The sequence below is a fragment of the Streptomyces sp. NPDC097981 genome (assembly GCF_040302565.1).
Taxonomy (GTDB): domain Bacteria; phylum Actinomycetota; class Actinomycetes; order Streptomycetales; family Streptomycetaceae; genus Streptomyces.
Map to the genome: position 1 here is coordinate 55,143 of NZ_JBEORW010000029.1, position 57,671 is coordinate 112,813.

Sequence of the window (57,671 nt, forward strand, 5' to 3'; positions counted from 1 at the left end):
CGGCCCCGCCATCCAGCACGCGGGCGACCTCGCCGCGATCCTGTCCTCTCTCCAGGAAGGCGAGGTCCTCTTCCTCGACGAGATCCACCGCATGTCCCGGCCCGCCGAGGAAATGCTGTACATGGCCATGGAGGACTTCCGGGTCGACGTGATCGTCGGCAAGGGGCCCGGGGCCACCGCCATCCCCCTGGAGCTGCCGCCGTTCACCCTCGTCGGGGCGACGACCCGCGCGGGCCTGCTGCCGCCGCCGCTGCGCGACCGCTTCGGCTTCACCGGGCACATGGAGTTCTACGCCCCCGAGGAGCTGGAACGCGTCATCCACCGCTCCGCCCGGCTCCTCGACGTGGAGATCGACACGGCCGGTGCCGCCGAGATCGCCGGCCGTTCCCGCGGCACCCCGCGCATCGCCAACCGCCTGCTGCGCCGCGTCCGCGACTACGCCCAGGTCAGGGCCGATGGGGTGATCACCCGCGAGGTGGCCGGCACCGCCCTCCAGGTGTACGAGGTGGACGCGCGCGGGCTCGACCGGCTGGACCGGGCCGTCCTCGAAGCCCTGCTCAAGCTGTTCGGCGGCGGTCCCGTCGGGCTGTCCACCCTCGCCGTCGCGGTCGGCGAGGAGCGGGAGACGGTGGAGGAGGTCGCCGAGCCGTTCCTGGTACGGGAGGGGCTGCTCGCCCGTACCCCCAGGGGCCGGGTCGCGACCCCCGCCGCATGGGCTCACCTGGGCCTCGTCCCGCCGCAGCACGGCGGCAGTGGATCAAGCGGACAACAGGGCTTGTTCGGGGCCTGACGGCGCGGAGGTTCGCCCGGTCAGGAACTGCGGTGCCATGCTGGGCGTTGTTCCATCCGTGCGGACTCGCCTAGACTCCGCCGATGCCGACCCTTCGGGTCGGCGTGCCCACCCCCGTAGAAAAAGGCCGTCTCCCGTGCGGTCGTGCGAAGGATCTCCGTCCCGTGAATCTCGTGACACTCCTCCCGTTCATCGTGCTCATCGGGGCGATGTTCCTGATGACCCGCTCCGCGAAGAAGAAGCAGCAGGCGGCCGCGCAGATGCGCGACCAGATGGCGCCCGGCACCGGTGTCCGCACCATCGGCGGCATGTACGCCACGGTCAAGGAGATCGGCGAGGACACCGTCACCCTTGAGGTGGCCCCCGGCGTCCACGCGATCTACGCGAAGAACTCCATCGGCGCCGTCCTGGAGGACGCGGAGTACAACCGCATCGTCCACGGCACGAGTGATGATCTGACGATCGACACGCCGGCCGTTCCGGACGACGCCTCCTCGCTGACCCTCGACAAGGAGGCGGACGAGACCGGGGCCGAGGCCCCGAAGCTCGACCTGGGCAAGAAGGACGAGCCCAAGGCGGACGAGCCCGAGGCCGGCGAGGCCAAGGGTGACACGCCGAAGGACGACAAGCCCGAGGACGGCAAGGCCGACGGCGAGGCCGGCACGAAGTAGCGCGCGAGCGGGGACCGTGCAGGCGCCTGACCGGCGGCCGTCGCGGTCCCCGTCAGTGACACTTCTGCGGGGGGCAGGGGTCCCCACCACACATTTCGTGGCCGTCCGCGCGCTGACCCGGCGCGGGGCGGTTGGACAGGGAGATACGACAAGGTGGCAGCACCGAAGAAGGGCCGGCGGCCCACGGGGGCTCAGGGGAGGCCGGGGCGCGCCCTGGCGATCATCCTGATCGCAATGGTGGCGCTCACCGCGGGGATGTTCCTCACGAAGCAGACGACCCCCCGGCTCGGCATCGACCTCGCCGGCGGTACGAGCATCACGCTCAAGGCCAAGAGCGAGCCCGGCAAGCCGGACGCGATCAACGAGACCAACATGAACACGGCGGTCGGCATCATCGAGCGCCGTGTCAACGGTCTCGGCGTCTCGGAGGCCGAGGTCCAGACGCAGGGCCGCGACCACATCATCGTGAACATCCCCAAGGGGACGAACGAGAAGCAGGCCCGCGAGCAGGTCGGTACCACCGCCCAGCTGTACTTCCGCCCGGTCCTGGCCTTCGCCGACGGTGCCCCGGCGGCCCCCGAGGCCACGCCGAGCCCCGCCGCGAGCAGCTCCGGCGCCCCCAAGGCCGAGGGCAGCGGCAAGCCCAGCGCCCCGGCCACCCCGTCGTCCAGCGCCACTTCCCAGGGCCGTGTGCTCAGCGAGGCCCTCAAGGCCCCGGCCACTCCCTCGCCCTCGGCGAGCGAGTCGAAGAAGGCAGACGGCACCAAGGCCCCGGCCACCCCCGCTCCCGCGCCCTCGGCGAGCGAGTCGAAGAAGGCAGACGACAACAAGGCTCCGGCCCCGACCCCGGCCCCGACGGGCATCGAGGCGGCCGCCGCCGACCTGCAGGCGAAGTTCGCCGCGCTGGACTGCACCAACGAGGCACAGCGCACCGCCGCGGGCAAGGGTGCCAAGCCCGAGGACCCGACGCTCGCCTGCGGCAAGCACGGCAACACCTGGGGCAAGTGGATCCTCGGCCCCGCCGGTGTCGCCGGTACGGACGTCGCGGACGCCAAGGGCGTCATCGACCCGCGGCGCGGCCAGTGGATCGTCACCATGCAGTTCACCGACAAGGGCGCCGACAAGTTCGCCAAGATCACCGGTGAGCTGGCCACCAAGCAGATGCCGCAGAACCAGTTCGCGATCGTGCTCGATGGCGAGGTCGTCTCCGACCCGTCCGTCAGCCAGGCGCTGACCGGCGGCAACGCCGAGATCTCCGGCGGCTTCACCCAGCAGAGCGCGCAGGACCTGGGCAACATGCTCTCGTACGGCGCCCTGCCGCTCTCCTTCAGCGAGGACAGCGTCACCACCGTCACCGCCGCGCTCGGCGGCGAGCAGCTGAAGGCCGGCCTGATCGCCGGTGCCATCGGCCTCGCCCTCGTGGTGATCTACCTGCTCGTCTACTACCGGGGCCTGGCCTTCATCGCCATCGTCAGCCTCCTGGTGTCCGCGATCCTCACCTACACGATCATGGCGCTGCTCGGAAAGGGCATCGGCTTCGCGCTGAACCTGCCCGCCGTCTGCGGTGCGATCGTTGCGATCGGCATCACGGCGGACTCGTTCATCGTGTACTTCGAGCGCATCCGCGACGAGATCCGCGAGGGCCGCACCCTGCGCCCCGCCGTGGAGCGGGCCTGGCCGCGAGCCCGGCGCACCATCCTGGTCTCCGACTTCGTGTCGTTCCTGGCCGCCGCGGTGCTGTTCATCGTCACCGTCGGCAAGGTGCAGGGCTTCGCCTTCACCCTGGGTCTGACCACTCTGCTCGACGTGGTCGTGGTGTTCCTCTTCACCAAGCCGGTCATGACGCTGATGGCCCGTACGAAGTTCTTCTCCAGCGGTCACCCCTGGTCCGGGCTGGACCCGAAGCGGCTCGGCGCCAAGCCGCCGCTGCGCCGGTCCCGCCGCACCGGCTCCGGTTCCGTCACCGCTCCCGTCGACGCAAAGGAGGCGTGAGAGATGTCGAAGCTGGGAGATCTCGGCGCCAAGCTGTACCGCGGTGAGGTCGGCTACGACTTCGTCGGCAAGCGCTTCGTCTGGTACGGCGTTTCCATTCTGATCACCATCACGGCGGTCGTGGCCCTGGCCGTTCAGGGCCTCAACATGGGCATCGAGTTCAAGGGCGGTGCCGTCTTCACCACCCCGAAGACGGCCGTCTCCGTCGCCAGGGCGACCGAGGACGCGGCGAAGGCCTCGGGCCACGACGCGACCGTCCAGGAGCTCGGCACGGGGGGCTTGCGCATCCAGATCTCGGGTCTGGACACGGACGCCGCGGCGGGTGTCAAGAAGCAGCTCGCCACCGACCTCAAGGTCGCCGAGGCCGACATCAACGCGGACCTGGTCGGCCCCAGCTGGGGCGACCAGATCGCGAACAAGGCCTGGACCGGCCTCGCCGTCTTCATGGTCCTCGTGGTGATCTACCTCGCCATCGCCTTCGAGTGGCGGATGGCGGTCGCCGCGCTGATCGCCCTGGTCCACGACCTCACCATCACCGTCGGCGTGTACGCGCTGGTCGGCTTCGAGGTCACCCCGGGCACCGTGATCGGTCTCCTGACGATCCTCGGTTACTCCCTCTACGACACCGTCGTCGTCTTCGACGGTCTGAAGGAGGGCTCGAAGGACATCACCAAGCAGACCCGGTACACGTTCAGCGAGATCGCCAACCGCAGCATCAACGGCACCCTGGTCCGCTCGATCAACACCACCGTCGTGGCGCTGCTCCCGGTCGGGGCCCTGCTCTTCATCGGCGGCGGCTTCCTGGGCGCCGGCATGCTGAACGACATCTCGCTGTCCCTGTTCGTCGGCCTCGCGGCCGGTGCGTACTCCTCGATCTTCATCGCGACCCCGCTGGTCGTGGACCTCAAGGAGCGCGAGCCGGCGATGAAGGCGCTGAAGAAGCGGGTGCTCGCCAAGCGGGCGGCCGCGGCGGCCAAGGGCGAGTCCCCGGACGGCGAGGACTACGCGGACGACGACGCCCCGCAGGTCGTGGCCCAGGGCCGCTCGGGACGGCGCCGGTGAGTGCACTGTCCCCCGAGGGGCGTGAGCTGCTGCTCAGCCGGATCAAGGACGTCGCGGACTACCCGAAGCCGGGCGTGATGTTCAAGGACATCACCCCGCTGCTGGCCGACCCGCAGGCCTTCGCGGCCCTGACGGACGCGCTGGCGGAGCTGGCCGGCCAGTACGGCGCGACGAAGATCGTCGGGCTGGAGGCGCGCGGGTTCATCCTCGCGGCGCCGGTGGCGGTCCAGGCGGGCATCGGCTTCGTGCCGGTACGCAAGGCCGGGAAGCTGCCGGGCGCCACGCTCGCGCAGTCGTACGAGCTGGAGTACGGCACCGCGGAGATCGAGGTCCACGCCGAGGACCTCGCGGCCGGCGACCGGGTCATGGTCATCGACGACGTCCTGGCCACCGGCGGCACCGCCGAGGCCTCGCTCTCGCTGATCAGGCGGGCCGGCGCGGAGGTCGCCGGAGTGGCGGTCCTGATGGAGCTGTCGTTCCTGCCGGGCCGCGAGCGGCTGGCCGGCGCCCTCGCGGGTGCCCCGCTGGACGCACTGATCGTCGTCTGACGACGCCGACCGCCGAGCGGGCGGGTACCCCGGGACATCCGGGTACCCGCCCGTTTCGGCATCTCCGGGCCCGGGGAGCCCCGGCCCCGTCCGTGTGGTGGGCACGGGGAACGGGCCGACGGAACCATCGCTACCATTGGTTATCCGGACCTGACCGGGGCACCGGATCCTCCCCCGGACTCCGCCCGGGGGACCCCCAGAGGAGCGCTCTTGCCAGACGAGGTCCAGCCAATCTCCGCCGCGCAGCCCGACCCGCAGGCCGAGCCGGCCGCGGCGCCCCCCGCCGCGCCCCCGCCGGCCCCGCCCGTGAAGCCCGCGCCCGCGAAGTCGGCCGGGTCGTCCAACCGCGTGCGCGCCCGGCTCGCCCGCCTCGGCGTCCAGCGTTCCAACCCGTACAACCCGGTACTGGAACCCCTGCTCCGCATAGTCCGCAGCAACGACCCGAAGATCGAGACGGCCACGCTGCGCCAGATCGAGCAGGCGTACCAGGTCGCCGAGCGCTGGCACCGCGGTCAGAAGCGCAAGAGCGGCGACCCGTACATCACCCACCCGCTCGCGGTGACCACCATCCTCGCCGAGCTCGGCATGGACCCCGCCACCCTGATGGCCGGCCTGCTGCACGACACCGTCGAGGACACCGACTACGGGCTGGAGGACCTGCGCCGCGACTTCGGCGACGCCGTGGCCCTGCTCGTCGACGGCGTCACCAAGCTCGACCGGGTCAAGTTCGGCGAGGCCGCCCAGGCCGAGACCGTCCGCAAGATGGTCGTCGCCATGGCCAAGGACCCGCGCGTCCTGGTCATCAAGCTCGCCGACCGCCTGCACAACATGCGCACCATGCGCTACCTCAAGCGGGAGAAGCAGGAGAAGAAGGCCCGCGAGACGCTGGAGATCTACGCCCCGCTGGCGCACCGGCTGGGCATGAACACCATCAAGTGGGAGCTGGAGGACCTCGCCTTCGCGATCCTCTACCCCAAGATGTACGACGAGATCGTCCGCCTCGTCGCCGAGCGGGCGCCCAAGCGCGACGAGTACCTCACCATCGTCACCGACGAGGTGCAGACCGACCTCCGGGCCGCCCGCATCAAGGCCACCGTCACCGGCCGGCCCAAGCACTACTACAGCGTCTACCAGAAGATGATCGTCCGCGGCCGTGACTTCGCGGAGATCTACGACCTGGTCGGCATCCGCGTCCTGGTCGACACCGTCCGGGACTGCTACGCCGCCCTCGGCACGGTGCACGCGCGATGGAATCCGGTCCCCGGCCGGTTCAAGGACTACATCGCGATGCCCAAGTTCAACATGTACCAGTCGCTCCACACGACGGTCATCGGACCCAGCGGCAAGCCCGTCGAACTCCAGATCCGCACCTTCGACATGCACCGCCGCGCCGAGTACGGCATCGCCGCGCACTGGAAGTACAAGCAGCAGACCGTCGCCGGCGCCTCCAAGGTCCGCACCGACGTCCCGCAGGCCGCCAAGGGCAGCGCCGGCCAGGACACGGTCAACGACATGGCCTGGCTGCGCCAGCTGCTGGACTGGCAGAAGGAGACCGAGGACCCGGGCGAGTTCCTCGACTCGCTGCGCTTCGACCTCTCCCGCAACGAGGTCTTCGTCTTCACGCCCAAGGGCGACGTCATCGCGCTGCCCGCCGGCGCCACCCCGGTGGACTTCGCGTACGCCGTCCACACCGAGGTCGGCCACCGCACCATAGGCGCACGCGTCAACGGCCGCCTCGTCCCGCTCGAATCGACCCTCGACAACGGCGACCTCGTCGAGGTGTTCACCTCCAAGGCCGAGGGCGCGGGCCCGTCCCGCGACTGGCTCGGCTTCGTCAAGTCCCCGCGGGCCCGGAACAAGATCCGCGCCTGGTTCTCCAAGGAGCGCCGCGAGGAGGCCATCGAGCACGGCAAGGACGCCATCGCGCGGGCCATGCGCAAGCAGAACCTGCCGATCCAGCGCATCCTCACCGGCGACTCGCTCGTCACCCTCGCGCACGAGATGCGCTACCCCGACATCTCCTCCCTGTACGCGGCGATCGGCGAGGGCCACGTGGCCGCGCAGGGCGTCGTACAGAAACTGGTGCAGGCCCTCGGCGGAGAGGAAGCCGCCAACGAGGACATCGAGGAGAGCGTCCCGCCGTCCCACGCCCGCGGCAAGCGGCGCGGCAACGCCGACCCCGGCGTCGTCGTCAAGGGCGTCGACGACGTCTGGGTCAAGCTGGCCCGCTGCTGCACCCCCGTACCGGGCGACCCGATCATCGGCTTCGTCACCCGCGGCAGCGGCGTATCGGTTCACCGCGCGGACTGCGTCAACGTGGACTCCCTCTCCCAGCAGCCCGAGCGGATGCTGGAAGTGGAATGGGCGCCCACCCAGTCCTCGGTCTTCCTGGTCGCCATCCAGGTCGAGGCACTCGACCGGTCCCGGCTGCTGTCGGACGTCACGCGGGTCCTGTCGGACCAGCACGTGAACATCCTCTCCGCGGCCGTCCAGACCTCCCGCGACCGCGTGGCCACCTCCCGCTTCACCTTCGAGATGGGCGACCCCAAGCACCTGGGACACGTCCTGAAGGCCGTACGGGGTGTCGAGGGCGTCTACGACGTCTACCGCGTCACCTCCGCCCGCCGGCCCTAGCCGAGCGCGCGGACGGCACGGACGAGGGCCCCGGTACGGAATTCCGTACCGGGGCCCTCGTAGGTACAGGCGCGTGATTAGCCGCCGAACTCCTCCAGGCCCTTCAGCGCCTGGTCCAGCAGGGCCTGGCGGCCCTCCAGCTCGCGGGCCAGCTTGTCGGCCTTCGTGTTGTTGCCCGCTGCACGGGCCGCGTCGATCTGCTCACGCAGCTTGTCCACCGCCGCCTGGAGCTGACCCGTCAGACCGGCCGCACGGGCCCGCGCCTCCGGGTTCGTACGACGCCACTCGCCCTCCTCGGCCTCCTGGATGGCCCGCTCCACCGCGTGCATCCGGCCCTCGACCTTCGGCCGGGCGTCCCGCGGCACGTGGCCGATGCCCTCCCAGCGCTCGTTGAGGGAGCGGAACGCGGCCCGCGCCGCCTTCAGGTCCGTGACCGGGACGAGCTTCTCGGCCTCCTCGGCCAGCTCCTCCTTCAGCTTCAGGTTCTCCACCTGCTCGGCGTCGCGCTCCGCGAACACCTCGCTGCGCGCCGCGAAGAACACGTCCTGCGCACCGCGGAAGCGGTTCCACAAGTCGTCCTCGGCCTCGCGCTGCGCACGGCCCGCGGCCTTCCAGTCCGCCATCAGCTCGCGGTAGCGGGCGGCCGTCGGACCCCAGTCGGTCGACTTCGACAGCGACTCGGCCTCCGCGACCAGCTTCTCCTTGACCTTGCGGGCGTCCTCGCGCTGCGCGTCGAGCGAGGCGAAGTGCGCCTTGCGGCGCTTGGAGAAAGCGGAACGGGCGTGTGAGAAGCGGTGCCACAGCTCGTCGTCCGACTTGCGGTCCAGCCGCGGCAGACCCTTCCAGGTGTCCACCAGGGCACGCAGCCGCTCGCCCGCGCTGCGCCACTGGTCGCTCTGCGCCAGCTGCTCCGCCTCGGTGACCAGCGCGTCCTTGGCCGCCCGGGCCTCGTCCGTCTGCCGGGCCTTCTGGACCTTGCGCTCCTCCCGCCGCGAGTCCACGGTCGCGACCAGCTTGTCCAGCCGGACGCGCAGGGCGTCGAGATCGCCCACGGCATGGTGCTCTTCCACCTGCGTGCGCAGGTGGTCGATGGCCGTCTGCGCGTCCTTGGCGGACAGATCGGTGGTCCGCACCCGCCGTTCGAGGAGGCCGATCTCGACCACCAGGCCCTCGTACTTGCGCTCGAAGTAGGCCAGGGCCTCCTCAGGGGTGCCCGCCTGCCACGAGCCGACGACCTGCTCGCCCTCGGCAGTACGCACGTACACGGTGCCCGTCTCGTCGACGCGGCCCCACGGGTCGCTGCTCACAGCGCCTCCTCCACCTGATGCCTCCGAGGGGTTCACCCCCTGGGCATCGTCCACAGTTTCCTGGGGCGGGCAGCGCCCGCCCTGCACAACGCCAACATAGGCGACCGCCGGGCCGGCTGTCCGCATCCCGCACGACGGAATATCGCCGTACGGGCGGGACACCGGCCGGGCCCGGGGCCGCCGGACCCCGTCAGTTCTGCGTGACGGTGCCCTTCTCGATGGTCACCGGGGTCTTCGGGGCCCCGTCCTGGCCGCCGTCGGCCGTACCGGCCTTGGCCACGTCCTCAAGCGCCTTCAGGCCCGCCGCGTCGATCTTGCCGAACGGCGTGTACGAGGGAGCCAGCGGGCTGTCCTTGTAGACCAGGAAGAACTGGCTGCCGCCGCTGTGCGGCTGTCCGGTGTTGGCCATCGCCACCGTGCCCGCGGGGTAGATCACCTGGCCCTGCTCGTTCGGCTTGCCCAGCGAGTCGAGGTTCTCGTCCGCGATGGTGTAGCCGGGGCCGCCCATGCCCGTGCCCTCCGGGTCGCCGCACTGGAGCACGAAGATCCCGGACGTGGTGAGGCGGTGGCACTTGGTGTTGTTGAAGAAGCCCTTGTCCGCGAGCGACTTGAACGAGTTGACGGTCTCCGGCGTCTTCGCCGCGTCCATCTCGAACTTGACCTCACCCGCGCTGGTCTTCAGGTCGAACGTGTACTTCGCGTTCTTGTCGATCGCCATCGCCGGCGAGGGCGACTGCTTCGGCGAGGGCGCGGCCGACGGGCTCGCCGCCGTGTCCCCGGCCTGGTCCTTCTTGTCCTCGTCGAAGACGCCGCCCACGACGAGGCCGACCAGCGTCGCGACCACCACGGCCACCGCCGCGCCGATCACCGCCGCCCGCTGCCGCGCCTTGTGGCGGGCCTCGGCCCGGCGCTTCTGCTGGCGCTCGTACTTCTCCCTGGCGAGCTGTCGCCGCCGCTGATCGCTCGTGACCACCGGGTCGTCTCCTTGTACGTGTCTGGCACCGCTGTCCGGGCTCGGTTAGGCCGTACCGTATATGGGTTCGCTGTGTAACGAGCGGCGCCGGTACGCTCTGAGCAGCAGCATTCCGATCTCGGCCGCTGCTGACTCTCCCGCCGGACGACGATTGAGGACGAACGTGCTGATTGCCGGGTTCCCCGCCGGGGCCTGGGGGACCAACTGTTACGTGGTCGCCCCCGCCGCCGGTGAGGAGTGCGTCATCATCGACCCGGGCCACCAGGCGGCCCAGGGCGTCGAGGAGACGCTGAAGAAGCATCGGCTCAAGCCTGTCGCGGTCGTCCTCACCCACGGCCACATCGACCATGTGGCCTCGGTGGTCCCGGTGTGCGGAGCACACGACGTACCGGCCTGGATCCACCCCGAGGACCGCTACATGATGAGCGACCCGGAGAAGGCCCTCGGCCGCTCCATCGGGATGCCCCTGATGGGTGAGATCACCGTGGGCGAGCCGGACGACGTCCGCGAGCTGACGGACGGGGCCGGGCTGAAGCTCGCCGGCATGGACTTCTCGGTGGCGCACGCGCCCGGGCATACCAAGGGGTCGGTGACCTTCCGGATGCCCGAGCTGGCCGACATCCCGCCGGTCTTCTTCTCGGGCGACCTGCTCTTCGCCGGCTCCATCGGACGCACCGACCTGCCCGGCGGCTCCCACGCCGAGATGCTCCAGTCGCTGGCCCGCGTGTGCCTGCCGCTGGACGACTCGACCGTGGTGCTGTCCGGCCACGGTCCCCAGACCACCATCGGCCGCGAGCGCGCGACGAACCCGTACCTGAGGGAAGTCGCCGCCGGGCTCGGAGCGGATCCGACGGCCGCTCCACGACGAGGAATGTGACGAGAGTTTCGTGAGCACCTTCAAGGCCCCCAAGGGCACGTACGACCTGATCCCGCCGTACTCGGCGAAGTACCTGGCCGTCCGGGACGCCATTTCCGGTCCCCTGCGCCTGTCCGGTTACGGGTACGTCGAGACGCCCGGCTTCGAGGACGTGGACCTGTTCGCCCGCGGTGTCGGCGAATCCACCGACATCGTGACCAAGGAGATGTACACCCTCACCACGAAGGGCGGCGCCAACCTCGCGCTGCGTCCCGAGGGAACCGCCTCCGTGCTGCGCGCGGCGCTGGAGGCGAACCTGCACAAGGCCGGTGGCCTGCCGGTGAAGCTCTGGTACTCGGGCTCGTACTACCGCTACGAGCGCCCGCAGAAGGGCCGGTACAGGCACTTCTCGCAGGTCGGTGCGGAGGCGATCGGCGCCGAGGACCCGGCGCTGGACGCCGAGCTGATCATCCTGGCCGACCAGGCGTACCGCTCCCTGGGCCTGCGCAACTTCCGGATCCTGCTGAACTCGCTCGGCGACAAGGAGTGCCGCCCGGTGTACCGGGAGGCGCTGCAGTCCTTCCTGCGCGGGCTGGACCTGGACGAGGAGACGGTCCGCCGGGCCGAGATCAACCCGCTGCGCGTCCTCGACGACAAGCGGGCGGAAGTCCAGAAGCAGCTCGCCGGCGCGCCGATGCTGCGCGACTACCTGTGCGACGCGTGCAAGGCGTACCACGAGGAGGTACGCGCACTGATCACGGCGGCGGGCGTCGCCTTCGAGGACGACGAGAAGCTGGTGCGCGGACTCGACTACTACACCCGCACGACCTTCGAGTTCGTGCACGACGGCCTGGGCTCGCAGTCCGCGGTCGGCGGCGGCGGCCGCTACGACGGCCTGTCCGAGATGATCGGCGGACCGGCCCTGCCGTCGGTGGGCTGGGCGCTGGGCGTGGACCGCACGGTGCTGGCGCTTGAGGCGGAGGGCGTCGAGTTGGACATCCCGCCGACGACATCGGTGTTCGCGGTGGCGCTGGGCGAGGCCAAGCCGGTGCTGTTCGGTCTGGTGACCGAGCTGCGGCGCGAAGGTGTCGCGGCGGACATCTCCTACGGCGGCAAGGGCCTCAAGGGCGCCATGAAGGACGCCAACCGGTCGGGTGCGCGCTTCGCGATCGTCGCGGGCGACCGTGACCTGGCGGAGGGCGTCGTCCAGCTGAAGGACATGGAGTCCGGGGAGCAGTCCCCGGTCGCCCTGACGGACGTCGTCGAGGTCCTCCGGACCAAGCTGGCCTGACGGCCTGACGGCCGGACCGCCGATGCCAAGGGGCGGGGCGGGGAGCTGTTCCGCTGCGCGGAGCCCCTCCCCGCCCCGCCCTTTCTCCGTATCCCGTGGCTCCGCCCCGGCCCCCGCGCCGCAAACGCCGGCGGGGCTCGGGGCGGGGATAGGCCACGGCTACAGCAGGTCGTGCCGCATGGCCGTGGTCACCGCCGCGGTGCGGTCCGTGACCTCCAGCTTGCCGAAGATGCGCAGCATGTGGGTCTTCACCGTCGACTCCGCCACATGCAGGTGCCGCCCGATCTCCGCGTTCGTCGCGCCCTCCGCGACCAGGCGGAGGACGGCGACTTCCCGGTCCGACAGGCGCGGGCGCTCCGGGCGGGTGCGGAGGCGGTCCACCAGGCGGCCCGCCACCGACGGGGCCAGGACCGTCTCGCCCCGCACCGCCGCGCGGACGGCCTCGGCGAGTTCCGCCCGCGCCGTGTCCTTCAGCAGGTAGCCCGCCGCCCCCGCCTCCACCGCCCGCAGGATGTCCCGGTCGTTCTCGTACGTCGTCAGCACCACCACCCGCACCGGCAGCCCGGCCGCGCTGATCCGTGCGATGGACTCGACGCCGTCGCCGCCCGGCATCCGCAGGTCCATCAGGATCAGGTCCAGGTCGGGTACCAGCTCCGCGGCCAGCGCCTCCGCCTGCGGGCCGTTCGAGGCCTCGGCGACGACCTCCAGGTCCGGTTCCGCGCTGAGCATGCCGCGCAGGCCCTCCCGTACCACCGGGTGGTCGTCGGCCAGCAGGATGCGGATCATGTCGTACGGCTCCTCATCGGATCGGCAGGGTGACGGTGACGGTGGTGCCGCCCGCGGCGGAGCTGTCGATCGCCGCCGCGCCGCCGGCCTCCGCCGCGCGGGCCCGCAGCCCCCGCAGGCCGTAGCCCTGTTCGAGGGCCGCCGGGTCGAAGCCCCGCCCGGTGTCCCGGACCGTGACGGTCAGTTCGCGGTCACCGTAGGCCAGGGACACCGAACAGCGTGCCCCGGGGCCGGCGTGCTTCGACGCGTTCGACAGGGATTCCTGGCAGGACCGCAGGGCCACCACCTCCAGCGCCGGGGCCAGCGGCCGGACGTCCCCGGTCACCGACACGGCCGCAGGCGGGTCCTGCCGGGCCGCCAGGCGGCGTACCGCGTCCGGCAGGGAACCGGCGTCCAGGTCGGCGGGGGCACCGCCGGAGACCAGGGCCCGGGCCTCGGCCAGGTTCTGCCGCGCGGTGGCGGCCATCAGCTCCAGGTGCCGGTGGGCCTGCTCCCGGTCCGTGTCCAGCTCCGACTGCACGGCCTGGACCAGCATCAGCAGACTCGTGAAGCCCTGCGCGAGGGTGTCGTGGATCTCGCGGGACATGCGCTCCCTTTCATTGTGGGCGCCGTGTGCGGCGGAGAGCCGGGCCACCTCCTCCCGGCTGGTGTCGAGTTCGGCGATCAGCGAGGCCCGCTCCTGGCTCTGCTCGATGATCCGGATGATCCAGGCGCCGAAAAAGGACGAAAAGGCGAAGGTGACGAAGGAGCCGACCGCGTTGACGAAGACGACGTGGCCCGGCGGCCGCCACAGCAGCGACCACCCGGCCACCGGCAGCAGGGACACCACCGCCATCGCCCCGATCGCCCGGCGCAGCGGCAGCAGCATGAAGCAGTGCGGGGCGAGCGCGAAAGTGATCAGCCGGGTCTCGCCGACCAGGGAGGCGGCGGGCAGGAACAGGGCCAGCATCCCGCCCAGGTAGCGCAGGGCCGGCGCCGGTTCGGAGCCGGGATCCTTCAGGAGCAGGGGCCGTCCGGCCCACGCGTACCAGGGGATCAGCAGCGCGAGCAGGGCCGCGGCGGGGATCCGGTACCTCAGCGCAGGGAGGTCCGCGCCCAGGACGAAGGCAGTGGTCGCGGCCCACACGACGGCGAAGTACAGGTCCCACGGCCCGAACGCGCGGTCCCACACGTGGGTCTCGCGCGCTCCGGCCGTCCCGGTGAAGCCGCTCAGCCGTCGCGGCGGTTCTTCCACTTGAAGGTCAGCAGGCACAGGACCAATCCTCCGGCGACCCAGGCGCCCAGGACCAGGGCGACCTTTCCGTACTCCCAGCTGCCCGCCTGCTCCAGGACGGCGGCGGATTCAGGCAGGAACACCCCGCGCAGGCCCTGGCACATCCACTTGAGCGGGAACAGCGCGCCGATGTTCAGCAGCCAGTCCGGGATCGCGTTGACCGGGATGAACACGCCGGAGATGAACTGCAGGATCAGGAACGGCAGGACGACCACCGAGCTGGCGCTCTTGCCGGACTTGGGCACGCTGCTGATGGCGATGCCGAGCAGGGCGCACCCGGTCAGGCCGAGGACGAAGATCCAGCCGAAGGTCAGCCACTTGGCGGCGGACGACGGCAGGCCGAGGTCGAACAGGGTGGAGCCGACGAGCAGCAGGATCGCGGTCTCGGCGAGCCCGGTGGCCAGCACCATCCAGACCTTGCCGAGGAAGTAGGCGGCCGGGGGCATCGGGGTGCCGCGCAGCCGCCGCAGCACCTTCTCGTCGCGCTCGACGGCGATCGAGATCCCGAGCGACTGGAAGCTGGTGGACATGATGCCCGCGGCGACCATGCCGGCCGCGTACAGCTGGGAGGCGGTGACCCCGGTGTCCTCCACGCTGTCGCGGAAGATCGAGGCGAAGAGGGCGAGGAAGACGATGGGGAAGGCGAAGGTGAAGATCACCGCGTCGCGCTGGCGGACGAACTGCTTGATCTCAAGGGCCCCTCGGCCCAGGCCCAGGCTCCAGGCGCCGGGCAGCGCCTTCGCGGCCGCGGCGGCCCTGCCGGAGGTGGCGGTGGTGGCGGTCGTGCTCATCGTGCGTCCTCCAGCGGCTGCGCGGTCGTGGGTACGAGCTGGCCCGTGAGGCGCAGGTACACGTCCTCCAGGGTGGGCCGGCCGATCTTCAGCCCCGGGATCTCGCCCTCGAAGCGGGCCATGAGCTCAACGACCGTACGAGTGGGTGTCTCGGTGGAGATGCTGTGCGGGGTGCCGTCGGCCCCGGTCCACTCGACGGTGGCGCCGGTGCCGAAGCGGGAGCGCAGTGCGGCCGGTTCGCCCTCGGCGACGACCTTGCCGCGCGCGACGACCGCGAGGCGGTCGGCGAGGGCCTCGGCCTCCTCCAGGTAGTGCGTGGTGAGGACGATGGTCGTGCCCTCGGCGGCGAGCAGCCGGATCAGGTCCCAGAACCGGCGGCGGGCCGCCGGGTCGAAGCCGGTGGTCGGCTCGTCGAGGAGCAGCAGCTCGGGGCCGCCGATGACGCCGAGCGCCACGTCGAGGCGGCGCCGCTGGCCGCCCGAGAGCCCCTTCACGCGCTGGTCCCGCTTCTGCTCCAGGCCGACCAGGGCGATGACCTCGGCCGGGTCGCGCGGGGCCGGGTAGTAGCGGGCGAAGTGCTCGACCGTCTCCCGTACCGTCAGCTCCGCGGGCGCCGACTCGTCCTGCCAGACGATCCCGACGCGCGAGCGCCAGGCCCGCCCGGCGGTGGCCGGATCCGCGCCGAGCACGGCGACCTCGCCGCCGTCCCGGTCCCGGTGGCCCTGCAGGATCTCCACCGTCGTGCTCTTGCCGGCGCCGTTGGGCCCGAGGATCCCGAAGACCTCGCCCTGCCGGATCGTCAGATCAAGTCCGTCCACTGCGGTGACATCGCCGTACTGCTTGCGAAGCCCCCGTACTTCCACCGCGTTCTGCGTCATGTCCCGATGGTGTGGCGGAACGCGGCCCACCGGTCCCTCCTTGCGTACGTCCTTATGTCCACCGAACGGTGGACACCGTGCTCCGTACGGCACAATGGCCGGTGCTTGTTGACCTTGCAGATGTGGAGCGGGCGGTATGACGACACGAAGTACGGACGCAGACACCGCCTCGCGGACGGTCGGCGCGAGCCGGGCACTGGCCCTGCTGCTGGTGATCACGGGCGCCGCGGGCCTGCTCGCGGCCTGGGTGATCACGATCGACAAGTTCAAGCTGCTCGAAGACCCGAACTTCACGCCGGGCTGCAGCCTGAACCCGATCGTCTCTTGCGGCAACATCATGAAGAGCGAGCAGGCGTCCGTCTTCGGCTTCCCGAACCCGATGCTGGGGCTGGTCGCGTACGGGATCGTGATCTGCGTCGGCATGAGCGTGCTCGCCGGGGCCAGGTTCCGCCCCTGGTACTGGCTGACCCTCAACGCGGGCACGCTGTTCGGGGTCGCCTTCTGCACCTGGCTCATGTACCAGTCGCTGTACAACATCAACTCGCTGTGCCTGTGGTGCTGCCTGGCGTGGGTCGCCACGATCTTCATGTTCTGGTACGTGACGGCGCACAACGTGCGGGAAGGCCTGCTGCCCGCCCCGGGCTGGCTCCGGGCCTTCCTCGACGAGTTCGCCTGGGTGCCGCCGGTGCTGCACGTCGGGATCATCGGCATGCTGATCCTGACCCGCTGGTGGGACTTCTGGACCTCCTGAGCGGCCTCATGAGCCCGCGGTCCGTTGTCGGCGGGCTCGCATAGGCTTCCCGTGTGGAACCAGATCTGTTCAGCGCCGCTGCCGAAGACCGCCGGGAGAAGGACCCGGCGAGCTCCCCGCTCGCCGTCCGGATGCGCCCGCGCACCCTGGACGAGGTCGTCGGCCAGCAGCACCTGCTGAAGCCCGGGTCGCCGCTGCGGCGGCTGGTCGGCGACGGCGCGGGCGGTCCGGCCGGGGCCTCGTCCGTGATCCTGTGGGGCCCGCCGGGCATCGGCAAGACCACCCTCGCGTACGTGGTGAGCCAGGCGACGCAGAAGCGGTTCGTGGAGCTGTCGGCGATCACGGCGGGCGTGAAAGAGGTACGCGCCGTCATCGAGGGCGCCAAGCGGGCGGCCGGGGGATACGGCAAGGACACGGTCCTCTTCCTCGACGAGATCCACCGCTTCAGCAAGGCCCAGCAGGACTCGCTGCTGCCCGCCGTCGAGAACCGCTGGGTCACGCTGATCGCGGCGACCACCGAGAACCCCTACTTCTCGATCATCTCCCCGCTGCTGTCGCGGTCGCTGCTCCTCACTCTGGAGCCGCTCACGGACGAGGACCTCAGCGCGCTGATGCGGCGCGCGCTGGAGGAGGAGCGGGGCCTGGCCGGGGCGGTGACCCTGGCGGCGGACGCGGAGGCGCACCTGCTGCGGATCGCGGGCGGTGACGCCCGGCGCGCGCTGACGGCGCTGGAGGCCGGTGCCGGGTCGGCGATCGCCAAGGGCGAGTCCGAGATCAGCCTCCGGACGGTGGAGGAGGCGGTCGACCGGGCGGCGGTGAAGTACGACCGGGACGGCGACCAGCACTACGACGTGGCGAGCGCGCTGATCAAGTCGATCCGCGGCTCGGACGTGGACGCCGCGCTCCACTACCTGGCGCGGATGATCGAGGCGGGGGAGGACCCACGGTTCATCGCGCGCCGCCTGATGATCTCGGCGAGCGAGGACATCGGGCTGGCGGACCCGACGGCCCTGCCGCTCGCGGTGGCCGCGGCCCAGGCGGTGGCCATGATCGGCTTCCCGGAGGCGGCGCTCACCCTGTCGCACGCGACCATCGCCCTGGCCCTGGCCCCGAAGTCGAACACGGCGACGACCGCGATCGGCGCGGCCCTCGCGGACGTCCGGGCGGGCATGGCGGGCCCGGTTCCGGCGCATCTGCGGGACGGGCACTACAAGGGGGCGGCGAAGCTGGGCCACGCGGTGGGGTACGTGTACCCGCACGACGTGCCCGGCGCCATCGCGGCGCAGCAGTACGCCCCTGACGCGGTCCACGGCAAGCGGTACTACGAACCGACGCGGTACGGCGCGGAGGCGCGCTACGCGGACGTGGTGGAGAAGGTCCGCGAACGCCTGCGCGGCGCCTGACCCCGGCCCTGCTCGCCCCGGCTCCGCGGGCAGGGCGGGCTAGCGGCCGGCCGCGGCGAACAGGGTGCGGATCGCCCGGCGCAGGTCGCAGACGTCGCGGACCGGCGCCGGGAAGTCGAAGCGGGCGTCGAAGGAGGAACCGTCGTCCGTGAAGCGGACCCGCAGGCCCAGGCGGTCCAGGGCCACGGGGACCGCGGTCGTGCCGGCGCTCTCGCGCGGGCCCAGCAGCGTGCACAGGTCCGCGATCCGGTCGTGGTGCGCGGCGGCCAGGTGCTGGAGGAGCTCCGTCTCGTGGTCCACCATCGGGTCCGGCTCCGCCGCGGCCAGGTCGTCCGGGTCCACGTGCTCGGCGCCCCACAGATCGTCCACGGAGATCTCGCCGACCTCCAGGCGCAGCATCACGTAAGACGGCCGGCCGTGCAGCCCGAGGAGTTCGCCCACCGGCCGGCGCTCCGCCAGCAGGGCCGCGCAGGCCGCGCGGTCGTCCCCGCGCACCTGCGTCAGCCACCCGGCGAGCCGCGCACGGCCTCGGATACGATGGGGCACGGACACCGGCGCCACATCCGTGATCTCGATCACGGCCGTGAGGTCGTCGTCCTGGGCGTAAGCGGCTGCCCTGGCAGCCGCGGATTCCCCTGACACCAGGAGAATCACGTCCCCGTCCGGGGTGACGGTCCGAGCGGCCGGCATCCCTGTCCCGAAGTCTGGCTGGTCAAGAGACCGCACCTGGTCAAAAGCACCCGGCAGCGTGAGGGATACTGAGGCGTTGGACTCTACGAGGGTTCGTACGCGTTCGGCTCCGGTGAGCTGCCGAACGCCTTCCCTGGGACGCGGCTGACCTTGCCTATCGTCGTCGAAAGCGGATTCCGTTTCGTTGGAACCCGAACTTCGGTGCGCACTGGGCAGGGGGATCCCATGTGGTCGAGACATTACGTCCTCCTCGATAAGGTAAGCCTCACCTAACTTACATGGAGGTAGGTTCCCCGTGAACCAGAAGCGACCCAAGGTCAAGAAGTCGCGTGCCCTCGGCATTGCGCTGACCCCGAAGGCCGTCAAGTACTTTGAGGCCCGCCCCTACCCGCCGGGCGAGCACGGCCGTGGCCGCAAGCAGAACTCGGACTACAAGGTCCGTCTGCTGGAGAAGCAGCGTCTGCGCGCTCAGTACGACATCTCTGAGCGTCAGATGGCCCGCGCGTACGACCGCGCCAAGAAGGCCGAAGGCAAGACGGGCGAGGCGCTGGTCGTCGAGCTCGAGCGTCGCCTCGACGCCCTGGTCCTGCGTTCGGGCATCGCCCGCACCATCTACCAGGCCCGCCAGATGGTCGTTCACGGCCACATCGAGGTCAACGGTGGCAAGGTCGACAAGCCGTCGTTCCGTGTCCGTCCGGACGACGTCATCACCGTGCGCGAGCGCAGCCGCGAGAAGGTTCCGTTCCAGGTTGCCCGTGAGGGTGGCTACGCAGGCGAGGGCGAGACCCCGCGCTACCTGCAGGTCAACCTGAAGGCCCTGGCCTTCCGCCTGGACCGCGACCCGAACCGCAAGGAAATCCCGGTCATCTGCGACGAGCAGCTCGTCGTCGAGTACTACGCCCGCTGATCCGGCGGCCGTAGCCTCACAGGCTGGTCAGCCCGTCGGTTCCCCCTTGGGGGAGCCGACGGGCTTCCTGCTTTCCGGACGGCTTTCCGGATGGCGCTGTCGCATGGGGCGCGGAGGGTAGTGGTCCGGATGCGCAGCGTACAAGGCGGGTGTATCGGACCCCGAATTCCGGTACGGCGGCGGATCTCCGGCGCGATAGGGTCGGAGAACGACTTTTCTACGTAGTGATCAACATGCAGAGAGCGGTGCAACGTGTCCGGTGGAGAGGTGGCCGGGATCCTCGTGGCCGTCTTCTGGGCCATTCTGGTCTCCTTCCTTGCCGTGGTGCTGGTGAGGCTGGCCCAGGTGCTCAGGGCGACCACCAAACTGGTGGCCGACGTGACCGACCAGGCCGTCCCGCTGCTCGCGGACGCCTCCACCACCGTCCGCTCCGCGCGCACCCAGCTCGACCGGGTCGACGCCATCGCCAGCGACGTCCAGGAAGTCACGTCGAACGCCTCCGCGTTGTCCTCCACCGTGGCCTCCACCTTCGGTGGGCCGCTGGTCAAGGTCGCGGCCTTCGGCTACGGGGTCCGCAAGGCGCTGGGCAAGCCGGGCAGAAATGCCGAAGACGCGCCGCAGCAGACGTCCCGGCGTACCGTGATCGTTGGCCGTACGGTGCCGGCGGCCCGGCGCCGGAAGCAGAAGGGCTGAAACCTCCGATGTTCCGCCGAGCCTTCTGGTTCACCGCAGGCGCAGCCGCCGGCGTGTGGGCCACCACCAAGGTCAACCGCCAGCTCAAGAAGCTGACACCGGAGAGCCTCGCGGCCCAGGCAGCCGACAAGGCCGTGGAGGCGGGACACCGCCTCAAGCACTTCGCCCTCGACGTGAAGACGGGAATGTCTCAGCGCGAGGACGAGCTGAACGACGCACTGGGATTGCACCAGGATCCCGACCGGCCCGGCAACGTCACCGCCCTCCCCGGGCAGCGGCGGCTGCGGGCCATCCAGAACGACAAGACCCCCCACCGTTCGAGCCGAGAGTACCGCTCGACGGGTTCGTACAACCGGAATGAGGACCACTGATGGAGTCGGCTGAAATCCGCCGCCGCTGGCTGAGCTTCTTCGAGGAGCGCGGTCATGCCGTTGTCCCTTCGGCGTCGCTCATCGCGGACGACCCGACTCTGCTGCTGGTCAACGCGGGCATGGTCCCGTTCAAGCCGTACTTCCTCGGCGAGACCAAGCCGCCGGCCCCCCGGGCCACCAGCGTGCAGAAGTGCGTCCGTACGCCGGACATCGAAGAGGTCGGCAAGACCACCCGCCACGGCACGTTCTTCCAGATGTGCGGCAACTTCTCCTTCGGCGACTACTTCAAGGAAGGCGCCATCAAGTACGCCTGGGAGCTGCTCACCAGCTCCGTGGCGGACGGCGGCTACGGCCTGGAGCCGGAGAAGCTCTGGATCACCGTCTACCTCGACGACGACGAGGCCGAGACGATCTGGCGTGACGTCATCGGCGTCCCCGCCGAGCGCATCCAGCGCCTGGGCAAGAAGGACAACTTCTGGTCCATGGGCGTCCCCGGCCCGTGCGGCCCGTGCTCGGAGATCAACTACGACCGCGGCCCCGAGTTCGGCGTCGAGGGCGGCCCGGCCGTCAACGACGAGCGCTACGTGGAGATCTGGAACCTGGTCTTCATGCAGTACGAGCGCGGCGCCGGCGACGGGAAGGAAGACTTCCCGATCCTCGGCGACCTGCCGTCGAAGAACATCGACACCGGTCTCGGCCTCGAACGCCTCGCGATGATCCTGCAGGGCGTGCAGAACATGTACGAGACCGACACCCTGCGCGTGGTCATGGACAAGGCCACCGAGCTGACCGGCGTGCGGTACGGCGCCGCCCAGAACACCGACGTCTCGATGCGCGTGGTCGCCGACCACATCCGCACCTCCGTCATGCTCATCGGTGACGGCGTCACCCCCGGCAACGAGGGCCGCGGCTACGTGCTGCGCCGCATCATGCGCCGCGCCATCCGCAACATGCGCCTCATGGGCGCCACCGGCCCGGTCGTCCAGGACCTGGTGGACGTCGTGATCAACACGATGGGGCAGCAGTACCCGGAGCTGGTCACCGACCGCAAGCGCATCGAGACCGTCGCGCTCGCCGAGGAGGCCGCGTTCCTCAAGGCCGTCAAGGGCGGCACCAACATCCTCGACACCGCCGTGACCGAGACCAAGGCCACCGGCGGCACGGTCCTCTCCGGCGACAAGGCGTTCCTGCTCCACGACACCTGGGGCTTCCCGATCGACCTCACCCTGGAGATGGCCGCCGAACAGGGCCTCTCCGTGGACGAGGCCGGGTTCCGCCGCCTGATGCAGGAGCAGCGCGACCGGGCCAAGGCCGACGCCAAGGCCAAGAAGACCGGCCACGCGGACATGTCCGCCTACCGGGAGATCGCGGACGGCTCCGGTGCCACCGAGTTCACCGGCTACGCCACCACCCAGGGCGAGTCCACCATCGTCGGCCTCCTGGTCAACGGCGTCTCCGCGCCTGCCGCCTCCGAGGGCGACGAGGTCGAGGTCGTCCTCGACCGCACCCCCTTCTACGCCGAGGGCGGCGGCCAGCTCGCCGACCAGGGCCGGATCAAGCTCGACTCGGGCGCGATCATCCAGGTCCGCGACGTACAGCAGCCGGTCCCGGGCGTCTCCGTGCACAAGGGCTCCGTCCAGGTCGGCGAGGTGACGGTCGGCGCCTCCGCATACGCCGCCATCGACGTGAACCGCCGCCGGGCCATCGCCCGCGCCCACTCGGCCACGCACCTGACCCACCAGGCGCTGCGCGACGCGCTGGGCCCGACGGCCGCCCAGGCAGGCTCCGAGAACAGCCCCGGCCGCTTCCGCTTCGACTTCGGCTCGCCGAACGCCGTCCCCGGCACGGTCCTCACCGACGTCGAGCAGAAGATCAACGACGTGCTCTCCCGCGAGCTCGACGTCACTGCCGAGATCATGAGCATCGACGAGGCGAAGAAGCAGGGCGCCATCGCCGAGTTCGGCGAGAAGTACGGCGAGCGCGTCCGCGTCGTGACCATCGGCGACTTCTCCAAGGAGCTGTGCGGCGGCACGCACGTCGGCAACACCGCCCAGCTGGGTCTGGTGAAGCTGCTCGGCGAGTCCTCCATCGGCTCCGGCGTGCGCCGCGTCGAGGCCCTCGTCGGCGTGGACGCGTACAACTTCCTCGCCAAGGAGCACACGGTCGTCGCCCAGCTTCAGGAGCTGGTCAAGGGCCGTCCGGAGGAGCTGCCCGAGAAGATCGCCTCCATGCTCGGCAAGCTGAAGGACGCCGAGAAGGAGATCGAGAAGTTCCGCGCGGAGAAGGTCCTCCAGGCCGCCGCAGGTCTCGCCGAGAACGCCCAGGACATCCGCGGCGTCGCCCTCGTCGTGGGCACCGTCCCGGACGGCACCGGCGCCGACGACCTGCGCAAGCTGGTCCTCGACGTCCGCGGCCGCATCCAGGGCGACCGGCCGGCCGTCGTGGCCCTGTTCACCACGGCGAACGACCGCCCGCTGACCGTCATCGCCACCAACGAGGCCGCCCGCGAGCGCGGTCTCAAGGCCGGTGACCTGGTCCGCACCGCGGCCAAGACCCTCGGCGGCGGCGGTGGCGGCAAGCCGGACGTGGCCCAGGGCGGCGGCCAGAACCCGGCTGCCGTCCCCGAGGCCATCGCCGCGGTCGAGCGCCTCGTCGTCGAGACGGTCTGACGATGACTCTGCGCCGCGGCCGCCGTCTCGCCATCGACGTCGGGGACGCCCGGATCGGGGTCGCCTCGTGCGACCCCGACGGGGTCCTCGCCACACCGGTGGAAACCGTTCCGGGCCGGGACATCCCCTTCGCCCACCGGCGGCTGCGGCAGCTCGTCGAAGAGTACGAACCCCTGGAAGTCGTGGTCGGCCTGCCCCGCTCGCTCAGCGGGCGGGAGGGGCCGGCCGCGGCCAAGGTGCGCGCCTTCGCCACGGAACTCGCCAAGGGGATCAAGCCGGTGACGGTCCGTCTGGTGGACGAGCGGATGACCACGGTCACCGCCGCCCAGGGTCTGCGGGCCTCCGGAAGGAACGCCAAAAAGGGCCGTTCGGTGATCGACCAGGCGGCCGCTGTGGTGATCCTTCAGAACGCTCTTGAGACCGAACGGGTATCAGGTAATCCGCCCGGTGAGTGCGTCGAAGTGGTTGTCTGATCGCGATACGGTAACGTTCCGCGCGATGCGGCGGCATTCGAACAGTCGTCGCCCACCACTTCAGAGGCGGAACCGGGTGCCGCGGCGGACGTAGCCGTTGCCTTCGTCTCGCGGCTCTAGGGGACCGATGACTGAGTATGGCCGGGGCCGTGGCCCCGAACCGTGGCACCCGGAGGACCCCCTGTACGGGGACTCCGGGTGGACCGGGCACGAGGCCCAGCGGGCTCAGATGCCCTACGCCGGTGGCCCCCAGCAGCAGTATCCGCAGGAGCCGCAGTACCAGCAGGAGCCGCAGTACCAGCAGGACCCGCAGTACCAGCAGCAGTACGTCCAGCAGGGGCAGTACCCCGAGCAGCAGGGCTATGTCCCACAGCAGCCCCAGCAGGCTCACCAGGCCCAGCAGCAGCTCCACCCGCAGCCGCAGCAGCCGGTGTACGACGGCCAGGGCTGGGACACCGGCCAAGGCCAGTACACCGCCGTCCCGCAGGCCGACCCGTACCTCGGCGCGGACCCGTACGCCCAGCAGCCCGTCGGCGGCTACCCGGGCGAGGCCCCCGATCTCTACGGCACCCCCGAGGCCTACCCCCCGCCGGAGCCCCCGGGACGGCGCCACCTGGTCCAGGAGCAGGAGGCCGAGGAAGCGGACGACGACGCCTCCTCGATCCTGCCCGGCGGGGACGACGATTCCGACGAGCCGAACGGCGGCGGACGCCGCGGCCGCTCGAAGGACAAGCCCAAGCGCCGCAACGGCGCGGCCTGCCTGATCGCCACCCTCGTGATCGTGGGCGTCATCGGCGGTGGCGGCTACTACGGCTACGACTACATCAAGTCCAAGTTCACCAGCGGCGAGGACTACGTCGGCGAGGGCGAGGGCTCCGTCTCCATCGACATCCCCAAGGGCACCGGCATGGGTGAGATGGGCCGGATCCTCAAGGCCCACGGCGTCGTCAAGAGCGCCGACGCGTTCGTCGCCGCCGCCAAGGCCAACCCCAAGGGCGGCGCCATCCAGGCAGGCTCCTACGTGATGAAGGAGCACATGTCGGGCAAGGCTGCCGTCGACCTCATGGTGAACGGCGCCGGGATGAACGCCCTGGACGTCATCCCCGGCTGGAAGAACGTCCAGGTCTACAAGGCCATCGACGACAAGCTCAAGCTCAAGGAGGGCACGACCAAGGACATCGCCACGAAGGAGGCGAAGACCCTCGGTCTGCCCGAGTGGGCCAACAACAACAAGGACATCAAGGACCCGCTGGAGGGCTTCCTCTACCCGGCCCGCTACGACGTCAGCAAGGACGCGAGCCCCCAGTCGCTGCTCAAGCAGATGGTGGCCAAGTCCAACGAGGCCTACGCGAACGCGGACCTCAAGGGGCAGGCCTCCAAGCTGGGCCTCGCGAACCCGCTGCAGCTCGTCACGGTCGCGAGCCTCGTCCAGGCCGAGGGCAAGTACCAACACGACTTCGACAAGATCTCCCGGGTCGTCTACAACCGTCTCAAGCCGGGCAACACCGAGACGTACGGTCTGCTCGACTTCGACTCCACGGTCAACTACATCAAGGGCCAGAGCACCCTGGACGTCGGTGCCGTCAGCGACCTCCGCAAGCTCAACGACCCGTACAACACCTACAAGATCAAGGGCCTGCCCGCCGGCCCGATCGGCAACCCGGGCCCGGACGCGCTCAAGTCCGCGATGAACCCGGCCGACGGCCCCTGGTACTACTTCGTGTCGGTGAACGAGAACGAGACGCTCTTCGCCGTGACGAACGACGAGCACAACCAGAACCGCCAGCGGTACGAAGAGGAACGGAAGAAGGCAGGGCAGTGATACGCGCAGCCGTGCTCGGTTCACCGATCGAGCACTCCCTTTCACCGGTGCTGCACCGCGCCGCGTACCAGGAGCTCGGCCTCGACGACTGGTCGTACGACCGCTTCGAGATAGACGAGGCCGCGCTCCCGCAGTTCGTCGCCGGCCTCGGCCCCGAGTGGGCCGGGCTGTCCCTGACGATGCCGCTCAAGCGGGCGATCATCCCGTTGCTCGACGGAATCAGCGACACCGCCGCCTCGGTCGAGGCGGTCAACACCGTCGTCCTGACCAAGGACGGCCGCCGCCTCGGTGACAACACCGACATCCCCGGGATCGTCTCCGCGCTCCACGAGCGCGGCGTCGACAAGGTGGACAGCGTCACCATCCTCGGCGCCGGGGCCACCGCCTCCTCGGCACTGGCCGCGCTCGCCCGGATCTGCTCCGGCGAGGTCACGGTGTACGTGCGCTCCCGGGCCCGCGCCGACGAGATGCACGAGTGGGGCGAGCGCCTCGGCGTGGCCGTCCGTACCGCCGACTGGGCAGACGCGGCCGGCGGGCTGGGCGCGCCGCTGGTCATCGCGACCACCCCTGCAGGGGCCACGGACTGGCTGGCGCCCGAGGTACCGGCCGGGGCGGGGACCCTGTTCGACGTCCTGTACGACCCGTGGCCGACGGCCCTGGCGGCAGCCTGGTCGCAGCACGGAGGCCGCCTCCTAGGCGGTCTGGACCTCCTCGTCCACCAGGCGGTGCTCCAGGTCGAGCAGATGACCGGCCGCCACAGCGCGCCGCTGGCCGCCATGCGGGCCGCCGGCGAGGCCGCGCTGCGCGCCCGTCACTGATCCCCCGCCGGCACACCTGATGCACTGCGCGGGCTGATCTTGCTCGCCCGCGGCCGGACCCGCCAGGGTGGGGGACGGGTTCACCGCCGTCCGCCAGCTGGACCGGAGGGCAGTGCACCGGCCCGGACGTGGGAGGATCGGGTGTGGCGGGTCCGGGCCGAGCACCCGGCCGCGCCGCCGCAGTACCAGGCGCGAGCATGAGGAGCATCGTTGAGCAGGTTGCGTTGGCTGACCGCGGGAGAGTCGCACGGACCGGCACTGGTCGCGACGCTGGAGGGTCTTCCCGCCGGCGTCCCGGTCACCACCGAGCTGGTGGCGGACCACCTGGCCCGGCGCCGGCTCGGCTATGGCCGCGGTGCCCGGATGAAGTTCGAGCAGGACGAGATCACCTTCCTCGGAGGTGTCCGCCACGGGCTCTCGCAGGGTTCCCCGGTCGCCGTGATGATCGGGAACACCGAGTGGCCGAAGTGGGAGACCGTCATGTCGGCCGATCCGGTCGACCCCTCGCTCCTCAAGGACACCGGCCGCAACGCGCCGCTGACCCGCCCCCGCCCCGGCCACGCCGACCTCGCGGGCATGCAGAAGTACGGCTTCTCCGAGGCACGTCCGATCCTGGAGCGCGCCAGCGCCCGTGAGACGGCCGCCCGTGTCGCCCTCGGCGCCGTCGCCCGGTCCTTCCTCAAAGAGGCCGCCGGCATCGAGATCGTCTCCCACGTCGTGGAGCTCGCCTCTGCCAAGGCCCCCTACGGCGTCTACCCGACCCCCGCCGACGTCGAGAAGCTCGACGCCGACCCGGTGCGCTGCCTCGACGCCGACGCGTCGAAGGCGATGGTCGCCGAGATCGACCAGGCCCACAAGGACGGCGACACCCTCGGCGGCGTCGTCGAGGTCCTCGCCTACGGCGTGCCCGTCGGCCTCGGCTCCCACGTCCACTGGGACCGCCGCCTCGACGCCCGTCTCGCGGCCGCCCTCATGGGCATCCAGGCCATCAAGGGCGTCGAGGTCGGCGACGGCTTCGAGCTGGCCCGCGTGCCCGGCTCGAAGGCGCACGACGAGATCGTCTCCACCCCCGAGGGCATCAAGCGCACCTCCGGCCGCTCCGGCGGCACCGAGGGCGGCCTGACCACCGGCGAGCTGCTGCGCGTACGGGCGGCCATGAAGCCGATCGCGACGGTCCCGAAGGCCCTCGCCACGGTCGACGTGGCGACCGGCGAGGCCGCCGCCGCGCACCACCAGCGCTCCGACGTCTGCGCCGTGCCCGCCGCGGGCATCGTCGCCGAGGCCATGGTCGCGCTCGTGCTGGCCGACGCCCTGGTCGAGAAGTTCGGCGGCGACTCGGTCCCCGAGACCCGCCGCAACGTCCGGTCCTACCTCGACAACCTGCAGATCCGGTGACGGGCGGACCTCTGGTCGTCCTCGTCGGGCCCATGGGGTCCGGCAAGTCCACGGTGGGGGCGCTGCTCGCCGAGCGGCTCGGCGTCCCCTACCGGGACACCGACGCCGACATCGTCGCCGCCCAGGGCCGCGAGATCTCGGACCTCTTCGTCGACGAGGGCGAACCGTACTTCCGTGAGCTGGAGCGGCAGGCGGTCGCCGCCGCCCTCGCCGAGCACACCGGAATCCTCGCCCTCGGCGGCGGCGCCGTCCTCGACGCGGGCACCCGGGAGCTGCTGGCCGGCCTGCCCGTGGCCTACCTCTCGATGGACGTCGAGGAAGCCGTCCGGCGCGTCGGCCTGGGCGCCGCGCGCCCCCTGCTCGCCGTCAACCCGCGCCGCCAGTGGCGCGAGCTGATGGAGGCCCGCCGCCCCCTGTACACCGAAGTCGCGCGCGTCGTGGTGGCCACTGACGACCGCACCCCCGAAGAGGTCGCCCAGGCGGTCCTTGAGGCTCTGGAGTTGAAGGACGTATGACAGACCAGGTGACGCGCATCCACGTCGGCGCCAGCGCCGGACACGACGCGTACGACGTGCTGGTCGGCCGGCAGTTGCTCGGCGAGCTCGGCACGCTGATCGGCACGAAGGCCCAGCGGGTCGCCGTGATCCACCCCGAGGCACTGGCCTCGACCGGTGAGGCGCTGCGCGACGACCTGGCCGAGCAGGGCTACGAGGCGGTCGCCATCCAGGTGCCGAACGCCGAAGAGGCCAAGACGGTCGAGGTCGCCGCGTACTGCTGGAAGGCCCTCGGCCAGTCCGGGTTCACCCGCACCGACGTGATCGTCGGCGTCGGCGGCGGAGCCACCACGGACCTCGCGGGCTTCGTCGCGGCCTCCTGGCTGCGCGGGGTGCGCTGGATCGCCGTACCGACCACCGTCCTGGCGATGGTGGACGCGGCCGTCGGCGGCAAGACCGGCATCAACACCGCCGAGGGCAAGAACCTGGTCGGCGCCTTCCACCCGCCGGCCGGCGTGCTGTGTGACCTGGCGGCGCTGGACTCGCTGCCGGTCAACGACTACGTCAGCGGCCTCGCCGAGATCATCAAGGCCGGATTCATCTCCGACCCGGTGATCCTCGACCTGATCGAGTCGGACCCGGCGGCGGCCCGCACGCCCGACGGCCCGCACACCGCGGAGCTCATCGTGCGCTCCATCCAGGTCAAGGCGGACGTCGTCTCCAGCGACCTGAAGGAATCGGGCCTGCGGGAGATCCTCAACTACGGGCACACGCTCGCGCACGCCATCGAGAAGAACGAGCGCTACAAGTGGCGGCACGGCGCGGCCGTGTCGGTCGGCATGGTCTTCGCGGCCGAGCTCGGCCGGCTCGCGGGCCGCCTCGACGACGCGACGGCCGACCGGCACCGGGAGATCCTGGCCTCCGTCGGACTGCCGCTGACCTACCGCGGCGACCAGTGGCCCAAGCTGCTCCAGACCATGCAGGTCGACAAGAAGTCCCGCGGCAACCTGCTGCGCTTCATCGTCCTCGACGGTCTGGCCAAGCCCACCGTCCTGGAGGGCCCCGACCCGGCGCACCTGATCGCCGCGTACGGCGAGGTGTCGGCGTGAGCCGCCCGGTGCTCGTCCTCAACGGCCCGAACCTGGGCCGGCTCGGGTCCCGCGAGCCCGACGTGTACGGCGCCACCTCCTACGCCGGGCTCGTCGAGAGCTGCCGCGCGCTGGGCGAGGAGCTCGGCTTCGCCGTGGAGGTCCGCGAGACCAACGACGAGGGCGAGATGATCCGCTGGCTCCACGAGGCCGCCGACGGCAAGATCCCCGTGGTCATCAACCCCGGCGCCTTCACGCACTACTCGTACGGGATGCGGGACGCGGCCGCGCAGCGCACCGCCCCGCTGATCGAGGTGCACATCTCGAACCCGTACGCCCGCGAGGAGTTCCGGCACACGTCGGTCATCGCCTCGGTGGCGACCGGGACGGTTGCGGGCTTCGGCATCGGCTCGTACCGACTGGCGCTGCGCGCACTGGCGGACGAAGTCACGCTCTGACGGTGCTGGTGGGAGGCCCCGCCTCCGTGGTCATATAACGTTCTCGCATCAGGCGGTGGAACGAGACGGAGTGGCAGCGGATGCAGCACGGAGTGGGCGGCGGCGTGGGCTGGGGGCAGCCGGGACATCATCCGGCGACGCCCCCGCAGCCGCCGATTCCTCCTGCGCAGGGGTGGCCGCTGCCACCGCCGGTGCCCGCACCGATGCCCGCGCCGCCGCAGGGGCCGCCGCCCGGTCCCGAGGCCACGGGGCACATCCCGCTGCCGCCCGCGGTGGCCGGGACCGGCGGGGCCACGCTGGCCGTGCTGCTGATCGGCCCGGCCGGCGCGGGGAAGACCACGGTGGCCCGGCACTGGGCGAGCACACGGCCCGTGCCGACCGCGCACGTGAGCCTGGACGACGTCCGGGAGTGGGTGTGCTCGGGCTTCGCCGACCCGCAGGCCGGCTGGAACGACCACTCCGAGGCCCAGTACCGCCTGGCCCGCCGCACCTGCGGCTTCGCCGCCCGCAACTTCCTGGCGAACGGGATCTCCTGCATCCTCGACGACGCAGTCTTCCCGGACCGGCCGGTGGTGGGCCTCGGCGGCTGGAAGCGCCACGTCGGCCCGGCGCTGCTGCCGGTCGTCCTGCTCCCCGGCCTGGAGATCGTCCTGGAGCGCAATGCCGCCCGTTCGGGGAACCGGCGCCTCTCCGACGAGGAGGTCGCCCGGATCCACGGCCGGATGGCCGGCTGGTACGGATCCGGCCTGCCGATCATCGACAACTCGGACCTCGACGTGGAGGGCACGTCCCGAGCCCTGGACGAGGCCCTGGCCCGAGCCATCGCCACCCCTGCCTTCTGACCCCGCCGCCCCGGCCCGCCTTCCGGGCCGGCGGGCCAGGGGGTAGGCAGACCGGTCAGGATTCGAGAAGCGGGGGCCCTCGGGCCGCGGCTAGCGTGATCGCCATGGACGTCGCGACCACCCGGAGGTGGTCCCGGCGGCCGTCCGGATCCGACCCGCCACCCCAGGAGTGATCATGACCGGCTCTTCCGTCCAGGGAATCAAGACCGTGCTGCACCCCGTCTCCGACCTCGCGAAAGCCAAGGAGGTGTACGCAGCCCTGCTCGGCGTGCCGCCGCAGACCGACGAGCCCTACTACGTCGGCTTCGAGGTCGCCGGCCAGCAGATCGGACTGGTGCCCGGCGGCGCGGCCCAGGGCATGACCTCGCCCGTGGCCTACTGGCACGTGCCGGACATCGAAGCGAAGCTCGCCGAGGTGACCGCCGCGGGTGCCACCGTAAAGGAGCCCGTGCACGACGTCGGCGGCGGCCGCCTGACCGCCACTGTCACCGACGCCGACGGCAACGTCCTCGGGCTGCTCCAGGACCGCTGAGCGTGACCCGCACCGCGCAGTAGACCCAGACGTGAGGCCCGGAACCGGCCGGAGCCGGCCGGGCCGCCCGCCCCGACAGACGGAGACCCGATGAACATGGCCACGAGGACGGGTACGCAGGCTCCCGCGCCGCACGATGCCGACAGCCACGACCTGATCCGCGTGCACGGCGCGCGCGAGAACAACCTCAAGGACGTCAGCGTCGAGATCCCGAAGCGCCGCCTGACGGTGTTCACCGGAGTCTCCGGCTCGGGCAAGAGCTCACTGGTGTTCGACACGATCGCCGCGGAGTCGCAGCGGCTGATCAACGAGACCTACAGCGCCTTCGTCCAGGGCTTCATGCCGACCCTGGCGCGGCCCGAGGTCGACGTTCTCGACGGGCTGACCACCGCGATCGCCGTGGACCAGCAGCGGATGGGCGCCGACCCCCGTTCCACCGTCGGCACCGCCACCGACGCCAACGCGATGCTCCGCATCCTCTTCAGCCGGCTCGGCGCACCGCACATCGGGCCGCCCAGCGCGTACGCCTTCAACGTGCCCTCGGTCCGGGCGAGCGGTGCGATCACCGTGGAGCGCGGTGCCAAGAAGACGGTGAAGGCCACCTTCAACCGCACCGGCGGCATGTGCACCCGCTGCGAAGGCCGGGGCACGGTCTCCGACATCGACCTCACGCAGCTCTACGACGACTCCAAGTCGATCGCCGAAGGCGCGTTCACCATCCCCGGCTGGAAGTCGGACAGCTTCTGGACCGTGCAGGTCTACGCCGAGTCGGGCTTCCTCGACCCGAACAAGCCGATCGCCAGGTTCACCAGGAAGGAGATGCAGGACTTCCTCTACCGGGAGCCGACCAAGGTCAAGGTCAACGGCGTCAACCTCACCTACGAGGGGCTGATCCCCAAGCTCCAGAAGTCGATGCTGTCCAAGGACAAGGAGGCCATGCAGCCGCACATCCGAGCGTTCGTGGAGCGGGCGGTCACCTTCACCACCTGCCCCGAGTGCGACGGCACCCGGCTGAGCGAGGGGGCCCGGTCGTCGAAGATCGAGAAGATCAGCATCGCCGACGCCTGCGCGATGCAGATCAGCGACCTCGCCGAGTGGGTCCGCGGCCTCGGCGACCCGTCGGTGGCGCCGCTCCTCGAAGCCCTGCGGCAGACCCTGGACTCCTTCGTGGAGATCGGCCTCGGCTACCTGTCGCTCGACCGGCCGGCCGGCACGCTGTCGGGCGGCGAGGCGCAGCGCGTCAAGATGATCCGCCACCTCGGTTCCTCGCTCACCGACGTCACGTACGTCTTCGACGAGCCCACCACCGGCCTGCACCCCCACGACATCCAGCGGATGAACAACCTGCTGCTCCGGCTGCGGGACAAGGGCAACACGGTGCTCGTCGTGGAGCACAAGCCCGAGATGATCGCGATCGCCGACCACGTCGTCGACCTCGGCCCCGGCGCCGGCCAGGCGGGCGGCACCGTCTGCTTCGAGGGCACCGTCGAGGGCCTGCGGACCGGCGACACCGTCACCGGCCGCCATTTCGACGACCGGGCCTCCCTCAAGGATGCGGTGCGCACGCCCACCGGCGCCCTGGAGATCCGCGGCGCGACCACGCACAACCTGCAGGGCGTCGACGTCGACATCCCGCTCGGGGTCCTCGCTGTCGTCACCGGTGTCGCCGGCTCCGGCAAGAGCTCCCTCGTGCACGGGTCGATCCCTGCCGGTGAAGGCGTGGTGTCGGTCGACCAGGGCGCAATCCGCGGCTCGCGGAGGAGCAACCCGGCGACGTACACGGGGCTGCTCGACCCGATCCGCAAGGCGTTCGCCAAGGCCAACGGAGTGAAGCCGGCTCTGTTCAGCGCCAACTCCGAGGGTGCCTGCCCCACCTGCAACGGCGTCGGCGTCGTCTACACCGACCTGGCGATGATGGCCGGCGTCGCGACCCCCTGCGAGGAGTGCGAGGGCAAGCGCTACCAGGCATCGGTGCTGGAGTACCACCTCGGCGGCCGCGACATCAGCGAAGTGCTGGCCATGTCGGTGACCGAGGCCGAGGAGTTCTTCGGAGCCGGCGAGGCGCACACACCGGCCGCGCACCGCATCCTGGGCCGGCTCGCCGACGTCGGGCTCGGCTACATCAGCCTCGGCCAGCCGCTCACCACGCTGTCCGGCGGTGAGCGGCAGCGGCTCAAACTGGCGACCCACATGGCCGAGAAGGGCGGCATCTACGTCCTCGACGAGCCGACGGCCGGCCTGCACCTCGCCGACGTCGAGCAGCTGCTCGGCCTGCTCGACCGCCTCGTCGACTCCGGCAAGTCGGTCATCGTCGTCGAGCACCACCAGGCGGTCATGGCGCACGCCGACTGGATCATCGACCTCGGCCCCGGCGCCGGCCACGACGGCGGCCGGATCGTCTTCGAGGGCACCCCCGCCGACCTCGTCGCCGCCCGCTCCACCCTCACCGGCGAACACCTCTGCGCGTACGTCGGCGACTGACCCGGCCCGGGGTCCGGCGATGCCCCCCGCGGCGCCGCCGGCCCCCGTACGGGTGTGCTCACCAGGCCGGATGCGCGGGGCGCTCGTAGGCTCGAAGACATGTCAGACGTGTACGCGGCCCGCCGGGGCCTGCTTCGCGACCGCTGCGCCGCCGCGGGGAACGCCGCCGCTCTGATCACGCGTCCGGCGAACGTCCGCTACCTCGCAGGGGCGTCCCCGCCGGGCGCCGTCCTGCTCGTCGGGCCGGGCGGCGAGGACGCGGTGTTCACCGTCGGCCCGCCCACCGGCGACTGCGACGAGGGGCGCCTCGACGAGCGGCTCACGCTCTCCGTGCTGTCCGGCCCCGGCAGCGACGCGGCCGTCGCCGCCGGGGACATGGCCGGCTCCCTGCGGGCCGAGTCGCTGGCCGTCGAGGAGCACCATCTGACGGTCGCCCGCCACCGCGCCCTGCGCTCCGTCGCCCCCAAGCTGCGGCTCGCCGATCTCGGGACCGCCGTGGAGCAGCAGCGCCTCGTCAAGGACGAGGAGGAGATCGCCTGCCTGCGGATCGCCGCCGAGATCGCCGACCAGGCCCTGGGCGAGCTGCTGGAGTCGATCCTGGTGGGGCGGACCGAACGCCATCTCGCCCTGGAGCTGGAGCGCCGCCTCGTCGACCACGGCGCGGACGGCCCGGCCTTCCCGACCTCCGTCGGCACCGGGCCGAACTCCGGCCGCTCCCGGCACCGGCCCTCCGACCGCCGGGTCGAGGAGGGCGACTTCCTCTCCGTCTGCCTCGGTGCCAACTACCGCGGCTACCGGTGTGAGATCGGCCGGACCTTCGTGATCGGCACCAGCCCGGCCGACTGGCAGATCGAACTCTATGATCTTGTTTTCGCTGCTCAGCGGGCGGGCCGCGAGGCGCTCGTACCGGGGGCCGCGTACCGCGAGGTCGACCATGCCGCGCGCTCCGTACTGGACTCCGCAGGCCATGGCGAGGCCCTCGCTCCGTCGACCGGACACGGGGTCGGCCTCGAAATCGACGAGGACCCGCAGCTTGCACCTACGGCAATGGGTAAACTGGACGCTTGCGTGCCGGTCACCGTCGAACCGGGGGTTCACCTCCCGGGCCGGGGAGGTGTCCGGATCGATGACACGCTCGTCGTACGCCCCGAGGCGGACGGCGGTCCCGAGCTACTCACCATTACGACCAAGGAGCTGCTCGCGCTCTAGCCCGCTGCGGCGGGTCGTGCGCGCACCCGTGGTCTTCCAGTGCAGGAGATTCCCGAACCGTGGCTTCCACGAACGACCTCAAGAACGGCATGGTGCTCAAGCTCGACGGTGACCAGCTCTGGTCCGTCGTCGAGTTCCAGCACGTCAAGCCCGGCAAGGGCCCGGCCTTCGTGCGCACCAAGCTCAAGCACGTGCTCTCCGGCAAGGTCGTCGACAAGACCTTCAACGCCGGCACGAAGGTCGAGACGGCCACCATCGACCGCCGTGACATGCAGTTCTCGTACATGGACGGCGAGTACTTCGTCTTCATGGACATGCAGACCTACGACCAGCTGATGGTCGACAAGAAGGCTGTCGGCGACGCCGCCAACTTCCTCATCGAGGGCTTCACCGCCTCCGTCGCCCAGCACGAGGGCTCGGTGCTCTACGTCGAGCTCCCGGCCGCCGTCGAGCTCGTGATCGAGCACACCGACCCCGGCGTCCAGGGCGACCGCTCCACCGGTGGCACCAAGCCGGCCCGCCTGGAGACCGGCCACGAGATCCAGGTCCCGCTCTTCGTGAACACGGGCGAGAAGGTCAAGGTCGACACCCGCACCAGCGACTACCTCGGCCGGGTGAACAGCTAACCGTGGCTGCCCGCAGCAACGCGCGCAAGCGCGCCTTCCAGATCCTGTTCGAGGCCGATCAGCGCGGCGTGCCCGTGCGCGAGGTCCTCGCGGACTGGATCCGCCACGCGCGGTCGGACGACCGGCAGCCGCCCGTCAGCGCCTTCACGATGGATCTCGTCGAGGGATACGCCGACAAGGTGAACCGCATCGACGACCTGATCGTCACCTACGCCGTGGACTGGGAACTCGACCGCATGCCGGTTGCGGACCGGAACATCCTGCGGCTCGGTGCCTACGAGCTGATCTGGGTGGACGACACCCCGGACGCCGTGGCCATCGACGAGGCCGTCCAGCTGGCCAAGGAGTTCTCGACGGACGAGTCCCCCTCGTTCGTGAACGGGCTGCTGGCCCGCTTCAAGGACCTGAAGCCGAGCCTGCGCCGGGGCGAGTAGCCCAGGCGGTTCGGCCGGAACGGAGGGCCCGCAGCGCACGCGCGCTGCGGGCCCTCCGTCCGTTTCCCGGCCCGGCTCCCCGGCCCGGGAAACAAAACCGGCGTGGGCCGGGAGCCACTCCTGGCTCCCGGCCCACGCCGGTAACGTTTCTGCTGGTCCTGGGCGCGGGGACTAGATGTCCTCGTGCGCCACGGCGCGACGCGCATCCGCGTCGAGCACGCCCCAGCTGATCAGCTGCTCGGTCAGGACCGAGGGGGACTGGTCGTAGATGACGGCCAGGGTGCGCAGGTCGTCCTGGCGGATCGACAGGACCTTGCCGTTGTAGTCGCCGCGCTGGCTCTGGATGGTCGCCGCGTAACGCTGCAGCGGGCCGGCCTTCTCGGCGGGCACGCCGGCCAGGCGCTCCAGGTCGAGGCGCAGCTTCGGCGGCGGCTCGGCCGCCCCACCGGGAGTCGTACCCGGCAGCAGTTCCTGCACCGGCACCCCGTAGAAGTCCGCCAGCTCGGCGAGGCGCTGGACCGTGACGGCGCGGTCCCCGCGCTCGTACGACCCGACCACCACGGCCTTCCACCGGCCCTGGGACTTCTCCTCGACACCATGGAGGGAGAGGCCCTGCTGGGTGCGGATGGCGCGGAGCTTGGCCCCGAGCTGCTTGGCGTATTCGCTGGACATAACGCTCCCGGACGCTGTGACGCTGTGACGACATGGACGCTGTAAGACATGGACCACGTGCGGCTCCGCCGCGGCTGGTAACTCACTGTGAGGTTACGCAGCGTTACTTGGATGCGTCAAGCCGAATGATGTCGCACGCCCACGTACGAGGGGTGCCGGACGGGCCCGGTGACGGTCCCCCTCCTGGGTCCTGGTACCGTGGAACACGTACATCAGACGTCCTTTAAGGTCCGTCCCGTGAGGCGGAGAAGGAGGTCCTTTTCATGGACGCTCAGGCTGCTCGGAACGTCGATGCCCAGGGCATCGACGCGATGCGCCCCGTGCTTGAGGCACAGGACATCGCGCGGGTGCTGACCCGCATCGCCCACGAGATCGTCGAACGCGCCAAGGGCGCCGACGACGTGGTGCTCCTCGGCATTCCCACCCGCGGTGTGTACCTCGCCCGCCGGCTGGCCGCCAAACTCGAAGAGATCACCGGCGCCAAGATCCCGGTCGGATCCCTCGACATCACCATGTACCGCGACGATCTGCGGATGAAGCCCGCCCGCGCGATCGGCCGCACCGAGATCCCCGGCGACGACATCGACGGACGCCTCGTCGTCCTCGTCGACGACGTGCTCTTCTCCGGCCGCACCATCAGAGCGGCCCTCGACGCCCTGGGCGACCTCGGCCGCCCCCGCGCAGTGCAGCTCGCGGTCCTCGTCGACCGCGGTCACCGCGAACTGCCGATCCGCGCCGACTACGTCGGCAAGAACCTCCCCACGTCGCTGCGGGAGACCGTCAAGGTCCAGCTCCAGGACGAGGACGGCCGCGACGCCGTGCTGCTCGGCCAGCGGACCGACACCGCAACCGGGCAGTAGCCCGTACGAGTGAGGGCCCCGGCCACGGGGCCCGCGCGCAGGCCTGCCCTGCCGCACTCAAGCCGGTCCGCCGCCCCGCCCTCCCCTCCGCTCTGACCTCATCGACATACGGAGCACCCTGATGAAGCGCCACCTCATCTCGGCCGCCGATCTCACGCGCGACGACGCCGTCCTCATCCTCGACACCGCCGAGGAGATGGCCCGGATCGCCGACCGGCCGATAAAGAAGCTGCCCACCCTGCGCGGCCGAACGATCTGCAACCTCTTCTTCGAGGACTCCACCCGCACCCGGATCTCCTTCGAGGCCGCCGAGAAGCGGCTCTCCGCCGACGTCATCAACTTCGCGGCCAAGGGCTCCTCGGTGTCCAAGGGCGAATCCCTCAAGGACACCGCCCAGACACTGGAGGCGATGGGCGTCGACGCCGTCGTCATCCGGCACGGCGCTTCCGGAGCCCCCTACCGGCTCGCCACCTCCGGCTGGATCGACGCCCCCGTCATCAACGCCGGTGACGGCACCCACCAGCACCCCACCCAGGCCCTGCTGGACGCCTTCACCATGCGCCGCCGCCTCGTCGGCCGCGACGCCGGCCTCGGCAAGGACCTCGCCGGGCGCCGCATCACCATCGTCGGCGACGTCCTGCACAGCCGCGTCGCCCGCTCCAACGTCGACCTGCTGCACACGCTCGGCGCCGAGGTCACCCTCGTCGCCCCGCCCACCCTCGTCCCCGTCGGCGTCGAGACCTGGCCCTGCGAGGTCTCGTACGGCCTCGACGAGGTGCTTCCCAAGTCCGACGCCGTCATGATGCTTCGTGTGCAGCGCGAACGCATGAACGCCGCGTTCTTCCCGACCGAGCGCGAGTACTCCCGCCGCTACGGGCTGGACGCCGCCCGCATGGCCAGGATGCCCGAGCACGCCATCGTCATGCACCCCGGCCCCATGGTCCGCGGCATGGAGATCACCGCCGAGGTCGCCGACTCCGACCGCTGCACCGTCGTCGAGCAGGTCGCCAACGGCGTCTCCATCCGCATGGCCGTCCTGTACCTGCTGCTCGGCGGCTCCGAGCCCGCCGTCACCACCAGCACCACCGCCCGCACCGAGGAGAGCAAGTAACCATGAGCAAGATCCTTATCCGCGGCGCGAAGGTACTCGGCGGCGACGTGCAGGACGTCCTGATCGACGGCGAGACCATCGCCGAGGTCGGCACCGGCCTGTCCGCCGAGGGCGCGACCGTCATCGAAGCCGAGGGCCAGGTCCTCCTCCCCGGCCTCGTCGACCTGCACACCCACCTGCGCGAGCCCGGCCGCGAGGACTCCGAGACCGTCCTGACCGGCACCCGCGCCGCCGCCTCCGGCGGCTACACGGCCGTGTTCGCCATGGCCAACACCTTCCCGGTCGCCGACACCGCCGGCGTCGTCGAGCAGGTCTGGCGCCTGGGCAAGGAGTCCGGCTACTGCGACGTGCAGCCCATCGGCGCCGTCACCGTCGGCCTGGAAGGCAAGCAGCTCTCCGAGCTCGGCGCCATGCACGAGTCCGCCGCCCGCGTCACCGTCTTCTCCGACGACGGCAAGTGCGTCGACGACGCCGTGATCATGCGCCGCGCCCTGGAGTACGTGAAGGCATTCGGCGGGGTCGTCGCCCAGCACGCCCAGGAGCCCCGCCTGACCGAGGGCGCCCAGATGAACGAGGGCGTGGTCTCCGCCGAGCTGGGCCTCGGCGGCTGGCCGGCCGTCGCCGAGGAGTCGATCATCGCCCGCGACGTCCTCCTCGCCGAGCACGTCGGCTCCCGCGTGCACATCTGCCACCTCTCCACCGCCGGCTCCGTCGAGATCGTCCGCTGGGCCAAGGCCCGCGGCATCGACGTCACCGCCGAGGTCACCCCGCACCACCTCCTCCTCACCGACGAGCTGGTCCGCTCGTACAACGCGGTCTACAAGGTCAACCCGCCGCTGCGCACCGAGCGCGACGTGACGGCCCTGCGCGAGGCCCTCGCCGACGGCACGATCGACATCGTCGCCACCGACCACGCCCCGCACCCGCACGAGGACAAGGACTGCGAGTGGGCCGCCGCCGCCATGGGCATGGTGGGCCTGGAGACCGCGCTCTCCGTCGTCCAGCAGACGATGGTCGAGACCGGACTGCTCGACTGGGCTGGCGTCGCCGAGCGCATGTCCTTCGCCCCGGCGCGGATCGGCGGCCTGGACAACCACGGCCGCCCCGTCTCGGCAGGTGAACCCGCGAACCTGACCCTGGTCGATACCTCGTACCGTGGTGTGGTGGACCCCGCACACTTCGCCTCCCGCAGCCGCAACACGCCTTACGAGGGCCGTGAGCTGCCGGGTCGCGTCACTCACACCTTCCTGCGGGGCCGGGCAACGGTCGTGGACGGGAATCTGGCGTGACACCTGCAGTAATCCAACTGGCCGCCGAGGCCGCCGAGCGAAGGTCGGCGGAGGTGACGGACTGGGGCGCCCGCATCGCGTGGGTGATCGGTCTGCTCGTCTTCATCGCTTTCGTGTACTGGCTGATGCGGCAGGGCTGGAAATGGCGCGGCACACTGCAGAGCGATCTGCCGGAGCTGCCCGCCGCCCCCGGCGGCCTCCCCGAGCACCGGCTGGCCCTGACCGGCCGGTACCACGGGTCCACCACCGCCGGGCAGTGGCTCGACCGGATCGTCGCCCACGGTCTGGGCGTCCGCAGCCGGGTCGAGCTCACGCTCACCGACGCGGGCCTCGACGTGGTCCGTCCGGGTGCCACCGACTTCTTCGTACCGGCCGCGCAGCTGCGCGGCGCCCGCCTCGACAAGGGAATCGCGGGCAAGGTACTCACCGAGGGCGGTCTCCTCGTCGTCACCTGGGCGCACGGCGACAAGCTGATCGACTCCGGATTCCGCTCCGACCGCGCGGCCGAACACGCCGCCTGGGTCGAAGCGATCAACCTCATGAACCAATCCATCACGACGGAAGGCGCCGAACGATGACGACCTCCACCAGGGGAGCAGCCAAAGCTCCCGCCGTACTCGTCCTGGAGGACGGTCGGATCTTCCGCGGCCGCGCCTACGGCGCTGTGGGGGAGACCTTCGGCGAGGCCGTGTTCTCCACCGGCATGACCGGATACCAGGAGACCCTCACCGACCCGTCGTACCACCGGCAGGTCGTCGTGATGACCGCCCCGCACGTCGGCAACACCGGGGTCAACGACGAGGACCCCGAGTCCTCCCGCATCTGGGTGGCCGGCTACGTCGTCCGCGACCCCGCCCGCGTCCCCTCCAACTGGCGCTCGCAGCGCTCGCTGGACGAGGAGCTCGTCAAGCAGGGCGTCGTCGGGATCTCCGGCATCGACACCCGCGCCCTGACCCGCCACCTGCGCGAGCGCGGCGCCATGCGCGTCGGCATCTTCTCGGGCGAGGCCTGGGTGGGCATCCGCGACGAGGCGCTGCTGGCCAAGGTCCAGTCGCAGCCGCAGATGAAGGGCGCGAACCTCTCCGCCGAGGTCGCCACCAAGGAGACCTACGTCGTCCCCGCGATCGGCGAGAAGCGCTTCACCGTCGCCGCCGTCGACCTCGGCATCAAGGGCATGACCCCGCACCGGATGGCCGAGCGCGGCATCGAGGTGCACGTGCTGCCCGCCACCGCCACCGTCGAGGACGTGTACGCGGTCAACCCCGACGGCGTTTTCTTCTCCAACGGCCCGGGCGACCCGGCCACCGCCGACGGCCCCGTCGCCGTCATGCAGGGCATTCTGGAGCGCAAGACCCCGCTCTTCGGCATCTGCTTCGGCAACCAGATCCTGGGCCGCGCGCTCGGCTTCGGCACGTACAAGCTGAAGTACGGCCACCGCGGCATCAACCAGCCGGTGCAGGACCGCACCACCGGCAAGGTCGAGGTCACCGCGCACAACCACGGCTTCGCCGTCGACGCGCCCCTCGAAAAGGTCTCCGAGACCCCCTACGGCCGCGCCGAGGTCTCCCACGTCTGCCTGAACGACGACGTCGTGGAAGGCCTCCAGCTGCTCGACCAGCCGGCCTTCTCCGTCCAGTACCACCCCGAAGCGGCTGCCGGCCCGCACGACGCCGCGTACCTCTTCGACCGCTTCGTATCCCTGATGGAGGCCGAGCGTGCCTAAGCGCACCGATATCCAGTCCGTCCTGGTCATCGGCTCCGGCCCGATCGTCATCGGACAGGCCGCCGAATTCGACTACTCCGGCACCCAGGCCTGCCGCATCCTCAAGGCCGAGGGCCTGCGGGTCATCCTGGTGAACTCCAACCCCGCGACGATCATGACCGACCCGGAGATCGCCGACGCCACGTACGTCGAGCCGATCACCCCCGAGTTCGTCGAGAAGATCATCGCGAAGGAGCGCCCCGACGCGCTGCTCCCGACCCTCGGCGGCCAGACCGCGCTCAACACCGCGATCTCCATGCACGAGCACGGTGTGCTGGAGAAGTACGGCGTCGAGCTCATCGGCGCCAACGTCGAGGCCATCAACAAGGGCGAGGACCGCGACCTCTTCAAGGGCGTCGTCGAGGCCGTCAACGCCAAGATCGGCCACGGCGAGTCCGCCCGCTCGGTCATCTGCCACTCCATGGACGACGTCCTCGCCGGCGTCGAGACCCTCGGCGGCTACCCCGTCGTCGTCCGCCCGTCGTTCACCATGGGCGGCGCCGGCTCCGGCTTCGCCCACGACGAGGACGAGCTGCGCCGCATCGCCGGCCAGGGCCTCACGCTCTCCCCGACCACCGAGGTGCTCCTGGAGGAGTCCATCCTCGGCTGGAAGGAGTACGAGCTGGAGCTGATGCGCGACACCAAGGACAACGTGGTCGTCGTCTGCTCCATCGAGAACTTCGACCCGATGGGCGTCCACACCGGCGACTCGATCACCGTCGCCCCGGCGATGACGCTGACCGACCGCGAGTACCAGCGCCTGCGCGACATCGGCATCGCGATCATCCGCGAGGTCGGCGTCGACACCGGCGGCTGCAACATCCAGTTCGCGATCGACCCGGTCGACGGCCGCGTCATCGTCATCGAGATGAACCCGCGCGTCTCCCGCTCCTCGGCGCTCGCGTCGAAGGCCACCGGCTTCCCGATCGCCAAGATCGCCGCCAAGCTGGCCATCGGCTACACCCTCGACGAGGTCCCCAACGACATCACCGAGAAGACGCCGGCCTCCTTCGAGCCGACCCTCGACTACGTCGTCGTCAAGGCCCCGCGCTTCGCCTTCGAGAAGTTCCCGCTCGCCGACGCCACCCTCACCACGACCATGAAGTCGGTGGGCGAGGCCATGGCCATCGGCCGCAACTTCACCGAGGCCCTCCAGAAGGCCCTGCGCTCCCTGGAGAAGAAGGGCTCGCAGTTCACCTTCGTCGGCGAGCCCGGCGACAAGGCCGAGCTGCTCGCCACCGCGGTCCGCCCCACCGACGGCCGCATCAACACCGTCATGCAGGCCATCCGCGCCGGCGCGACCCAGGAAGAGGTCTTCGAGTCCACGAAGATCGACCCCTGGTTCGTCGACCAGCTCTTCCTGATCAAGGAGATCGCGGACGAGCTGGCCGCCGCCGAGAAGCTCCACCCCGAGCTGCTCGCCGAGGCCAAGCGCCACGGCTTCTCCGACGCCCAGATCGCCGAGATCCGCGGCCTGCGCGAGGACGTCGTCCGCGAGGTCCGCCACGCCCTGGGCGTCCGCCCGGTCTACAAGACGGTCGACACCTGCGCCGCCGAGTTCGCCGCGAAGACCCCGTACTTCTACTCCTCCTACGACGAGGAGAGCGAGGTCGCGCCCCGCGAGAAGCCCGCGGTCATCATCCTGGGCTCCGGCCCGAACCGCATCGGCCAGGGCATCGAGTTCGACTACTCCTGCGTCCACGCCTCCTTCGCCCTGAGCGACGCCGGCTACGAGACCGTGATGGTCAACTGCAACCCGGAGACCGTCTCCACCGACTATGACACCTCCGACCGCCTGTACTTCGAGCCGCTGACGCTCGAAGACGTGCTGGAGATCGTCCACGCCGAGTCGCTGGCCGGCCCCATCGCCGGTGTCGTCGTCCAGCTCGGCGGCCAGACCCCGCTGGGCCTCGCCCAGGCGCTCAAGGACAACGGCGTCCCGGTCGTCGGCACCTCGCCGGAGGCCATCCACGCCGCCGAGGACCGAGGCGCCTTCGGCCGGGTCCTCGCCGAGGCGGGCCTGCCCGCCCCCAAGCACGGCACCGCCACCACGTTCGCGGGTGCGAAGGCGATCGCCGACGAGATCGGCTACCCGGTCCTCGTCCGCCCGTCCTACGTGCTCGGCGGCCGCGGCATGGAGATCGTCTACGACGAGACCCGCCTTGAGGCGTACATCGCGGAGTCCACCGAGATCTCCCCGACCCGCCCCGTGCTCGTCGACCGCTTCCTCGACGACGCCATCGAGATCGACGTCGACGCCCTCTACGACGGCACCGAGCTCTACCTCGGCGGTGTCATGGAGCACATCGAGGAAGCCGGCATCCACTCCGGCGACTCGGCCTGCGCCCTGCCCCCGATCACCCTCGGCGGCTTCGACATCAAGCGCCTGCGCGCCTCCACCGAGGCCATCGCCAAGGGCGTCGGCGTACGCGGCCTGATCAACATCCAGTTCGCGATGGCGGGTGACATCCTCTACGTCCTGGAGGCCAACCCGCGTGCCTCCCGCACCGTCCCCTTCACCTCGAAGGCCACGGCGGTCCCGCTCGCGAAGGCCGCCGCCCGCATCTCGCTCGGCACCACCATCGCCGAGCTGCGCGAAGAGGGCATGCTCCCGAAGACCGGCGACGGCGGCACCCTGCCGCTCGACGCGCCGATCTCCGTCAAGGAGGCCGTCATGCCGTGGTCGCGCTTCCGCGACATCCACGGCCGCGGCGTCGACACCGTCCTCGGCCCGGAGATGCGCTCCACCGGCGAGGTCATGGGCATCGACTCCGTCTTCGGCACCGCGTACGCCAAGTCGCAGGCCGGCGCCTACGGCCCGCTGCCCACCAAGGGCCGCGCGTTCATCTCCGTCGCCAACCGCGACAAGCGATCGATGATCTTCCCGGCGCGCGAGCTGGTCGCCCACGGCTTCGAGCTCATGGCCACCTCCGGCACCGCCGAGGTGCTGCGCCGCAACGGCATCAACGCCACCGTCGTGCGCAAGCTCAGCGAGGGCGAGGGCCCGAACGGCGAGAAGACCGTCGTCCAGCTCATCCACGACGGCCAGGTCGACCTGATCGTCAACACCCCGTACGGCACCGGCGGCCGCCTCGACGGCTACGAGATCCGCACGGCGGCCGTGGCGCGCGGCGTCCCGTGCCTGACCACGGTCCAGGCACTCGCCGCGGCCGTCCAGGGCATCGAGGCACTGGGCCACGGCGACGTGGGCGTCCGCTCGCTCCAGGAGCACGCGGAGCACCTGACCGCGGCCCGCGACTAGCAGCCCGTACGAGGAGGGGGACACGAATGCGCGATGCGCATCCGTGTCCCCCTCGTCATGAGCGCACAAGGGATCTTCTCGACATGTACAAACTCTTCTTCGACCTCGTCTTCAAGCGGATGGACCCGGAGCAGGCCCACTACCTGGCCTTCCGCTGGATCCGCCTCGCGGCCCGCACCCCGGTGCTGCGCACCTTCGTGGCGGCCGCCCTGGCCCCGCGCTTCAAGGAGCTGCGCACCGAGGCGCTCGGGCTGCGCATGCACGGCCCCTTCGGCCTCGCGGCGGGCTTCGACAAGAACGCCGTCGCCATCGACGGCATGTCCATGCTCGGCTTCGACCACATCGAGATCGGCACGGTCACGGCGCAGGCGCAGCCCGGCAACCCCAAGAAGCGGCTGTTCCGGCTCGTGCCGGACCGCGCACTGATCAACCGCATGGGCTTCAACAACGAGGGCTCGGCGGCCGTGGCGGACCGCCTGGCGGCCCGTGTGCCGGTCTTCAGGACGGTCGTGGGCGTCAACATCGGCAAGACCAAGGTCGTGCCGGAGGAGGAGGCGGTGGCGGACTACGTCGCCTCCACCGAGCGGCTGGCCCGCCACGCGGACTACCTGGTCGTGAACGTCTCCTCGCCGAACACGCCGGGCCTGCGCAACCTCCAGGCCACCGAGTCCCTGCGCCCCCTCCTGACGGCCGTACGGGAGGCCGCGGACCGCACGGTGACCGACCGCCGGGTCCCGCTCCTCGTCAAGATCGCCCCCGACCTCGCGGACGAGGACGTGGACGCGGTCGCGGACCTGGCGCTGGAGCTGGGCCTGGACGGCATCATCGCGACGAACACCACCATCGCGCGGGAGGGGCTGGGCCTGAAGTCCTCCCCGTCCCTCGTGAAGGAGACCGGCGGCCTGTCCGGAGCCCCGGTCAAGGAGCGCTCCCTGGAGGTCCTGCGCCGCCTGTACGCCCGCGTGGGCGACCGCCTGGTGCTGGTGGGCGTCGGGGGCATCGAGAACGCCGAGGACGCCTGGCAGCGGATCCTGGCCGGCGCGACCCTGATCCAGGGGTACAGCGCGTTCATCTACGAGGGCCCGTTCTACGCCCGCGCCATCCACAAGGGCCTGGCCGCGCGCCTGGCCACCAGCCCGTACGCGACCCTCGCCGAGGCCGTCGGTGCCGAAACCCGAAAGGCCGCCCAGTGACCGAGACCTCCGTGACGCAGACCCCCGAGACCCCCGTGACGCCCTTCGGCACCCGCCTGCGCGCGGCGATGGACACCCGAGGCCCGCTCTGCGTGGGCATCGACCCGCACGCGGCCCTCCTCTCGTCGTGGGGCCTGAACGACGACATCGCGGGCCTGGAGAAGTTCTCCCGCACGGTCGTCGAGGCGCTGGCCGACTCGGTCGCCGTCTTCAAGCCGCAGGCGGCCTTCTTCGAGCGCTTCGGCTCGAAGGGCATCGCGGTGCTGGAGCAGACCGTGGCCGACGCCCGGGCGGCGGGCACCCTGGTCGTGATGGACGCGAAGCGCGGCGACATCGGCTCGACGATGGCCGCGTACGCGCAGACCTTCCTGTCGCCGTCCTCGCCGCTGTTCTCCGACGCGCTGACGGTGTCCCCGTACCTGGGCTACGGCTCGCTGGAGCCGGCGGTGGAGCTGGCCCGCCGCTCGGGCGCCGGGCTCTTCGTCCTCGCCCTCACTTCCAACCCGGAGGGCGCGGAGGTCCAGCGCGCGGTGCGCGAGGACGGCCGGACCATCGGTGCGACGATGCTCGGCCACCTGGCGGCGGAGAACGCCGGCGCGTCGCCGATGGGCTCCTTCGGAGCCGTGGTCGGCGCCACGCTGGGCGATCTGTCGTCGTTCGACCTGGACATCAACGGGCCGCTGCTGGCTCCGGGCATCGGTGCGCAGGGCGCGACGGCGGCCGACCTGCCGGCGGTCTTCGGCGCGGCCGTGCGCAACGTCGTCCCGAACGTGTCGCGGGGCGTGCTGAAGCACGGTCCGGACGCCGCCGCGCTGCGCTCCTCGGCCGCCCGGTTCGCGGACGAAATCCGCGCGGCGGTCTCCGCCTGACGTCGTCCGGGAGAGCCGCCGACCGCACCGACCGCACCGCACGTCGTACGGTCTGACGAAATTCGAACGTCTTTCACCGGACAAAACCGGGGTGATTTGTCGGTGATGTACGGTTCAGTGGAGGCTGACCAGGACTTTTCGTCCGTTCTCGCTGACTGGAGCGGCCATGCCCGCTAGTCTCCGAGCAGAGTGAACGAGCAGCGAACGAGTTCCACCGCTGTTCGGGCATTCGCCTGGTGTGGCGCCCTAGGGTTCCCCACCGGTCCGTATCCGACAGTTCGACATCCGAGGTGACGTAGGCGTGGCTCTTCCGCCCCTTACCCCTGAACAGCGCGCAGCCGCGCTCGAAAAGGCCGCCGCGGCTCGCCGGGAGCGGGCCGAGGTGAAGAATCGACTCAAGCACTCCGGCGCCTCGCTCCAAGAGGTCATCAAGACGGGCCAGGAGAACGACGTCATCGGCAAGATGAAGGTCTCCGCCCTGCTGGAGTCCCTGCCTGGCGTGGGCAAGGTCCGCGCCAAGCAGATCATGGAGCGCCTCGGCATCTCCGAGTCCCGGCGTGTCCGAGGTCTCGGTTCCAACCAGATCGCGTCTCTGGAGCGTGAGTTCGGCACCCCTGCCGGCTGACGCGTTGCCTGAAGTTCTTCCGGCGTTCTCAGGCAGTCCCGAGAACCTGGATAATCGCTCTATGGCAGCAGAGGTTCGTCCGCGGCTGACCGTGCTCTCCGGCCCTTCGGGGGTCGGCAAGAGCACGGTCGTCGCGCATATGCGCAAGGTCCACCCCGAGGTATGGCTCTCGGTGTCGGCCACCACCCGCAAGCCGCGGCCCGGTGAGCGACACGGAGTCCACTACTTCTTCGTCAACGACGACGAGTTCGACAAGCTGATCGCCAACGGCGAGCTGCTGGAGTGGGCCGAGTTCGCGGGCAACCGCTACGGCACACCGCGCGGCGCGGTGGTGGAGCGACTGGAGAACGGCGAACCCGTCCTCCTGGAGATCGACCTCCAGGGCGCGCGACTCGTCCGCGAGTCGATGCCCGAAGCCCAGCTGGTCTTCCTGGCGCCGCCGAGCTGGGAGGAGCTGGTCCGCCGGCTCACCGGCCGCGGCACCGAGTCGCCGGAGGTCATCCAGCGCCGGCTGGAGACCGCCAAGGTCGAGCTCGCTGCCGAGTCCGAGTTCGACACCACCCTGGTCAACACCTCCGTCGAGGACGTGGCACGTGAGCTGCTAGCCTTGGTGGCAGTTGTCTGATCGTTGATCGATGTTCAATCGATCGGTGTTCGTCAGCGTTTCGATCTTTCAACCCATCTTCGGAAGGTAGAGCGTGTCCTCTTCCATCACTGCGCCCGAGGGCATCATCAACCCGCCGATCGACGAGCTGCTTGAGGCCACGGACTCGAAGTACAGCCTCGTGATCTACGCGGCCAAGCGCGCGCGTCAGATCAATGCGTACTACTCGCAGCTCGGTGAGGGCCTGCTTGAGTACGTCGGCCCGCTGGTGGACACCCACGTCCACGAGAAGCCGCTTTCGATCGCGCTGCGCGAGATCAACGCGGGTCTGCTGACCTCCGAGGCCATCGAGGCCCCGGCCCAGTAAGGCTTCGTGCATTCCTTTCACCACAGGCCCGGCAGAACATCTGCCGGGCCTGTGGTGTGTCATAGACAGGTACGACGATCAGCCGAAAGGGCGTGTGTGGTGGGTAAGCCGAAGGTCGTGCTCGGAGTCAGCGGCGGGATCGCCGCGTACAAGGCCTGCGAGCTGCTGCGCCGACTGACCGAGTCCGGACACGACGTACGGGTGGTGCCCACGGCGGCGTCCCTGAACTTCGTGGGCGAGGCCACCTGGGCCGCGCTGTCCGGCAACCCGGCCCAGGCCGAGGTCTGGGAGACCGTCCACGAGGTGCCGCACGTCCGGATCGGACAGTCCGCCGACCTCGTCGTCGTCGCCCCGGCCACCGCCGACATGCTCGCCAAGGCCGCGCACGGCCTCGCCGACGACCTGCTCACCAACACGCTCCTCACCGCCCGCTGCCCGGTGGTCTTCGCCCCCGCCATGCACACCGAGATGTGGGAGCACCCCGCCACCCGGGAGAACGTGGCCACGCTGCGCCGCCGCGGCGCCGTCGTCATCGAGCCCGCCGTCGGCCGGCTCACCGGCAAGGACACCGGCAAGGGACGGCTCCCCGACCCCGAGGAGATCTACGAGGTGTGCCGCAGGGTCCTGGCCCGCGGGGTGGCCGAGCCCGACCTGGCCGGCCGGCACGTGGTGATCAGCGCGGGCGGCACCAGGGAACCGCTCGACCCGGTCCGGTTCCTCGGCAACCGCTCCTCCGGCAAGCAGGGCTACGCACTGGCCCGCACGGCCGTGGCCCGCGGGGCGCGGGTCACCCTCGTGGCGGCCAACACCGCGCTCGCCGACCCGGCCGGCGTGGACGTCGTACGGGTGGGGACGGCCGTACAGCTGCGCGAGGCCGTGCTCAAGGCGGCCGCGGACGCCGACGCCGTGGTGATGGCCGCGGCCGTCGCCGACTTCCGGCCGGCCGAGTACGCCGGCGGCAAGATCAAGAAGAAGGACGGCCAGGACCCGGCGCCGGTGGCGCTCGTCCGCAACCCCGACGTCCTCGCGGAGGTCTCGGCCGACCGGGCCAGGGAAGGCCAGGTCGTGGTGGGATTCGCCGCCGAGACCGACGACGTGCTCGCGAACGGCCGGGCCAAACTGCTCCGCAAGGGGTGTGATCTTCTCGTCGTGAACGAGGTGGGCGAATCCAAGACCTTCGGTTCCGAGGAGAACGAGGCTGTGATCCTGGCCTCCGATGGGGCCGAGATGCCGGTTCCCTATGGTCCGAAGGAAGCGCTTGCCGAGGTGATTTGGGATCAGGTCGCCCCGCGACTCGCCCCCCGACGCGCCTGAGCAACGGCCCTTCTCGTAGCCGATTCCATGAGCCAGAATGGAGTGCCGCAGGTCACATGGCTCCCATTGGGCGAGACAAGTGGTCCGCTAAACGGTGGCGACCGATAAACTGCATCCGGAACGTGATCGGGCGCAGCCCCCGGTGTGGTTCCGCCAAATGATCAGCCAGCAGCCGCTGCAACCCCAGGGAGCGTTGTGTCCCGTCGCCTGTTCACCTCGGAGTCCGTCACCGAGGGTCACCCCGACAAGATCGCTGACCAGATCAGCGACACGATCCTCGATGCGCTTCTCGCCGAGGACCCGACCTCGCGTGTGGCCGTGGAGACCCTCATCACCACCGGTCTCGTCCACATCGCCGGTGAGGTGACGACGAAGGCCTACGCGCCGATCGCGCAGCTCGTCCGCGACAAGATCCTCGAGATCGGCTACGACTCCTCGAAGAAGGGCTTCGACGGCGCCTCCTGCGGCGTGTCGGTGTCCATCGGCGCCCAGTCCCCGGACATCGCCCAGGGCGTGGACACCGCCTACGAGAAGCGCGTCGAGGGCGACGAGGACGAGCTCGACAAGCAGGGCGCCGGCGACCAGGGCCTGATGTTCGGCTACGCGTGCGACGAGACCCCCGAGCTCATGCCGCTCCCGATCCACATCGCGCACCGGCTCTCGCGCCGCCTGTCCGAGGTCCGCAAGAACGGCACCATCCCGTACCTGCGCCCCGACGGCAAGACCCAGGTCACCATCGAGTACGACGGTGACAAGGCCGTCCGCCTCGACACGGTCGTCGTGTCCTCGCAGCACGCCTCGGACATCGACCTGGACTCGCTGCTCGCCCCCGACATCCGCGAGTTCGTCGTCGAGCACGTGCTCAAGGAGCTCGTCGAGGACGGCATCAAGCTGGACACCGAGGGCTACCGCCTGCTGGTCAACCCGACCGGCCGCTTCGAGATCGGCGGCCCGATGGGCGACGCCGGCCTGACCGGCCGCAAGATCATCATCGACACGTACGGCGGCATGGCCCGCCACGGCGGCGGCGCCTTCTCCGGCAAGGACCCGTCCAAGGTCGACCGCTCCGCCGCCTACGCGATGCGCTGGGTCGCCAAGAACGTGGTCGCCGCGGGCCTGGCCTCGCGCTGCGAGGTCCAGGTGGCGTACGCCATCGGCAAGGCCGAGCCCGTCGGCCTCTTCGTCGAGACCTTCGGCACCGCCAAGGTCGAGGTCCAGAAGATCGAGGACGCGATCGGCCAGGTCTTCGACCTCCGCCCGGCCGCGATCATCCGCGACCTCGACCTGCTGCGCCCGATCTACGCCCAGACCGCCGCCTACGGCCACTTCGGCCGCGAGCTGCCGGACTTCACCTGGGAGCGCACCGACCGCGTCGACGCGCTGCGCACGGCCGCAGGCCTGTAAGACCCCCGCGTACGCGCGTATGCAGCCGACGGCCCCGGACCCCTGCGGTCCGGGGCCGTCGGCGTTCCGCGTGGCCTGTGGTCCGCGTCCTGGAACCGCGTCCCCTGCGTCGGAAAATATGGGTGACCTGCGGCGTCTTCGCGGATGCGCCGGCGCACGCCTCCCGGTGCGAAGGCGACGGATACATCTGGAGCAGGCGGGTTCTCCCCGCGGTGAGGGAAACCCTCCGCCGCCGACCAAGATCTCGGGAGCGCGGCCGGCCCCGTCCGTTGTCGGTGGGGTTTGGTAAGAATGCGGGTGTGAGCAGCACGAACGAATCCGGACAGCAGGGCGGGGACCAGGGTCCCGGCGGTCCGCCGGAGCAGCTCGCGCTGATGCGGGAGATGGTCGCCGAGGCGAAGGCCAAGGCCCCCAAGGCCAAACCGCGCACCTGGCGGGGCGCCGCCCTCGCCCGGGAACTGCCCGTCGCCCGGGTCCTCGTCAACAAGGGCGTCCTCCACCTCGACCAGCTCTGGGACTACGCCGTCCCCGAGGAGCTCTCCGAGGCCGCGCAGCCCGGCGTCCGCGTCCGGGTCCGCTTCGGAGCCGGCTCCCACCAGGTCCACGGAGGCCGCCGCGAGGGCGGCGGCCTCATCGACGGGTTCATCGTCGAGCGCCGCGCCGAATCCGACTACAACGGCGCCCTGGCCGCCCTCGCCCACGTCGTCTCGCCCGAGGTCGTCCTCACCCCGGGCATGCTCGCCCTGGCCCGCGCCGTCGCCGACCGGTACGCCGGCAGCCTGGCCGACGTATTGCAGCTCGCGCTGCCCCCGCGCAACGCCCGCGCCGAGGCCAAGCCCTCACCCGAGCCGCTGCCCCCGCCCGCCCCGCCCGAGCCCGGCGGCTGGGCGCGCTACGGCTCCGGCCCCGCCTTCCTGCGGGCCCTCGCCGCCGGCTCCGCCCCGCGTGCCGTCTGGACCGCCCTGCCCGGCCCCGGCTGGGCCGACGAGCTGGCCCGGGCCATGGCCGCCACCCTCGCCTCCGGCCGGGGCGCCCTCGCCGTCCTGCCCGACGGGCGCACCGCGGCCCGGGTCGACGCGGCGCTGACCGCCCTGCTCGGCGAGGGGCGGCACGCCCTGCTGACCGCCGAATCGGGCCCGGAGAAGCGCTACCGCCAGTGGCTCGCCGTGCACCGCGGCTCGGTACGGGCCGTCATCGGCACCCGCGCCGCGATGTTCGCGCCCGTACGGGACCTCGGGCTGGTCGCCATCTGGGACGACGGCGACTCCAGCCACGGCGACGACCACGCGCCGTTCCCCCACGTACGGGAGGTGCTGGAGCTGCGCGCCGTCGGCGACGGCTGCGGATTCCTGGCCGGGAGCACGAGCTGCACCGTGGAGGCCGCCCAGCTGGTCGAGACGGGCTGGGCGCGCCCGCTGGTCGCCGACCGGGAGACGGTACGGGCCTGCGCGCCCCGGATCCGGACCGTGGGCGACGAACTGCTGGCCCGGGACGAGGCGGCCCGCGCGGCCCGGCTGCCGAGCCTGGCCTGGGAGACCGTACGGGAGGGGCTGAAGTCAGGGCCCGTGCTCGTGCAGGTGCCCCGGCGTGGCTATGCGCCGCGGCTGGCGTGCGAGCGCTGCCGCACCCCCGCCCGCTGCACGGTCTGCGCGGGCCCCCTGGAGGCGCCCGACGCGCGGGATCTGCACTGCGGCTGGTGCGGACGGCAGGAGACCGCCTGGCATTGCGAGGAGTGCGGGTCCTTCCGGCTGCGCGCCCAGGTGGTCGGCGCCCGGCGGACGGCCGAGGAGCTCGGACGGGCCTTCCCGGCCGTGCCCGTACGCACGTCCGGCCGCGACCACGTCCTGGACGAGGTGCCCGACCGGCCCGCCCTGGTGGTGTGCACCCCCGGTGCCGAGCCGGTCGCGGCGGGCACGGGGTACGCGGCGGCGCTGCTGCTGGACGGCTGGGCGATGCTGACCCGGCCCGACCTGCGGGCCGGGGAGGACGCGCTGCGCCGCTGGATCGCCGCCGCCTCGCTGGTCAGGGGGGAGGGGCAGGTCGTCGTGGTCGCCGAACCGACGCTGCGGCCGGTCCAGGCCCTCGTGCGGTGGGATCCGGTGGGCCATGCCGTACGCGAACTCGCCGAGCGGGCCCAGCTCGGCTTCCCGCCGGTGTCCCGGATGGCCGCCGTGGCCGGGCGGGGCGAGGCGGTGGAGGCCTTCCTGGCCGGCGCGGGGCTGCCGCCGGACGCCGAGGTGCTCGGCCCGGTCCCGGTGCCGGGGCGGCGGGGGGAGCCGTCGCCGGGGGAGCGGGCCCTGGTCCGCGTCCCGCCCGGCAGCGGGGCGGCGCTGGCGGCCGCCCTGAAATCGGCCCAGGCGGCCCGGCTGGCCCGGGGAGTTCCGGCGGCGGAGGCGGTCCGGGTGCGGATCGACCCGCCGGACATCGGCTGAGGCCGCGGCCCCGGCCGCGCCGTCGCCTCGCCGCGCGCAGCCGAACGCCCCTGGTGGGAACGGCCGGAGGGGTCGTCCCGCCAGGGGCGGGATGCGGGTGCGGCGGCGCTCCGGCCGGCCGTCGGAGGTCGGCGTCCCGGCGGCCGGCGGCGGATCAGCCGTTGCCGGCGGATCAGCCGCTACGGGGTCCCGGGAGGGCCGCGGAGCGGGACGGGGCCGTGGCCTGGGACTCCTCGCGCACCGGCTGCGGCGGGACCGAGCGGGCCGCCGGGACGGTGGGCAGCGGCCCCAGGGTCCGGGTGGTCGTGCCCTCGGCCAGCGGCTCCGCGGACTCCGCGGCCTGCGCCCGCCGGGCTCCGTACCGCCGGTGCACGGCCTGCTTGGTGACGCCGAGCGCGGAACCCACCGCGTCCCACGAGAAGCCGAGCGAGCGGTCGAAGTCCACCGCTGCGGTCACCAGCGTCTCGACACTGTCCCGCAGCTCCTGCGCGAGGCGGACGGTGGGCGCGGGGGCCCTGCCGTAGACGACGAAGCCCGTGGAGGGACCGGAGCGGCGCGGGCGGTACACGTTGCCGAGCTGGGCGGTGAGCGTACGCAGAGCATCCACCTGCCGGCGAACCCGCTCGATGTCCCGCACCAGGAGGTGCAGGCTGGCCCGTGCTTGGGCGTCGTGGGTGGCGTGGTCGGCCATGAAGAAGCCTCTCGAACCGGTGCTGAAGAGCGGATCGGGCCGCAGACACCGTTCTCAACGCGCGGCCCGGTTTCGGTCAATCTCTCTTGACCAACGCGCCAAACGGCCATGAAGTCACGCACCAAAGGCGTGTCGGCATATGCGAGAGGCGCGCGTGTGTGCGTACGCCCCCTGGTGGGGCGACAGTGGCCTCTGGGACGCCTGTTGATCGGGCCGGGCACCCCACGGCGAGGCCGGGACCATAGACTGGTGCGCTGCTGACAGCCGAGATAGCGAGGTAGGACCCCAGTGAAGCTCGTCTTCGCAGGCACCCCCGAGGTTGCCGTGCCCGCCCTGGACGCCCTGATCGCCTCCGGGCGCCACGAGGTCGCCGCCGTCGTCACCCGGCCCGACGCACCGGCCGGCCGCGGCCGGCGCCTCGTCGCCAGCCCGGTCGCCGAGCGCGCCGAGGAGGCCGGCATCGAGGTCCTCAAGCCGGCCCGGCCCCGCGACCCGGAATTCCAGGCCCGGCTGCGCGAGATCGACCCCGACTGCTGCCCGGTCGTCGCGTACGGCGCGCTGATCCCCAAGAGCGCCCTCGACATCCCCCGCCGCGGCTGGGTCAACCTGCACTTCTCGCTGCTGCCCGCCTGGCGCGGGGCCGCGCCCGTACAGCACTCGATCATGGCGGGGGACCAGGTCACCGGCGCTTCGACCTTCCTCATCGAGGAGGGCCTGGACTCCGGACCCGTCTACGGCCACCTGACCGAGGAGATCCGGCCCACCGACACCAGTGGCGACCTGCTGACCCGCCTCGCCTTCGCCGGCGCCGGCCTGCTGGCCGCCACCATGGACGGCATCGAGGACGGCACCCTGCGCGCCGTCGGGCAGCCCGCCGACGGGATCTCGCAGGCCCCCAAGATCACCGTCGAGGACGCCCGGATCGACTGGAACGCCCCGGCGATGCGCGCCGACCGCGTGGTGCGCGGCTGCACGCCCGCCCCGGGAGCATGGACCGTCTTCCGCGGGGAGCGGCTCAAGCTGATCTCCGTCGGCCTCGTCACCGACCGCACGGACCTGGCACCCGGCGAGCTCGCCCCCGCCAAGAACAACGTGTACGTCGGCACCGGCTCGCACGCCGTGGAGCTGCTCTGGGTGCAGCCCCAGGGCAAGAAGCCGATGCGCGGAGCCGACTGGGCACGCGGCGTGCGGATCGCTCCCGGCGAGCGCCTCGGCGGGGCCGACGTAGGCTGAACCTGAGCCGTAGCGGCACTTGCAGCACCTGCAGTACTCGTAACTCGTACATCCGGAGCACCTTTCACGTGAGCGAACAGCCCCGTCGTCGTCCCGCAGCCGGCCGCGCAGGTGGCGCGGGCGGCAAGCAGGCCAAGCCGTACCGCCGTCCCAAGAAGGACCCCGTCCGCATGCTGGCCTTCGAGGTCCTCCGGGCGGTGGACGAGCGCGACGCGTACGCGAACCTCGTCCTGCCCCCGCTGCTGCGCAAGGCCCGCCAGGACGAGGACTTCCAGGCCCGCGACGCGGCCCTGGCCACCGAGCTGGTGTACGGGACGCTGCGCCGCCAGGGCACGTACGACGCGGTCATCAAGGCCTGCATCGACCGGCCGCTGCGCGAGGTGGACCCGCCGGTACTGGACGTGCTCTCGCTCGGCGCCCACCAGCTGCTGGGGACCCGGATCCCCACGCACGCGGCGGTGTCGGCCAGCGTCGAGCTCGCCCGGGTGGTACTCGGGGACGGGCGCGCCAAGTTCGTGAACGCCGTGCTGCGCAAGATCGCCGCGCACGACTTGGACGGCTGGCTTGAGCGGGTGGCCCCGCCCTACGAGGAGGACGCCGAGGAGCACCTCGCGGTGTACCACTCGCACCCCAGGTGGGTCGTCAGCGCCCTGTGGGACGCGCTCGGCGGCGGCCGGGCCGGCATCGAGGACCTCCTCGAAGCCGACAACGAGCGGCCCGAGGTCACGCTGGTGGCGCGGCCGGGCCGCTCCACCCGGGAGGAACTGCTGGAGGCGGTCGGCGAGGACTCGGCGCTGCCGGGGCGCTGGTCGCCGTACGCCGTCCGGATGGCCGAGGGCGGCGAACCCGGCGCGCTGGAGGCGGTCCGCGAGGGGCGCGCCGGCGTCCAGGACGAGGGCAGCCAGCTGGTGGCGATGGCCCTGGCGGCCGCGCCGGTCGAGGGCAGCGACGAGCGCTGGCTGGACGGCTGCGCGGGACCCGGCGGCAAGGCGGCCCTGCTGGCGGCCCTGGCAGCGCAGCGCGGGGCGTTCCTGCTGGCCTCCGAGAAGCAGCCGCACCGGGCACGGCTCGTGGAGCGGGCCCTGACCGGCAACCCCGGCCCGTACCAGGTCATCGCGGCCGACGGCACCCGGCCGCCGTGGCGGCCGGGCTCCTTCGACCGGGTCCTGATGGACGTCCCGTGCTCCGGCCTGGGCGCGCTGCGCCGCCGCCCGGAGGCGCGGTGGCGGCGCCGCCCCGAGGATCTGGAGGGCTTTGCCCCGCTCCAGCGTGCGCTGCTGCGGGAGGCGCTGTCGGCGGTCCGGGTCGGCGGAGTCGTGGGCTACGCGACGTGCTCGCCCCACCTGGCGGAGACCCGGGTGGTCGTGGACGACGTCCTCAAGGGCCGCGGAGCGGGAGCCTCGCCGGTGTCGGCCGAACTGATCGACGCCAGGCCGTACATGGCGGGCGTCCCGGCCCTGGGCGACGGCCCGGACGTACAGCTGTGGCCGCACCTGCACGGGACGGACGCGATGTACCTGGCGCTCATCCGGCGCACGGGGTAGGGGGCGGGGGCGGGCTCGGGGGCTCGGGGGGCTCGGGGAGACGCACAGTGCGTCCCGCGCGAGTCGGACCTGCACGCAACAGCCGCCGGGACGACGTTGATCGCCGACGGCCACCCGCCCGCGCCCGCGGTCACCCTTCCGCAACACCCTTGAGCGGGGCAGGCGCTCATGCACATAGGTACAGGTACTCATGAGCTGCGTGTTGCTGGTGCGATGTAATGTACCCGGCTGATGTGATCCGCAGGGGTAGACGGGGGCTGCGCATGGCGTGGGACGAGTGGGAACAGATCAAGGCCGGCGGGAATGACGGGCAGTCCGTGGCGATGCGGCTCAACCACGTTCCGGTCGAGCCCAGTTCCGGGCCCAGCGCCGTGACCGGCGGCCTGGTCTCCAGCAAGAAGGCGTGGACCGCGGCCGGCGAAGGAGTCGGC

The 57,671-nt window shown here is 71.2% G+C and carries 53 protein-coding genes (2 of these 53 cut by a window edge); 44 read left to right on the forward strand and 9 right to left on the reverse strand.

Annotation, left to right across the window (positions count from 1 at the left end):
* The 6 genes from ruvB to ABTY04_RS26115 all read left to right on the forward strand — a co-directional run.
* On the forward strand, window positions 1-790 hold the 3' portion of the coding sequence (gene ruvB / locus ABTY04_RS26090) for a Holliday junction branch migration DNA helicase RuvB (protein ID WP_030294538.1). Its footprint begins 272 nt before the window's first position; 790 of the gene's 1,062 nt are visible here — the last part of the coding sequence; its start codon lies off the left edge, out of view; the stop codon is at window positions 788-790.
* Between the two features lie 164 nt (window positions 791-954).
* Window positions 955-1,461: a preprotein translocase subunit YajC gene (gene yajC / locus ABTY04_RS26095; protein ID WP_352215814.1), complete on the forward strand. Its 507-nt coding sequence runs from the start codon at window positions 955-957 to the stop codon at window positions 1,459-1,461.
* Between the two features lie 153 nt (window positions 1,462-1,614).
* Window positions 1,615-3,453, forward strand: a complete 1,839-nt coding sequence (secD, locus tag ABTY04_RS26100) for a protein translocase subunit SecD (protein WP_352215815.1) — start codon at window positions 1,615-1,617, stop codon at window positions 3,451-3,453.
* Window positions 3,454-3,456: 3 nt separating this feature from the next.
* Window positions 3,457-4,515 carry a protein translocase subunit SecF gene (gene secF / locus ABTY04_RS26105; protein ID WP_352215816.1) on the forward strand — a complete coding sequence of 353 codons (1,059 nt, stop codon included), beginning with the start codon at window positions 3,457-3,459 and terminating at the stop codon, window positions 4,513-4,515.
* The gene (locus ABTY04_RS26110; protein WP_352215817.1) at window positions 4,512-5,063 is read left to right on the forward strand and encodes an adenine phosphoribosyltransferase; all 552 of its coding nucleotides are present in this window, start codon (window positions 4,512-4,514) and stop codon (window positions 5,061-5,063) included. The genes secF and ABTY04_RS26110 overlap by 4 nt, the downstream gene beginning before the upstream one ends.
* A gap of 210 nt (window positions 5,064-5,273) precedes the next feature.
* Entirely contained in the window at window positions 5,274-7,697 is a 2,424-nt protein-coding gene (locus ABTY04_RS26115; protein WP_352215818.1) for a RelA/SpoT family protein, read from the forward strand.
* 77 nt (window positions 7,698-7,774) lie between these two features.
* On the opposite strand, the gene ABTY04_RS26120 is transcribed toward ABTY04_RS26115, so the two are convergent.
* Window positions 7,775-9,004 carry a DUF349 domain-containing protein gene (locus ABTY04_RS26120; protein WP_352215819.1) on the reverse strand — a complete coding sequence of 410 codons (1,230 nt, stop codon included), beginning with the start codon at window positions 9,002-9,004 and terminating at the stop codon, window positions 7,775-7,777.
* A 190-nt stretch (window positions 9,005-9,194) separates the two neighbouring features.
* Window positions 9,195-9,977, reverse strand: coding sequence for a peptidylprolyl isomerase (locus tag ABTY04_RS26125; protein WP_352215820.1), 783 nt, complete (start codon window positions 9,975-9,977; stop codon window positions 9,195-9,197).
* Window positions 9,978-10,140: 163 nt separating this feature from the next.
* Between ABTY04_RS26125 and ABTY04_RS26130 the strand changes: the two genes are divergently transcribed.
* The gene (locus ABTY04_RS26130; RefSeq protein WP_352215821.1) at window positions 10,141-10,854 is read left to right on the forward strand and encodes an MBL fold metallo-hydrolase; all 714 of its coding nucleotides are present in this window, start codon (window positions 10,141-10,143) and stop codon (window positions 10,852-10,854) included.
* Between the two features lie 10 nt (window positions 10,855-10,864).
* Complete coding sequence (gene hisS / locus ABTY04_RS26135; protein ID WP_352215822.1) at window positions 10,865-12,124, forward strand: histidine--tRNA ligase; 1,260 nt, start codon at window positions 10,865-10,867, stop codon at window positions 12,122-12,124.
* Window positions 12,125-12,283: 159 nt separating this feature from the next.
* On the opposite strand, the gene ABTY04_RS26140 is transcribed toward hisS, so the two are convergent.
* The 4 genes from ABTY04_RS26140 to ABTY04_RS26155 are packed head-to-tail and all read right to left on the reverse strand — an operon-like array spanning window position 12,284 to window position 15,852.
* On the reverse strand, window positions 12,284-12,910 hold the full coding sequence (locus ABTY04_RS26140) for a response regulator (RefSeq protein ID WP_352215823.1): 627 nt from the start codon (window positions 12,908-12,910) through the stop codon (window positions 12,284-12,286).
* A gap of 13 nt (window positions 12,911-12,923) precedes the next feature.
* Entirely contained in the window at window positions 12,924-14,162 is a 1,239-nt protein-coding gene (locus ABTY04_RS26145; RefSeq protein WP_352215824.1) for a sensor histidine kinase, read from the reverse strand.
* A complete protein-coding gene (locus tag ABTY04_RS26150; RefSeq protein WP_352215825.1) occupies window positions 14,120-14,974 on the reverse strand; it encodes an ABC transporter permease in 855 nt (284 codons plus the stop codon). Before ABTY04_RS26150 ends, ABTY04_RS26145 begins: the two co-directional genes overlap by 43 nt.
* Window positions 14,971-15,852 carry an ABC transporter ATP-binding protein gene (locus ABTY04_RS26155; protein WP_352215826.1) on the reverse strand — a complete coding sequence of 294 codons (882 nt, stop codon included), beginning with the start codon at window positions 15,850-15,852 and terminating at the stop codon, window positions 14,971-14,973. Before ABTY04_RS26155 ends, ABTY04_RS26150 begins: the two co-directional genes overlap by 4 nt.
* Window positions 15,853-15,988: 136 nt before the next feature.
* Here ABTY04_RS26155 and ABTY04_RS26160 point away from each other — a divergent pair, with 136 nt between their 5' ends.
* On the forward strand, window positions 15,989-16,603 hold the full coding sequence (locus ABTY04_RS26160) for a vitamin K epoxide reductase family protein (RefSeq protein WP_352215827.1): 615 nt from the start codon (window positions 15,989-15,991) through the stop codon (window positions 16,601-16,603).
* Window positions 16,604-16,656: 53 nt separating this feature from the next.
* Window positions 16,657-18,006: a replication-associated recombination protein A gene (locus ABTY04_RS26165; protein WP_352215828.1), complete on the forward strand. Its 1,350-nt coding sequence runs from the start codon at window positions 16,657-16,659 to the stop codon at window positions 18,004-18,006.
* A 39-nt stretch (window positions 18,007-18,045) separates the two neighbouring features.
* On the opposite strand, the gene ABTY04_RS26170 is transcribed toward ABTY04_RS26165, so the two are convergent.
* A complete protein-coding gene (locus tag ABTY04_RS26170) occupies window positions 18,046-18,648 on the reverse strand; it encodes a DUF2470 domain-containing protein (RefSeq protein WP_502996717.1) in 603 nt (200 codons plus the stop codon).
* A gap of 343 nt (window positions 18,649-18,991) precedes the next feature.
* Between ABTY04_RS26170 and rpsD the strand changes: the two genes are divergently transcribed.
* The 17 genes from rpsD to nusB all read left to right on the forward strand — a co-directional run bounded on the left by rpsD (window position 18,992) and on the right by nusB (window position 36,008).
* A complete protein-coding gene (gene rpsD, locus ABTY04_RS26175) occupies window positions 18,992-19,603 on the forward strand; it encodes a 30S ribosomal protein S4 (protein ID WP_030294564.1) in 612 nt (203 codons plus the stop codon).
* Window positions 19,604-19,855: 252 nt separating this feature from the next.
* Entirely contained in the window at window positions 19,856-20,296 is a 441-nt protein-coding gene (locus ABTY04_RS26180) for a DUF948 domain-containing protein (protein ID WP_352215830.1), read from the forward strand.
* 8 nt (window positions 20,297-20,304) lie between these two features.
* Window positions 20,305-20,667 (forward strand): DUF6167 family protein, encoded by a 363-nt coding sequence (locus ABTY04_RS26185; protein ID WP_352215831.1) that lies wholly within the window; start codon window positions 20,305-20,307, stop codon window positions 20,665-20,667.
* Window positions 20,667-23,336: an alanine--tRNA ligase gene (gene alaS / locus ABTY04_RS26190; protein WP_352215832.1), complete on the forward strand. Its 2,670-nt coding sequence runs from the start codon at window positions 20,667-20,669 to the stop codon at window positions 23,334-23,336. The genes ABTY04_RS26185 and alaS overlap by 1 nt, the downstream gene beginning before the upstream one ends.
* A gap of 2 nt (window positions 23,337-23,338) precedes the next feature.
* Window positions 23,339-23,809: a Holliday junction resolvase RuvX gene (gene ruvX, locus ABTY04_RS26195; RefSeq protein ID WP_046780370.1), complete on the forward strand. Its 471-nt coding sequence runs from the start codon at window positions 23,339-23,341 to the stop codon at window positions 23,807-23,809.
* A 127-nt stretch (window positions 23,810-23,936) separates the two neighbouring features.
* A complete protein-coding gene (mltG, locus tag ABTY04_RS26200) occupies window positions 23,937-25,631 on the forward strand; it encodes an endolytic transglycosylase MltG (RefSeq protein ID WP_352215833.1) in 1,695 nt (564 codons plus the stop codon).
* Window positions 25,628-26,449, forward strand: a complete 822-nt coding sequence (locus ABTY04_RS26205) for a shikimate dehydrogenase (protein WP_352215834.1) — start codon at window positions 25,628-25,630, stop codon at window positions 26,447-26,449. The genes mltG and ABTY04_RS26205 overlap by 4 nt, the downstream gene beginning before the upstream one ends.
* Window positions 26,450-26,659: 210 nt before the next feature.
* On the forward strand, window positions 26,660-27,844 hold the full coding sequence (aroC, locus tag ABTY04_RS26210; protein ID WP_352215835.1) for a chorismate synthase: 1,185 nt from the start codon (window positions 26,660-26,662) through the stop codon (window positions 27,842-27,844).
* On the forward strand, window positions 27,841-28,359 hold the full coding sequence (locus tag ABTY04_RS26215; RefSeq protein ID WP_352215836.1) for a shikimate kinase: 519 nt from the start codon (window positions 27,841-27,843) through the stop codon (window positions 28,357-28,359). Before aroC ends, ABTY04_RS26215 begins: the two co-directional genes overlap by 4 nt.
* Window positions 28,356-29,447, forward strand: a complete 1,092-nt coding sequence (gene aroB, locus ABTY04_RS26220) for a 3-dehydroquinate synthase (protein WP_352215837.1) — start codon at window positions 28,356-28,358, stop codon at window positions 29,445-29,447. The genes ABTY04_RS26215 and aroB overlap by 4 nt, the downstream gene beginning before the upstream one ends.
* The gene (gene aroQ / locus ABTY04_RS26225; protein WP_352215838.1) at window positions 29,444-29,884 is read left to right on the forward strand and encodes a type II 3-dehydroquinate dehydratase; all 441 of its coding nucleotides are present in this window, start codon (window positions 29,444-29,446) and stop codon (window positions 29,882-29,884) included. Before aroB ends, aroQ begins: the two co-directional genes overlap by 4 nt.
* Before the next feature lie 80 nt (window positions 29,885-29,964).
* Entirely contained in the window at window positions 29,965-30,726 is a 762-nt protein-coding gene (locus ABTY04_RS26230) for an AAA family ATPase (protein ID WP_352215839.1), read from the forward strand.
* 175 nt (window positions 30,727-30,901) lie between these two features.
* Complete coding sequence (locus ABTY04_RS26235) at window positions 30,902-31,258, forward strand: VOC family protein (RefSeq protein WP_352215840.1); 357 nt, start codon at window positions 30,902-30,904, stop codon at window positions 31,256-31,258.
* Window positions 31,259-31,348: 90 nt separating this feature from the next.
* Window positions 31,349-33,739 carry an ATP-binding cassette domain-containing protein gene (locus ABTY04_RS26240; RefSeq protein WP_352215841.1) on the forward strand — a complete coding sequence of 797 codons (2,391 nt, stop codon included), beginning with the start codon at window positions 31,349-31,351 and terminating at the stop codon, window positions 33,737-33,739.
* A gap of 99 nt (window positions 33,740-33,838) precedes the next feature.
* Window positions 33,839-34,948, forward strand: a complete 1,110-nt coding sequence (locus ABTY04_RS26245; protein WP_352215842.1) for a M24 family metallopeptidase — start codon at window positions 33,839-33,841, stop codon at window positions 34,946-34,948.
* A gap of 59 nt (window positions 34,949-35,007) precedes the next feature.
* Entirely contained in the window at window positions 35,008-35,574 is a 567-nt protein-coding gene (gene efp, locus ABTY04_RS26250; RefSeq protein ID WP_352215843.1) for an elongation factor P, read from the forward strand.
* 2 nt (window positions 35,575-35,576) lie between these two features.
* Window positions 35,577-36,008: a transcription antitermination factor NusB gene (gene nusB / locus ABTY04_RS26255; RefSeq protein WP_030157452.1), complete on the forward strand. Its 432-nt coding sequence runs from the start codon at window positions 35,577-35,579 to the stop codon at window positions 36,006-36,008.
* A gap of 171 nt (window positions 36,009-36,179) precedes the next feature.
* Here the strand turns inward: nusB and bldD are convergent, their stop codons facing one another.
* Complete coding sequence (gene bldD, locus ABTY04_RS26260) at window positions 36,180-36,680, reverse strand: transcriptional regulator BldD (RefSeq protein ID WP_007263032.1); 501 nt, start codon at window positions 36,678-36,680, stop codon at window positions 36,180-36,182.
* 263 nt (window positions 36,681-36,943) lie between these two features.
* Here bldD and pyrR point away from each other — a divergent pair, with 263 nt between their 5' ends.
* The 14 genes from pyrR (at window position 36,944) to ABTY04_RS26330 (ending at window position 53,772) form a co-directional block, all read left to right on the forward strand.
* A complete protein-coding gene (gene pyrR, locus ABTY04_RS26265; RefSeq protein WP_352215844.1) occupies window positions 36,944-37,540 on the forward strand; it encodes a bifunctional pyr operon transcriptional regulator/uracil phosphoribosyltransferase PyrR in 597 nt (198 codons plus the stop codon).
* Between the two features lie 121 nt (window positions 37,541-37,661).
* Window positions 37,662-38,651 (forward strand): aspartate carbamoyltransferase catalytic subunit, encoded by a 990-nt coding sequence (locus tag ABTY04_RS26270; protein WP_352215845.1) that lies wholly within the window; start codon window positions 37,662-37,664, stop codon window positions 38,649-38,651.
* Window positions 38,652-38,653: 2 nt separating this feature from the next.
* Window positions 38,654-39,940: a dihydroorotase gene (locus ABTY04_RS26275; RefSeq protein ID WP_352215846.1), complete on the forward strand. Its 1,287-nt coding sequence runs from the start codon at window positions 38,654-38,656 to the stop codon at window positions 39,938-39,940.
* Complete coding sequence (locus tag ABTY04_RS26280; protein ID WP_352215847.1) at window positions 39,937-40,518, forward strand: PH-like domain-containing protein; 582 nt, start codon at window positions 39,937-39,939, stop codon at window positions 40,516-40,518. Before ABTY04_RS26275 ends, ABTY04_RS26280 begins: the two co-directional genes overlap by 4 nt.
* Window positions 40,515-41,663 carry a glutamine-hydrolyzing carbamoyl-phosphate synthase small subunit gene (gene carA, locus ABTY04_RS26285; RefSeq protein ID WP_352215848.1) on the forward strand — a complete coding sequence of 383 codons (1,149 nt, stop codon included), beginning with the start codon at window positions 40,515-40,517 and terminating at the stop codon, window positions 41,661-41,663. Before ABTY04_RS26280 ends, carA begins: the two co-directional genes overlap by 4 nt.
* Window positions 41,656-44,964, forward strand: a complete 3,309-nt coding sequence (gene carB / locus ABTY04_RS26290; protein ID WP_352215849.1) for a carbamoyl-phosphate synthase large subunit — start codon at window positions 41,656-41,658, stop codon at window positions 44,962-44,964. The genes carA and carB overlap by 8 nt, the downstream gene beginning before the upstream one ends.
* Window positions 44,965-45,047: 83 nt before the next feature.
* Window positions 45,048-46,157, forward strand: a complete 1,110-nt coding sequence (locus tag ABTY04_RS26295) for a quinone-dependent dihydroorotate dehydrogenase (RefSeq protein ID WP_352215850.1) — start codon at window positions 45,048-45,050, stop codon at window positions 46,155-46,157.
* A 35-nt stretch (window positions 46,158-46,192) separates the two neighbouring features.
* The gene (pyrF, locus tag ABTY04_RS26300) at window positions 46,193-47,026 is read left to right on the forward strand and encodes an orotidine-5'-phosphate decarboxylase (RefSeq protein ID WP_352215865.1); all 834 of its coding nucleotides are present in this window, start codon (window positions 46,193-46,195) and stop codon (window positions 47,024-47,026) included.
* Between the two features lie 301 nt (window positions 47,027-47,327).
* Window positions 47,328-47,651, forward strand: a complete 324-nt coding sequence (locus tag ABTY04_RS26305) for an integration host factor (RefSeq protein ID WP_008740406.1) — start codon at window positions 47,328-47,330, stop codon at window positions 47,649-47,651.
* 61 nt (window positions 47,652-47,712) lie between these two features.
* Window positions 47,713-48,276 (forward strand): guanylate kinase, encoded by a 564-nt coding sequence (gene gmk, locus ABTY04_RS26310; protein ID WP_352215851.1) that lies wholly within the window; start codon window positions 47,713-47,715, stop codon window positions 48,274-48,276.
* A gap of 73 nt (window positions 48,277-48,349) precedes the next feature.
* Entirely contained in the window at window positions 48,350-48,622 is a 273-nt protein-coding gene (rpoZ, locus tag ABTY04_RS26315) for a DNA-directed RNA polymerase subunit omega (protein WP_004948662.1), read from the forward strand.
* Window positions 48,623-48,721: 99 nt separating this feature from the next.
* Entirely contained in the window at window positions 48,722-49,936 is a 1,215-nt protein-coding gene (gene coaBC / locus ABTY04_RS26320) for a bifunctional phosphopantothenoylcysteine decarboxylase/phosphopantothenate--cysteine ligase CoaBC (RefSeq protein WP_352215852.1), read from the forward strand.
* A gap of 195 nt (window positions 49,937-50,131) precedes the next feature.
* On the forward strand, window positions 50,132-51,340 hold the full coding sequence (metK, locus tag ABTY04_RS26325) for a methionine adenosyltransferase (RefSeq protein WP_352215853.1): 1,209 nt from the start codon (window positions 50,132-50,134) through the stop codon (window positions 51,338-51,340).
* A gap of 299 nt (window positions 51,341-51,639) precedes the next feature.
* Window positions 51,640-53,772: a primosomal protein N' gene (locus ABTY04_RS26330; protein ID WP_352215854.1), complete on the forward strand. Its 2,133-nt coding sequence runs from the start codon at window positions 51,640-51,642 to the stop codon at window positions 53,770-53,772.
* Window positions 53,773-53,944: 172 nt separating this feature from the next.
* Here the strand turns inward: ABTY04_RS26330 and ABTY04_RS26335 are convergent, their stop codons facing one another.
* Window positions 53,945-54,463: a hypothetical protein gene (locus tag ABTY04_RS26335; RefSeq protein ID WP_352215855.1), complete on the reverse strand. Its 519-nt coding sequence runs from the start codon at window positions 54,461-54,463 to the stop codon at window positions 53,945-53,947.
* Between the two features lie 288 nt (window positions 54,464-54,751).
* On the opposite strand from ABTY04_RS26335, the gene fmt reads away from it, so the two are divergent.
* The 3 genes from fmt to ABTY04_RS26350 form a co-directional block, all read left to right on the forward strand.
* Window positions 54,752-55,696: a methionyl-tRNA formyltransferase gene (fmt, locus tag ABTY04_RS26340; RefSeq protein ID WP_352215856.1), complete on the forward strand. Its 945-nt coding sequence runs from the start codon at window positions 54,752-54,754 to the stop codon at window positions 55,694-55,696.
* Window positions 55,697-55,764: 68 nt separating this feature from the next.
* Window positions 55,765-57,240, forward strand: a complete 1,476-nt coding sequence (locus tag ABTY04_RS26345; RefSeq protein WP_352215857.1) for an RsmB/NOP family class I SAM-dependent RNA methyltransferase — start codon at window positions 55,765-55,767, stop codon at window positions 57,238-57,240.
* 263 nt (window positions 57,241-57,503) lie between these two features.
* Window positions 57,504-57,671 carry the 5' end (the start) of a hypothetical protein gene (locus tag ABTY04_RS26350; RefSeq protein ID WP_352215858.1) on the forward strand. The gene runs 288 nt beyond the window's last position, so 168 of the gene's 456 nt are visible here — the first part of the coding sequence; its start codon is at window positions 57,504-57,506; its stop codon lies off the right edge, out of view.

What these genes read in the sequence shown, in the direction of transcription:
- gmk (WP_352215851.1), top strand. Translation starts at nt 47,713, where the DNA reads ATGGCAGCAGAGGTTCGTCCGCGGCTGACCGTGCTCTCCGGCCCTTCG.
- aroB (WP_352215837.1), top strand. Translation starts at nt 28,356, where the DNA reads ATGACAGACCAGGTGACGCGCATCCACGTCGGCGCCAGCGCCGGACAC.
- ruvX (WP_046780370.1), top strand. Translation starts at nt 23,339, where the DNA reads ATGACTCTGCGCCGCGGCCGCCGTCTCGCCATCGACGTCGGGGACGCC.
- secF (WP_352215816.1), top strand. Translation starts at nt 3,457, where the DNA reads ATGTCGAAGCTGGGAGATCTCGGCGCCAAGCTGTACCGCGGTGAGGTC.
- ABTY04_RS26235 (WP_352215840.1), top strand. Translation starts at nt 30,902, where the DNA reads ATGACCGGCTCTTCCGTCCAGGGAATCAAGACCGTGCTGCACCCCGTC.
- ABTY04_RS26150 (WP_352215825.1), bottom strand. Translation starts at nt 14,974, where the DNA reads ATGAGCACGACCGCCACCACCGCCACCTCCGGCAGGGCCGCCGCGGCC.
- ABTY04_RS26335 (WP_352215855.1), bottom strand. Translation starts at nt 54,463, where the DNA reads ATGGCCGACCACGCCACCCACGACGCCCAAGCACGGGCCAGCCTGCAC.
- mltG (WP_352215833.1), top strand. Translation starts at nt 23,937, where the DNA reads ATGACTGAGTATGGCCGGGGCCGTGGCCCCGAACCGTGGCACCCGGAG.
- ABTY04_RS26270 (WP_352215845.1), top strand. Translation starts at nt 37,662, where the DNA reads ATGAAGCGCCACCTCATCTCGGCCGCCGATCTCACGCGCGACGACGCC.
- ABTY04_RS26160 (WP_352215827.1), top strand. Translation starts at nt 15,989, where the DNA reads ATGACGACACGAAGTACGGACGCAGACACCGCCTCGCGGACGGTCGGC.
- bldD (WP_007263032.1), bottom strand. Translation starts at nt 36,680, where the DNA reads ATGTCCAGCGAATACGCCAAGCAGCTCGGGGCCAAGCTCCGCGCCATC.
- ABTY04_RS26240 (WP_352215841.1), top strand. Translation starts at nt 31,349, where the DNA reads ATGAACATGGCCACGAGGACGGGTACGCAGGCTCCCGCGCCGCACGAT.
- alaS (WP_352215832.1), top strand. Translation starts at nt 20,667, where the DNA reads ATGGAGTCGGCTGAAATCCGCCGCCGCTGGCTGAGCTTCTTCGAGGAG.
- ABTY04_RS26140 (WP_352215823.1), bottom strand. Translation starts at nt 12,910, where the DNA reads ATGATCCGCATCCTGCTGGCCGACGACCACCCGGTGGTACGGGAGGGC.
- ABTY04_RS26295 (WP_352215850.1), top strand. Translation starts at nt 45,048, where the DNA reads ATGTACAAACTCTTCTTCGACCTCGTCTTCAAGCGGATGGACCCGGAG.
- ABTY04_RS26155 (WP_352215826.1), bottom strand. Translation starts at nt 15,852, where the DNA reads ATGACGCAGAACGCGGTGGAAGTACGGGGGCTTCGCAAGCAGTACGGC.
- ABTY04_RS26245 (WP_352215842.1), top strand. Translation starts at nt 33,839, where the DNA reads ATGTCAGACGTGTACGCGGCCCGCCGGGGCCTGCTTCGCGACCGCTGC.
- ABTY04_RS26185 (WP_352215831.1), top strand. Translation starts at nt 20,305, where the DNA reads ATGTTCCGCCGAGCCTTCTGGTTCACCGCAGGCGCAGCCGCCGGCGTG.
- ABTY04_RS26275 (WP_352215846.1), top strand. Translation starts at nt 38,654, where the DNA reads ATGAGCAAGATCCTTATCCGCGGCGCGAAGGTACTCGGCGGCGACGTG.
- carA (WP_352215848.1), top strand. Translation starts at nt 40,515, where the DNA reads ATGACGACCTCCACCAGGGGAGCAGCCAAAGCTCCCGCCGTACTCGTC.
- ABTY04_RS26230 (WP_352215839.1), top strand. Translation starts at nt 29,965, where the DNA reads ATGCAGCACGGAGTGGGCGGCGGCGTGGGCTGGGGGCAGCCGGGACAT.
- pyrR (WP_352215844.1), top strand. Translation starts at nt 36,944, where the DNA reads ATGGACGCTCAGGCTGCTCGGAACGTCGATGCCCAGGGCATCGACGCG.